Origin of the sequence: Pseudobutyrivibrio sp. (assembly GCF_015057185.1) — a bacterium.
Lineage (GTDB): Bacteria > Bacillota > Clostridia > Lachnospirales > Lachnospiraceae > Pseudobutyrivibrio.
On sequence record NZ_SVEV01000014.1, the window covers coordinates 1 to 55,989 of the forward strand.

Consider the following 55,989-nt stretch of genomic DNA (forward strand, 5'->3'; position numbering starts at 1 on the left):
TATCTTTTGATCAAATCCGCCCCATGGAAGGGGCGGAATTTGAGCTTACGCAATGAAGGCAAGCGGGCGAACGCCGAAGGCAGCCGAAGCACCGCTGTAGCGCGAGTTGCCGCTGCGGTCCACGTGGCACGCGGGAGCAGAGGACGCGACATTCTTGGTCCAAGTATGTCTAGCGTATTGAGTGTTAGCAATATCACCAAGGAAGTCCTGATAACTCATGCCCGCCTTAAAGATTGCAAGCTGTTCTTTTTGAACTCCTGCATCATAACCACTAGACTCAAATCCATCTCCTCCAGTAAGATTCTGAATAGAAGGGAGCGTGCATTTCTTTATTGCTGAATTATCGCTTGAATCATACCATGTCCAACTACTTGAAGCTCCTGCCCATGCGCTGTAGCCTTTGCATGAAGCGGATGTGTTAATTGCGTTTGTTTCCAAATTGTAGAAGCTCAATACCTTAATTCCATGATCTACGAAATCAGCCTTGAGCCAGTTAGTGTATACCTTAGGCAATACTGTGTTTCTGATGTAAGAGCTATGATAAGCTCCTGTAGTATCATTTGCACCTACACCCGTTCTGCTTCCTGATGTAGCTTGCCATGGTGCGCAGCCTTGTACTGTGTTAATAGTTGTGTCTCCGGTCCATAATTGGCCTGCCCACAGAAGTTCAGATACTCCTATTAACTGTTGTGGCATTATTGCTAAGTGATGTGTGCTTTCAGCGTAATCTGTTTGGCCAAACCCGCTAGTTCTATTGCCATACCAGTAATCCAAATCAACTATCCACCACTTAGTGCCTGTAGTCTTTCCAATAATATAGTTTCCAGGATTTACGTCTGAGAAATCACCTGCTGCGATTTTTGTTCTTAGTTCTGAGTCTGCTGCATAAATCTCGTCAGAGATATTTTTAATCACAATAAGTCCATTTTTTTCTGCTGCTGTCTTTCCTAAGATAGCTTTTTTGTACACCAATCTGAGGATTGCCTTAATTGTGCCATCCTCAATATCGCTAATATCTGTGTCTCCTAAATCAGTCTCTATGGTGTCAATTCTATCCAATACATCCTCGAACATCTCGATTGTTGGTGTTGCGGCTGGGTTTGTTGAAATGACTACAGAGCTTGAATTTGAAACCTTAACATCAAATGTGTAACTATAGCCCGTTGGTGTCTCGCCGCTAACATATGCTGGCATCCAGTCAGGATGTTCATCCGCAATACTTACAGCGTATAAAATTTGATTTCCATCTCCATCTTCAGCAATGAGGCCTATCGCATTGATATAATATGCCTCTTGTACACTTGTGTTATCCACTCTAGTAAACACCTTAACTGTTTTACTATCTGTGATGGATGTTCCAGACACTAAGGTTGTTTGTTCCACATCTTCCAATGATTCAAGCGTTGCCAAATCACCAATTGTATATGTGTGTGATGATGTCTGAAGGTTAGTGAAAGTAGCTGTCGTTTCATTAGCTATCAGTCTGGTCATCAAATCTTGACCAGCGTTTGTAATTACTAAGTCTTGCATTGTTATCCTCCTTAAGCTGTTGTTATTTGAATATGCTTGCTTCTTGTAACACCGCCTGCATATTTAATTTCTGCTTCTAATTCATAATTAGATGTATCAATAGTTCTTAAATGAATGTGTTTTCCTTTGACCATTCCAGCACCATACTTAACTTGGCCATCGAGGTTCCTTGCTACCTCTACCTCATCCATTACTGATCTTGCTGCTTTTACCTTCTTTATTACATTCGTAAATACGGTATTTGCATCTTCAGTTAGGACATCATAGATAATAGGTTTGAAGTGATATGGTTCTCCGCTGTATTCGTACCAAGGCTTAAACTCTGCCTTCGTAAATACGATATCAAGAAGCTGGCCAATTGCTTTTTGTGTGCCAGCATATCGTTGCATAGCCAATGATGTTTGCAATAATTTAAGCTTCATATCATCGTCGTATTCTGAGCGATAATATGGAGCTTTTATACATAGAGCTATGTAATCGTAATACTTAGGGTCTACATTTTCTAAATCTGACCAAACCGTAAGTTGATTGGCCAAAGCGTGAAACTTTTTCATCTGCTTATCCAACGCATACCCGAAACATTCAGATTCAATATCCTGAATATTAGGAGGTAATGATAAAAAAGTACTTCCTAAATCATCAAAGTTGTACATTCTATACCTCCTACTCTTTATCGTATCCGCCAAATGTCAGTGAGATATTTGAGCAGATAGCTACTTCATCCTCTTCTACTGCTATGTACTCTGGAGTTGTAATAACAATTCTCGAACCGCCCGCAGCGTTTACATAGGATCTCAAAATATCAGGATTAATTGCGCGGCCAATCTTACTCTTTGTGTACTCAGCAAATTCATCTGCTGAATCCTCGATGGCTTCTTTTATACCATCAGCTATTTCTTTCTTATCTTCTGGCAAATAGTATGTAGCCTCTATTTGGTAATCAACAGCTGTTGGGGCTTTCATTTCCACCTTGTCTGTATCAGGTGTCTTTTGTAGTTCCATAATGAAGTTATACACGTCTTCAAGATAAGCTGTTGTTGGTAGCGTTCCGTTCTGTAATAAGATATATATCTGAACTACAGCCTCATCGCTCGTGATTATCTTTGCGTCAACAATATTGCTGCTATACGCCTTTGCAAATTCCTCATATGCACCTATAGGTCCAGCTGATGAGTATATGTCTGAGAAATTGAATATCAACTCTCTAAGTTCTTGGTCGGTATATTCATCGTGGCCACCTGCGCTCTCAGTTGTATTTTCAACACTAGCAACTAAGTTTACTGGGTCAGTAATAATATTTAATTGACCTTCGATATATCCGTTGCCTTTGGTTCCCTCTTCGGTGCAGGTTGCGGCTGTATCTCCATACAGAGAGCCTGCTGGGATTACCAAATCTTCATCTGTTGCAAAATAAATATGGTCTCCACATGTTGCTCTTGTTCCTGCAGGTACTGTTATATCCACCTGCTGCACTGCTGCAAGAGTAAACCTAAGTGTTACAGTAGCAGCTTCTAGGCCACTTTCTGTGTATCCAAAATTAGCAGCCCAATTCTTAAGGAATGAACCATACATGTACTGAATAAAGTTCAGCTTATGTCGTTCATTCATTATGGCTGCTAATTGATATATCTTGCCCGCTGTTGTAGCAATCATTAACCTTCTTGAGTCGGCTGGATATAAGGTTAATTCCTCGCCCGTGAGTTCCTTATACCTTGCCTCGTAGTCGGCTATCATTTCATTTGTTATCGACTCTATTGTTATTCCCTCATCATCCAAAAGATTGATTTCAGGCAAATTATCTAGTGCACTAATATTAGACATTTCCAATCACCACCTTTGCGTTATTATCGTCTGTAAACTTAACCTCAGATACTTTCACTCTGTCTTCCCATATTCCACACTGGGTGATAACCTCGGTGGCGTATTGGTTCTTTGCTACGTCAGAATCCGTTTCCGGCGGATATTTTTTTATTCCCATAGACCTCATGTAAGGAGCTGTGCCGTAAGGGGTGCTCGCGATGGTACTGATGCTATTTTCTATAGCATCAATTTCTGTCTCTGTCATTGTTCTTTTTCTATCTTCTGAATACTCTAATGTCACTGGCTACCTCCTTACTTTGGTATTGTTAGTACTTGCCCAGGATATATGAGATTTGGATTCTTAATTATGCTTTTATTGGCGTTATATATCTTGGTGTACTGACTACCTTTTCCATAATACTTCTTTGCAATATTCCATAAGCAGTCGCCTTTAACAACGGTGTAAGTATCACTGGTTGTTGCCTTTGGAGTTTGCGTCTCTCCTATAGTGGTTGCTGGTGGTATTGTATCTATTGCTGCCACCTGATTAGCATACTCTTTTAGAGTTACCTGGAATCCAATTGCAATTGGTCTTCCATCGGTATGAAGAATCTTGTATGTCTCTGTTAAATTTGTTATCACAAACGGATTGTCACCTACTTGTTTGCCACCCAAAACAAAGTTCTCGGCTGTGCCTCCCGATTTCTGCTGATAGAGCTGGCCTTCTACCTCGAGTGGTTTAACTCCAAAGTTTGCATTTGCTTCTATGGACATGGTTAATTCATCTAATCCATCTGCATTAAATTCCAAATACGACTTCTCGCCGTTTCTCTCATGCTCTGCAAATGAAGCTGTAGAGCTCCTTGATAAATCATGGAATGAGAGTATCTGATTCCTATTTGAAACAGATTTACAATAAAAATTGATATCCCCTAAGCTTCCTACATTTGACATCTAATCACCCCTGCGTAAGTGTTTTATAAACAAGTTCATCCACAATCATCTTTTTGGCCGTAAATTCCATTTCTTTAGATGTTGGTGTGTACTTCATCATTGTTCCATCACTAAACTCTTTTACAAATATCTCTGGTCCCGTTTCTGAAGGTGCGTTCCCGTCCAAAAAGATTTTTCCAAGAATTACGCCTTTTCCTATTTGACCATTAATCTCTTCAAATAACGCTGCTACTGTATCACCAGCGCTTGGCATCTCGTAAAACATCGATAAAAATGGCACTGAATTAATCACCGCATTTTCCTTATCAGGCAATGTGACATTCGCTGTACCTGAGGCATAATTGATGGATGATATCTTTGCATAAAATAAAGTTGCCATGATACCTCCTAAAAATCTGTAACAGTAATATGAGCTGTAATTGAAACGGTATATTTGCCGCTTGATTTAGAATGCGTCACGGAATCTATGAAATACTTTCCATCAAGCTTTCCAAATCCTTTTAGATTAAAGCAATCCGCAGCCATATACTTAGCGCTTCCCATCATCTTCAAGGTGACGGTTTGACTGTTTCGAATATTCTCTCTAAGAGCTGCTTTTGCCTTCTTTTCAGCGTCACTGTACGACTCTGCTTTTGTGGTCAAAAACAGTTGTCGATTACCTTCTTTGCCAGGTATCGTATACTCATAGGTTAAGGTGTCTCCCTTTTTGCCATTGGTATATTGCACCTTTACGCTGTCATATACTGTTGTTATTTGCCTATTGATTTTGTATGAACCGCTTCCGCCAAATATTGAATGATCTATATCATATCTAGCTTCCTTTTGCTCATACACTGTCTGGTCATACACGACTATCTTTTGGTTATATAGCTTTATAGCTAGTCCATAGTCGCTGCAAAGTGAATATGCAAATGCTAAGTCTGTCTTTCCTGTCTGATTTACAGAATCAACACTTATATCCTCTGCATCAAAAACAAGCGATATCCCTGCGCTTGCAGCAATATCGCTCATGATAGTTTTAACTGTGGTTTTTTCCCAGCTCTTATTCTTTTGTTTAACGTTAAAATTGCAATCGGTTGGAGTGGATATACCTGATAGGGCCAGCTTTTCAGGAAAACCATCATAGCTTAATGAATCAACCATGAAGGTTCCACAAAACAGTTTTCCTGCCTTGTAATCAGCCGCCCATTCTGATAGTTGAATCCATGCTTTAAACACATCCTTATCCGATGGAAAATAACCATTCATCCACTTCTGACCTATATTGCTCAGATTAAGTGTTACAGTATCAGCTGAACCTGTGGCGTTATCTTTCCATGTGAAGGAATTGCAATCATCTGCGATAATATCTGTTGCTTCCACGCCGTTGTACTCAATTAGGAGTTTAGACTTCATTGTATCCATTATTCGCTATCCCTCCATGGAGCAATATCATCTGATGTAGACTCCTCTGAAACCTCTGGACACCACACTTTTGTACCTGCAGAAAAAATATAGATTGATAATAGTTCTCTATTCTCTTCTGCATTCAACAAAACCTCGACCTTAGTCTCATCTTTATATACAATCCATGCGATATAATCCCACATGTCGCCTTGTTTTGTCTCGTAATAATAGCCGCCCATATTGCCTCCTAGCCAAATGCTACTCTATTATCTTCTCGTTGAATTTCGGTAAGCATTTCTCTTAAATCTTCAAGTGTAAGAGATAAAGCAGATGATATATCCTCTCTAGATGCATTGCCCTGAACCGTAATAACTGGATTGAAAGATACGGTAAAATTGCTACCGCCCTGTCCCGAGCTGCCACCGCTTAATCTAGCAAGGCTGTCGGTTACTCTATTTGAATTAACACCTAATAGTTGGCCTGCCTGCTGCCATAAGCTATAAGCTCTGCTTGAACCATCAAGCGGAATAACAGCTTCTGGTCCCTCTTCCGCTAACCATGAAATTTGAGTATCATTTACAATTCCTCCATTTGCATGACCTGGAATACTAACTCCTGCATCTATCAACTGCTGCATCGCATCTAATTGAGATGAGCCTGAAGAATTATTATAATAATCCAATAAGTTTTGGCGTGTTTCATTAACATCGGCGACAAGTTGTGCATTAATTGAAATGGTTGCATCAATAGCACCATTTTCCAATCCTTCTTGTATTCTCTGCCTTACTAAACTTGTAGTTTCATCTAACAGCTCCATGTTTTCAGGGGTTGTCATAGCGTTAGTTATCTCTTCTGGAATATATGCGTAAGCTCCTTCAGCCGCTGCCATTAATTGAGCATATTCATCATTATCCTGCAAGCTCAATCCTAATAATGAATATATAGCAGTTTGGTCGCCTGCAGCTGCACCTATTGAGTATATACTTTCGATTGCATCTTGATATTCTTGTGGTACATCTACTCCTAGTTCTTCCAGCTTTTTCTCCGTCTCAAGCAGTTGTTCTAGTGTTGGCTGCAATCCCTCGTACAGCTCTTCTATATCATTTGTCTTACTACCTAAAACATCCTTCGCCGCATCTTCAGCGTACAGATAAGCATTATCCAATGCGCGTGTAAAATCGCTTGGATCAACATAGCTTTGTTCCGCTATAGACTCCATGCTGCTGCTCAAACTTGCATTGACAGCGTCTATCGCACTTTGAATATCATCATCCGCGTATGCGCTCATAATGCCTTGTATTTGGGCATTAGCTGCTTTCAACTCAGCCTCGCCTACATTTTGCCTGTAACCTTCTTTTAATGAATTAATGGCTTCCTCATAGCCTTCTGCCATTGTGCCATCATCATTTGTGTAAGCTGCTGTTATTGCTGCGTAATTATCTACATAATTTTGTTCTGCAGCCTCTTTGATTGATTCAAGGTTCTCGCCTAGTTCGTCTTGCATGGCTGCAAAACTTTCAGGCGTTAGATTGCTCCAATCATATTCAACGTCAAGTAGTGATACTTGAGCGTCAAATCTACCTTGAGCTATTCTTGCTTGAACCTCAGCAATCTTAGCTTGGAGTTCTGTTATATTATCAATTTCCGATGGATCTAATACACCGTCACTGAATGCCTCATTAACCGCTTCGGCCAACTGGGTTCCAAGGCTAGCCATCTCTTCTTGATTAAGTCTATAGAACTCATCAACCTTAGATATAATATCAGCAGAGTTTTCAGTGTCTGATAGTCCGGCACTTAGGCTTACTGTTACGGCATATCTTTCCTGCTCGATATAATCGTTTGCATTCTTGACATAATCATCAATTGTTGCTTGATAGTCTTCCTCGTCCTCTTCTGTGAGTTCGATTCCAACTTTAACCATCCAATTATATTTATCTATTTCAGCAAGGGCATCCGCCATATCTTCTGCGAAACTATCTGCATCAGCAAACTCTTCTAGTGCTGTTTTCATGCCCTGAATAGCTCCAGTATTTGTGATAGCTTCAGCTACTCTTTCAATTTCATCCATTGAAAGAGCTATATCACCGAAATGCTCCGCTAGACTTGCTTCTGTTGCTTCTCGTTCAGCGTCTTCGAGAGCTCCTACTATAGCTGTTAAGCTTACAAGAGCCAAACCTCCTGCTGCAACTGCTGCATTTAATGGATCAACTAAAAGCTTTGCTAGCTTAATGCCTGTTACAGCGCCTTTGATTAACAGTACTCCTGTTGCTACGCCTTTAAGGGCTCCTATTAATGCTCCTCTGTTTTTAATAATCCATGAGCCAGTTGCTACTCCATCTTCCCAAAGCTGTTCGATTCCATCTCCCATGTCTTCAAGAAGTTCAGCAAACTCTAATTCATGAGCCTCAGCAAATGCTACAATGGAGTCAGTCGCGTTTGGAAGTTCGTCTGATAACCAGAATAGTGTCTCTTTTGCGCTATCAGAGAAAACGTCTGTTACTCTGATTTGCATATCTTCTTTAGCTGAACGTAATCTAGCTTCTGCCATTTCAAGAGTGTCTGTAGCTATTCCATACATTCTCTCTAAAGCCCCAGAACTGTTTTCTACGTCAGCTTCTAATTCATCCCATGCAACGCTTGCTTTTCCAGCATCATCTATAGTTTCTTTGACAGAATCTAGTAAATATGAGAATTGTGAATACCTACGAGTACCCGCAATCTTTGCAAGGCTCTGAGCCTTTTCTTCATCAGTCATACCTTCCATGGCTTCATTGATATTAATCAATGTCTGCTCGAAGCCTACAAAAGCCCCCTGTGAATCCCAGAGACTTACGCCTATTCTGTCTAATTCGCCAATAGCAGTTGAGTTACCTGCTATTCGAACGAATATTGAATTTAAAGCTGTACCAGCCTCTTCGGCTTTCAAACCGTTGTTAGCCAGAATATCAAGTGATGTAATTGTATCGTCGAGTGATACACCTAATACTCTTGAAGCACCACCGGCCTTAACCAAGCCTTCCATTAACTGTTCAGCTGTTGTATTCGCATTATTATTTGTGGCGATTAACTTATCCAAATATGTATCTAGATCTGTTACCTCAAGACCTAATGCATTCATTGAATCTGTCACTAAATCGCTTGTTGTTTGTAATTCTTTTTGAGTTGCTGCCGCTAAGTGAAGAATAGGATTTAACGCCTGCAAAGACTCCTCTACTTCCCATCCTGCAAGTGACATATACTCAAATGCTGATGCTGATTCTTCTGCCGTATATACGGTAGCTCTTCCAGCATCTAGAGCAGCCTCTCTCATGTCCTCATACTGTCTTGCGTTTGCGCCTGAGATTGACTGGACTGTAGCCATTTCTTGCTCAAATCCTTTATAGGTTTCTGTAGCATCTGCAATGGCTCTTGCACTGGCATAGGCTGCCGTCGTTGCGCCAGCAGCCATGCCTAGCATTATTCTATTTGCTACTTTATTTAATCCCTCTAAATCTCTTTCAGCTTGACCTAGTTTGCTTTTCCAACTAGTCGAGGTAGTCGCCCCCAACTTCACCATTAACTCATATGTAGTTTTGTTGGCCATTGCTTACCTCCTCTAATCTTTTTGTCTCTCTTGGTCTACTTCACATATGCTCTCTGCTAGTTCTAAAAGAGAATCAATAGGCATTTTCATTAAATACTCGATTGAACTGTTTAATCTCATTGAGATTTTTATCGCAAGTTTTTTCATATCTTGGGCCAGATTGTCACTGGCTCCTAGAATAAAAAATGAACTGTGATTCTTGCCGTAATCGCGTACATATCTTTCCACTTCAAACCATTGAAAAATTCAATTGGAAGATTTGTGACTCTCATCGCGATATGCTTTGTATAAGTGATATCCTTATACTTGTTTGCTGGGTGATAGTTTAATTTATTCATCACCCTGTCGATGTACTCAGCATCTAGAGTAGTTAAATCCTCTAGTCCGCTTAGGTCTACTTCCTTGATTTTCTTTCCGTCTAAATCGTATTCCTTTGATAGCTCTACGATATATGGAAGCTTGCTGTTGAGACTTGTTGACTCGCTTTCTAAAACTTCCTTAGACGCCTCTGTAGCTGTTGCATCAGCTGCCGCCTCAACACCTGCTACCTCTTCAATTTCTGTATTATTCATTACCTCTTTACTCATGTGTTTTTCCTCCTTAAGAAAAAGAGCACTGAGGATTAACCCCAGTGCTCAATGATTTTAGATGTAATCTAAAATATCCTTTGTCATGTCCTCGCCGCCGATAATAGCTTTACCATTGAACTTGTCAATTTCTGTAACCACTTCACCGTCGATTTCCTCTTTGTAGTATGTGACTTCTTTAGTGATGCTAGGCTTGCCGTAGCCAGCCTTTTTCATTACACCAAAGTCAATACTCTTTGTCATTCCTCGAACTGTTACAGTTCTATTCTTGAATGACTTTGTGTTGTCCTCTGGATTAATAAACTCCTGAGCACTTCTGAAAATCAAAGGTGTGTTGTCCTTAGCTGCTATATCAAGCGAGCTCTTTGCAATATTAGAGAATGTGATAGTGATATCCATACTCTGATACTGGCCAACCGCCGGTGAATCAACCTCACCAGCCATACCAGCAAGGTTGATTGTCTCTGACATGCTATTGAGCTTAACAAGCGTTGTCTCATCAGTAACACCAATAAGCTTGTTAGCTGCTGAAGCTGTGCCAGTATAGACGTTGTAATTATTAACTTTATCAGGAATTAAGTTCATCTATTATTCACCTCCCTCAAATGCTTCCTCAAGGATTTTTGAATCCCATGTGAAGTCATTTTCAATGTACTCCATAGGAGTCCAGTCTGCATATCTTGTATGGAACTTATAATGTCCCTCAAGGATCTCAGACAATGGATTCTCACTCTTATCGAATACAACACTAGCACCTGCTAAGTAATCAGGCACTAAAGCGTTAAGGTCTGCATTGTAATTGCTTACAATTGAATCGATAAGCTTTGTGCTTCCATCTTCTCCAACCTCTGACAGATACTCTGTCTTGAAGCGGTTTTCAAGATAATTTGACATCATAACGCTCTTAATGAAGCGGTTATTTGGCTCAGTCTTATCTGGATAAGCTGCTGTGTTATTGCCCCAGCACTTCCAACCACCTAAGTAAGCGAATGATAATACACCAAACGCATTAAGGTAATTGTTAACCTGCTTCTTTGTGAGATGAAGTTCTGTTCCTCCATCAAGAACTACTCCGTCAATAGGAACTTTCTTGTTGTCTGGAGAAGTTGGAACATCATTGTTGTTTGCTACTGTATACTGAAGCATTGCTGCTACAGCTGCTGACGCGTAAATCTCATAGCCAGCCATTAAAACCTTTGGCCAGCATAGAACTACCCAGCGTGAGAAGCATCCTAGTGTGTTCTTTGCTGTTTCTACAGCCTGCACGGTTCTTGTAGTTGTAGATTCAATATCTACTACAGCAACTGCATGTGTGAGATCACCTACAAGTTCTGCCTTAGCTTCAAGTGCTGCTGCAACCGATGGTAATCTTGAATACTTAGGAGCTAAGATAATGTCAGGAATAACCTCAAAGCGGCTATACACCTCATCTACAAGCTCAATACCTGTTCTAACGCCAGCGGCAGAAATGCCACCGATAATATCATCCGCTGTTACGCCTGCTGGGTTGAGCTTGCTATATGCAATAGTAAGAGCTGTCGCAGAAGCAAACTTTCCATCTGTAGTAATCGCGATAACTGGGTGTCCGTCAGAATCAAATGCTGCTACATAATCAGTATCAGCAACGCCTGTCTCCTCATTTACTGATACGACAAGTGTATCAAGTAATACACCCTCAGCATTAATGGTTGTTGAACCATTTGTGAGAGGGTAAGAAGTACCCGCTACAGCTGTTTTATGCGCTGCCTTTGAAGGATCAAGTACGTTAATAACTACCATTGGTGCTACGCCAATCTTCTCAAACGATGCAAGCACTGCTTGATTGATTGTGTAGTTCTCGTAGTCTGTATTGTAACCTACTGCCTCTTTTACCTCGCTCTTGTTGCTTACAAGAAAAGGTACATTAACCGCACTACTTGGATCATCTACAAGGTTGATTGGAGCTGTACCAATTACAACCTGTACTCTTGCAGCTTCTAGAGCCTCGATAGAAATATCGGAATCCCTAGTAGTGTCAATTCCATGTTTATAATCTGCCATGGTCTACCTCCTGTTTTAATATTTTTCTAAAGGTTAAATTTAATAAGGAGCCTTCTGTATGAAGTTCCTTTTTCTTTGCTACAATATCTTCCATATCTACGAATAGATGCTTTGCCAAGGGGTTTCGTTGACAAGCTTTCTCTATTACGTCTTCAGGATTATATGAAAAAATTTGGTTGTGCCTTACGACACCTTTTAATTCTGGACCTAAATACATGATTCTCATACTAATTGGTCAATCCCTTCTTGATGTGCTGCCGGAATCTTCCAGCGTGTTATGTAGTCACATTCATAATAGTTTGGATAACATTCTTGATTAAAACGTTTATGGCGTTGTTTTTGCATTTCATATCTATTATCAAGTATCCTTAAACTCCAAAAATGGAGGTCTAATTGATTCATTAAGTTGGCCAATATAAGGTTCCCTTGATGTTGTTCCTCGTAGAGCTTTATACTTAATAGAATATGAACATTGACTATCCAATTTCCGTCTTCGTCTGTATCCTCATCATCAAGCATGACTATTACATAATCTTCTTGGTCATCATCAGCAAAATCATCCTTGTAAGGTTTTTCCTGAGTGTATATGTTATAGTCCTTCCAAACTTCATCATTTAATTTTTTCAGACTTTGGTCTTGGGTTAATTTCTCAATTTCCTTGACAATAGCCTTCTGTAAATCTAGATCTGTCATGTGGTGATTCCTTTCAAAACGTTATCTATTTCGTGAACTAGACGCTTTGAGAACATGCTGTAAGCATCACGATTAAACCTTGCTAATACCTCTTCGTTTTTAATGACCTGCGGTAAAGAAGGAGCTGCTACACCTCGTATAGGTGCCTTAGAATCGTTTGTTTCTCGTTGGAACAATGCAATAACTTTTGATTTAACTGCCTTTTGAACAAATGGTCTAGGCCTTCCATCAAGTGGTGTTGGCCTATGCTTATTCATTACCTTTGCTTTTACAAACTCAGGGTCTGGATTAGCAGGGTCTGTTGATTGCACTATATAGCGCGGTGACATCGTATTTGATTTTCCAAAGTGATAAAGATTTTGGTGTGTATCCTTATAGGTCAATGTAAACGCAGGGTTGCTTGCTGATGCTTTTGTATCCTTAAGAATCTTAGAAACATCTTTTGCTCGTACGTTATAAATCTTAGCTGTTTCTTGCTTAATAGCCTTCTTACCAGTGTTCATAGAACGATTAGCAGCTCTGGCAATAACAGCACCTGACCTATTTGAAAGTGCGCCTAATCTCTTTTTTACTTCCTCTTCATTCACGTATATAGTTACGTTTATCACTTCAAATCACCTCTATACTGCGTGGATTTCAAGCACCAACCTACATACTCCCTGTGTTGTCGTAACCTGCTGAACGAAATACTTAACACCGTCCAATGTAATCATTGAGTTAGGTGTAACCTTTGCTCTCAAATCACTTTTTCTAACAAATAGCAGGGGTTGTACTTTATTAATTGCTGTCTCTTTAGGATTTAATGTAGCTTTCATCAATCCGTAGGACATCTTTCCATTTACGATCTCAGTAGTTGTAAATACAGCTACGCACTTTTTACCGTCAATGGTGTGCTCGTCTGCAAAATCATCTAAATCGAAGAATGCATTATCTAGGTCATCTTCAAAACATTCCCTAAAATTATTCATCTGATTTTTCCTCTTTTTTTGAAGCCTTGCTTGACTTCTCTGTCTTTGCTGGAACCTCAGAAATTAATCCTGCGTTCTTCATCCACTCCTCATCAATAGAGGACAGGCCGCTTACGACCTGTCCTTCTGTGTAAGTAGTGTTGCCAGCAATAATAATAGTGTTGGCTTTAAACATTTATTTTTACCTCCATTAATCCTCATAAGTATCATTCTGATACTGGATTACAGCTTCCTGGAGCTCTACAAGCTTAAGCTCTGTTGTAAGGCCACTTAAGCCGATTGACTCAGCATAAGCAATTACAGCTGCCTTAGTTGTCATTGCTTTAATTTCAGCCTCTGTCTTTAATGTTACACCGTCAGTTGGTCCTTCGTCAGTGTCTACGCTGTTATCAGCGATATCCTGAGAAGCTGCTGGTGTATCAAGGATATTAGCAACAAGCCATCCATCGATATCGATTGGATAAGGTACAGGACGCGAGAACATCTGAACTTCGATAATGTTCTCCTTCTCATCAGATACGATTCTTGGAACAATCTTTTCTGCGTAAGAGGCAAAGCTACCACCCTTGATAAATGTTACCTGTGAATACACTGTTGTACCCATGCCAGGATGTAAGAGTGCAATAGTGCCCTTTGGTAAGAATGGTGCTGTTGTACCATCTAAATCCTCAAACTCCTCATCATATGTGAACATAGTGAAGAGTACACCATTAACATTGAGTGTGCCATTACATGCAACACCATCTGGGAGTTCCTTCTGATCAATTACGCCAGTGTTAACACTGAGCTTATTGTAGTAGTTCAAGAAATCCTGATCTGTCATAAGGTCCATTGATACATCGCCTGTCATAACGATATCTGTTGCGCGGATGCCTCTCTTCTTGAGAATAGTTGACATCTTGTAGATTTCCTGAAGCTTTTCAGCTGCTGTCATTGAAGACCAAGCCTTAGTGAACTGATACTTATTCTTGAACTCATTCTCATAGAATCTAAGCACCTTCATCTGATACTTGAGACCGTTTGCAGCATCCTCAGCAGTTGCAAAGTGCTTCATTTCAATCTGACCTGTTGTGATGACATCGGCACACATAAGCTCATGTCTGCGTAAAATAGCTTTACGCATTTCATCCATATGCTCAGCTTCAATCTCATTTTCGCGGTCAGCAGGTGTTCTCTCTGAATCAGGCTTCTCTCCAAAAGCCTTCTGCTCTAGCTCTGCTGCAGTAATAGGCATCTTTGGAGCAATAAAAGGTGCCTTGATTCTCTCAGCACGATAGCCCTCGCTTTCCATCACAATACCACCAGCCATTGGAATAACAAATGGTGCAATCTTCTTGTTTCCCTTCTTTGTTTCAATAAGGGCTTCCTCTGAATAGAAAACCTTTCCATCAGGAAAATAGCGATCCTTAAAGAACTGCGAAACAGGGTACATTTTCTTGACTGCACTGATCAATACTCTTGTCTCGTTTACCATCTTTGATATCCTCCTACTTTAAATAGATTCCCTTGCAACGCAATACATCGATATGCGCTGTAGTAATTTTAGGTGAAGCAATTACCTCACTCTGTCTGAACGAACCGCTTGTATACACAGTAGCGACAATGCTTGTGTCGTCCTCTGCATAACTTGTAGGCTCTGCTACAATTGCGCTTGGTTCTCCATTTTTATCATGAATTGTGTAAACACCGTCTGCAGCATCGAGCAACTGGCCTCTTTCAATATCTCCAGCTGTTGTACCTGGAAGAGTAACCTCTACATTAGCTACATCGACAGGGTGCTTTGAATCATAGATAAGTCTGTCTTTCTTGATTTCATACGCCGTCTTATTAAGCTCTGTCATCTTAGTTTTCTCCTTTCAAACTATTTACATGTCCTGCGAGTTCATCTGACTCGTCAGTCTGCTGCTCGCCAACGTATGGCTCGCCCATTCCAACTTCGTCAACTCCTGACTCCTTAGAATCCTCTCTTGCTGCTGCCATATATGCAGTAGCTAACTTTTCACCCTCTACCATTGCCTGATATGCAAGCGTAGGGCCATCAAGTGGATTCTCACCGTACTTGGCATCATTGAGTGCTTCTGCAGTAACTGTAGCCGCAATCTTGTCAAGTGACTGAATACGGTCTCTTTCTGCTTTAGCTCCTTCTGCTTTAGCCTCTGCTTTCATAGCATCAACTTCTGCTAATGCTTCTGGATTCTCTGCCAAAAATTCCTGTAGTGTCATTTGTACTTTTCCTCCTTCTATAGATTTATCAGAATCGGCCACTACGCCGTTTTTCTGCTCTCCAATTTGCACCGGTGCAATTTCCATATTTTCAACCGGCTTGTCAAGCTGCGAAAGCATCTGTCTTAATGCTATCGCTTTATCCTCAGGGATAATTTGAACATCCGCAGCAACAATCTTTGTTGCTAATGCTTCTGGCTCAACCTTTTGATTTGGATCTCCGAAGATATACCCATCGACAAATCCATTTTCAATTGCTGTCTGTGGGCTCATGTAACTATCTTTGTCCATAAGAGCTTGTATCTCTTCTCTACTCTTACCAGTCTTTCTAACGTAAGCATTAATAATACCTGCGTTAAACTCTTTAAGAGCGTCAGCTTCCATCTCCATGTCTCTGTAGTCACCTGAAGCTTGAGACTGAGCATTATGAATCATAAAGATTCCTGTATCAGAAATAAGCGCCTCGTCTGATGCACATACGAGCAATGTTGCTGCCGACATAGCGCTAATTACATGGGCTGTAACCCTGCCCTCGTATTCTTTAATTGCTGTGTACATTTCATAGCCGTATACGCACACACCACCAGGTGAATTAATTTCAATGACTACATCATCGCCTGCTGCATCTGCTAAGCCCTCTTTAATCAAGTTTGGATAAGCTGCATCCATACCAAAATAGTTGTATATCCAACCGACATCATTTGATACGATTGGGCCTTTAATCTCAATTTTCTTCATCTGTAACCTCCTCCATAAGTGGTCTATTAGCCTGCGCTAATTTTTCGTTTTCTATCTCAAGAGTTCTTACATTATCTTCATAATCAGAACCATTCATTGCAGCGCATTCATCTTCATGTGTGGATAGGCCATGGGCTATACGTTTAATTGCAGCCTCAGCTTCTTGAGATGGATTTAATACACCTTGTGCCGGACCAGTCCAAGTCGCATTGGTGTACGCCTTTTTGATTAATGGGTCTGTGAAAAATCCTGGGGCTTTTATGCGCCCAAGGCTTACGGCTTCCGCAAACCATATTTCATACACTTGTTGACAAAAATCATCAACAAACCACTTACGGCGCATTGAAAAAGCTTTCCATGTCTCGTTTAATGCACCTTTTGAAGCACTAAAGTTATTACTGAACTTTTTCATCAATACTTCTGGTGATATCTCAAGAGCTGCACCTATCATCATCGCAAAAGCTGATACAAAAGAATCATAGTTCTGTGATGGGTGTTTAGACTCTACCGCCTCAACTTTTTCCCCTGACTTTAGGAAATTGATTGTTCCTGAACCTAATCTAATCTCATCTTCCTTATCAGGTGCCATTGTGAGAAAATCGTCGTCATCATCCACACCGCCGAAGCCATCAATATCATTGCCTGTTTCCGTGCTGACAAATAAGGCAAACATTGAATTAATGACTGCAGCCATTATCTCTGCTTCTGTGTAACGTGTCAGCTGCTTGATTGATTGAATGACAGGTGCTAAAAATGGTACTCCTCTGTATTGTTCTGCTATTTCTGCATTGAACACATGAAGAATGTTAGGGTTGCCTGTTTTCTTTCCTCTTTTTTCAATTCGTTTCCACTTTGGAGATTTCCTCGAAAATTCTCCAGGAAACTCTGAGCAGATGTGATAAGCAACTACTTTTCCATTCTTATCGATTTCAACACCATTCATAATGGTATTGCCATTCTTTTCAATCTTGTCGAACCCATCATATTCACCTGTATTATTACCAGGTGTTGAGATTCTATCGGCCGATACTAACCTAAGTCTCAATGAATAAGGCATGTAGGTTGTAGCTTCTCCATATTGGATTAGAGCAAACTCTTCACCGTTTTTTAGCCAATCGCTAAATGCTATTTGCTGTAAAGCATAAAAATTATTAAGATCGCATACGTCGCATAGAGTAGATGCTGCCCATACTGCAAACTCTTTCTTGATTTGCGACTGTAACTTAGTAGCATCTTCTCTAGACATGCCTAAAAATTCATAATCAATCTTTGGTTTAGGTTTTAAACCCATACCGATAACATTGGTCCTAGTTGAATTAATAGCTGCTGTAGCTATCGGAGCATTCATTGCTAGGTCTCTTGTTCTTTCCCTTAATAATTTCCTATTCTCTTCAATATCACTCTTTGGAGATAAACTCTCTGAGTGATACTGTTCAGCCCATGTAGCTCCTCTTGATGCGCCACCATGGCTATATCCTGAATTTACAAATCGCTCAACTGCGTCTCTTTGAGCATTTAACATCGCGGTATTAGCTCTAGTCTTAGCTAATTGGTTTTCAGCTTTTGCAAGCTCAAGACTTTTCTTTGTGTTCCTGAGCTGGAACATATCCGATAAATAACCCATGTTTCCTCCTTTAGAGTGGAACTGCTCTGGCGACTCTTCTCTTGGATGTACCACGAGTCTCATAAGCGTCTATTGCCTGCTCATACTCATGAATTTCCTCAGTGATTTCACTAAGGCTCGCACGATTCATTTGGGTTGCGCCAATCGTATAAGATTGACCACCTACTAGAATCTTATGTCTAGCCTTTTTCAAATCTTCTAGTGTAGCTACTGCATCATCATATTGAGTTTTATTTCTAATGATTACTGCCATTTTTACCTCTCAATTCCTTCAATCGACCTTCTAACAGTTCTCTGTCGCTTACTCTTTTTCATGTAATTGACACCAGCTCTTATCTTAGATTCGAGCTTATCCCATTCAGGTCTCAAGATTTCTACAACTGCATAGTTATAATTAAATAAATCAAGCGGCTCGTTTCGTGCGCCGCTCTTCTTTACCCATACCTTTTTAATCATTCCGTTGACCTTTTTGTTTATCTGATGCTCACATGTTAGGCCTTTGAAGTATTCTGAATCATACCCTCTGCCTTCTCCTACTGGAAAATGACAATATCCAGGGCCCGTTTCTTCCAGCGATAGTCTGTTCATAATATCTTCTTTGCCGGAATCGACACCGATAATATGAATTAAGGTTCTATCAACGACTACTTTCTTTCCGCCTCGTTCTTCTGTGATATCAACTACGGTCTTTTTGTATATCAAAGGTATATCAGGCTTGCCTGCATAGCCCTTAATTCCATAGCATTTTTTGCCTTTAGATTTCATGTGTTTAATCCACTTGTAGGTTTTATTCGTAAAGTGGCCACCTGTATCTATTGCGATTCCTGCTACGTTTAACTCTGTGCCATCCTCGAAATGAAGTGGCTGTGCTAAATAGGCTTCGAGCTGATTCCATGGTTCGTCAGTAATTAATTCTCCGTAGATTTCAGTTTTGTAGATTCCCCATGACTCGTAATTACGAGTCCAGCCTCTTATTTCTACTTCAAATCGATTATCTTGAACATCCACTGCCGCTGTAAGAAGTAGTACTCCTTCTGGTATTTCTGCTTCGTAGACTTCAGCTCTACTCTCTAATGAGTCTTCATCAACAGAATCCTCAACATATGCTGTTTCCTCCCACACTTCTCCGAGCACGGTGTTAATAAATACTTTCATATCCTCAGGATCATGGAAGCGTTTTAACTTATCATCAGCATCTTTGAAGTTTTCTATAATCTCTTTCCAGTCAACAAATGGACTAGCAAGCTCGTTGAGCCTAAATGATCTGGCTCTCTTTCTCTCTGGGTGTTTAGCAATCCATTTATGATTACTATCTTTCCACTGTCGCTCCGTAGATATGCATCCGCACTCACGACATACCATTGAGACCGTGTCAAACTTTATCCTTTTGAAGTCATATGGTTGAAATGCTCCACACTCAGGGCATTGGGTGCACCATTCTTCCATGCTGCCTTTGTTATATGCATCCTCAATCTTGCTTCGTCCCGCTATTGTAGGTGTAGAAGTCTTTATATGTTTTTTATTCCAATAGGATGTTGCTCTTTTTTCAGCAAGCTTTATTGGATTACCTTCTGAGCCTGCTGACTCAGGAAAGCGGTCTGTTTCATCCATCCATATTATTCTTCTAGGATCAGAAGCAAGTGAACTTGGTGAATTGGCTCCACCAATTGCTATACTTCCACCAGGGTAGCTTTTAAGTAAAATTGTATTGTTTGAATTTTTGGCCTTTGGGTCTGCAACCTTGCAAGCCAGCGATGGGATATCTGCTATCATCTGAGATAGTCTTGTCTTTGAAAACTTCTCAGCAATTTGGATAGTAGGCATTACCAACATCTGTGTAGCTGGCTCGTAATCAATAAAGTATCCTATACCACACATAATGATTGTTGTCTTACCAACCTGCGCCGAGCTCATTACACTTACATCAACAACCTCAGGGTCTGTAATTGCGTCCATGATTTCTTTCTGATACGGAATCGTATCAGTTGAATAACGTCCAGCCTCATTGGAGCCTTCAGGAAGAACCATGTAATTATCAGCCCATTGGCTTAATGTCATGCTATCTTTAGGTTTTAACGTGTTGGCCAATTTGCTCATTAACTGGAGTGTATGCCAACTTACTTCTTTATTCGCCACTATCATCAACTCCTAACGAACTAAGAGCCTCATTGGATATCTCAATGTGTTCGTCAGAATAGAAATCCGCTGGATTGTAACTAGCAAGTTCAACTAGGGCATTATCTATCTCCAGCTTCAAAATCTTTTGTATTTCTGTCCTACTTTTCCCTTCTAGCTTTTTTGCCAACTTGGAAGGGAGGGCGGTCATCTTTGATTTAAACTTTTCAAACATGTCCGTCATTACCGCTTCGACATCCTCGGCTTTATGTACTTGTCCTTTGATTAATTGTAATTTGATTTCTGTTATCTGCCTCTTGAGGTGTTCGTGCATAGCCTTTTCCTCGTCAAGGTCTAGTGATTCTCCGTCGTCATCGGTTTTCTGAGTACTCTTTCCAGCGTTTGCTAATTTGAGAGCTGTGATATACCCCTTTGCCGATTCCCAGAACAAATATCTGCCCTTCGAATCACGTTTTATGATGCCCTTTTCGGCAAGGTCTCGAATAGTCCTATCTTTCACTCCTAGCAAGGCTTCGAGCGTTTTTGAACTAACTATAATTTCCTCTAAATTTTGGGTCTCTTTTTTCATGTCGTCCACCCTGATAATCGGCAATGCCCTAAAAAATTGATTATTATCTAGACAATTATTGGGCTCGCCGACCCGCAAAGCCTTTTGTCGGGCCCGAAAGAACCTACTTTCGGCACCTTTGAGGCTTGCGTTCCTTCTATTTAATGCAAAATAAATCTTCTAGGCTGATGAGCTGCTCAAAAAGCAGTTAATAAAGCCCACAAAAAAGAGTGCTCAAGCCTCTTGATCCTGAAGCTTGAGCACTCTTTTATTTCTTACTATTCAATTGCTATACTGAACCAGCTTATTAATCACTAGAAAGTATTTTTACTCTATTAATTATCCCTGGACCATACATCCAGGACATCCGCCCATGATGCCTGGATATATGCCCGCAACATTATTGTAAAGGGAGTAAGAAATGCGCAAACAGCAAAATAAAAGCGGCGGAACTTTCCGCCGTTATCGTTTTGTCTTTATTGCTTAATATCATTATAGCACCGTTCAAGCGAACAAAACGAACACTTTTAATATATACATTTCTTTTTCTATGGCTTTGTGAATTGCTTTTGATTATCTTCTCACTTTTTATTATTCATTCTCTTTTTTGGGATTGCTTGCAAACTTTTTTCAAAAAATTTTTCAACTAATTTTTCTTAGTATTTACAAGGCTTTGGGGCGCTTCCCAAAAATCTTTCTAAAACTTTTTTGAAATTTTTGCTTGACATTGCAGACCAGTGGGCTGTATTATTGAGTCACAGCAAGGCAATCAAGCCAAGCTGATTCAAATAGAAAGCAGGTGATAGCAATTAATAAGGAACTAGAAAAGAGGGTAAAGCTTATGACAAAAGCCAACTTGGAATTTACCGAAAGAGTTTTAAAACTCATTGAAGAGTGGGAACGTGACGGACTCCCACAAGAGCAGATAATCAAATACTTAAACATCTTAGAAGGACAAAAAGAAAAGCCAACCACTAAGGGCTGACTCTTCACTACAATCTTATAGGTTCGGGGCGGCTACCTGCTCCGCCTCGAATCTAAATTCATTATAGCAGGGGATAGCGAATAATTCAATTAGTAGGAGGTATTTATTATGAGTAAATTTTTTAAGAATATCCAGAGCTTAGAGCAGTTAAAGAACAACTATAGAGATTTATTAAAGGCTAATCATCCAGACAACGGCGGAGACCTTGAAACAATGCAAGATATTAATTGTGAGTACGACGCACTTTTTACTATCTGGAAAAACAAAGAAGCTTCTACACTTACAGAGGAGCAGAAAAAGGAAACTGCAGCATCTTCAAGAAAGCATTTCTATACACAGTTTGGTTGGGCTGGTAGCCGTTACGATGGAAACCTTACACTTAAAGAAATTGCTAAGATAGTTAGAAACTATGTAAAAGAGCAGTATCCAACATGTAAATTTTCTGTAAGAACCAAATACGCTTCAATGTGTCAGGAGCTTATAGTTGATTTAAAAGAGTTTCCTTCTCAGATGTTCAAGACTGGCGAAGATCTCAAAAATGAAGGCATAGATTACAATTGTGATTCTGTTCGTCAATGTATGCGCCGCATGGAAGCCAACGACCTTTGGTCTTTAACTTGCTGGGATGATGATGATTTTGTAAAGGCATATGATAAAGCCCTCGAAGTTAATGCTGAATTCTACGGAATCATGACAGATTATTTTAAGAGCGTTGTTGATGATGTTAACACATTTGTAAACTCTTACAACTACGACGATAGCGACAGTATGACAGACTACTTTGATGTTAATTTCTACTTCTTTGGATGTGGTGTCAATGGTTGTAAATATGTACCAAAGACTGCAAGGATCAAGAACCATGAAAATAATGTGACACCTTCAGAGCCTTCCGAAAATGTTGAAGATGTAAACTATACAATCGAAAAATCAGAGCACACAAAGACAGGCGAAACAATTTACTTAGTAAAACCAGTTGAACGCATGGATCATGATACATTCAACAGCGAGCGACAGCGAATGAAGGAGAACGGAGGATATTACAGCAAGTTTACACATAGCTTCGTATTCAAAGAATATCCTAGCTTTTTAGATGCTGAGCCTGAGCAGATTGAATCCGTTGAGCCTGAAACATGTGAAGCAGCTGAAAGCACCGCCGAAGGTGCCCAGGATGAAACAGAAGTTTTAGAAATATCTGAGCCAGTGGCAGAGCCTGAGAAAGAGACGGCAGAGCATACCGCAGAGCCTGAACAGGGGCAGCAGGAAAATGTTTTAGATAGCTTTTTCAGAAGATACGGCAGCCCTTCAGAATTTGCAGAGCACACTTTGCATCTATACGCACACAGGGCCAGCGGCCTACATACTGAGGCGGACATATTACGAGAAATAAAGCGAGCTGATGACTTTATGAAAGATTTGCAGCACTACATGGAATGCCTTAAAGCGCATCAGGCGGAACTTGTAAAGCAATACAACTTTATAGCTACCAGCCCAACAAAAAACAAAATCAGGCTTGAGCGCAAGAAAAACAGCTGGACCAACAAAGTAATGTATAGCATCATTTACTTTACTGTTAACTTGAATGATTTTTCAGAGACCGAGAGCGGCCGCGAATCATTCGAGGGCAAGGAACGCAAGAAGGCGCTGGATCGCTTTGCGGAGCTTGAAGCCTCTCACCCTGATTATATCTTGGAAAAGGATATAGAAAAAGCGCGCTGGGAGCGTTGAGGATATGTTATTATTTAACTATCCTGCTGCAATTGCTCAGCTTCAAAAAATGTTTTTAGATGCTGCTGCAATTGCCAGCCTTTAAAAATGTTTTAGATACTGCTGCAATGTTTTTGCACCGGTGCAATTTTATGTTTTGCTGTCCTACCGGCTACACGGGGAGAAATGAGGAAATTATGACCATTAAAGAAATGCGCCAGCTCTTAGGACTAAGCCAGGTTAAGTTTGGCCAAAAGTATAATATCCCTGTTCGCACTGTTCAGCACTGGGAAGATGGCGACAGAAAATGTCCAGATTATGTTTTATTGCTTCTTGAAAGATGTGTTTTAGAGGATGCCGAAAATGAGCGAACAGAGAGCCGTTAATGCTCTCTGTTTTTTATGTCCTCTCAGCCCTGATGTTTATTAAATGCGAGCTTGCTTTAATTGACAATGCTTTTATTTATGTCTTTTAAAAGTATGTCACATTTAATATTTATGCAGGCTGCGCTTTACTTTTTTCCACCATCTAATTAAGTTTTCTATCGCTTTTAGTATTGGCTCAATGATTTTATCTACCAGCTCGTGCATATATTGTTTAGCTAGATATGACTCAAATCCGACTGAGTCCCTATAGTATATGTACTCCAGTGGGTCAATACTTTCCATGCGTAACTCTTCTCTAATATACTTTTCGAAGTACTCTTCTTCACTCATCTTTCACCCTCTCTAGAAACCTTGTTATCTCCATGCGCACAGCGTCAGCTGTGTTACCTGGTCCTAAGCTCTTGGCCACCTCTGACCATTCTTTATTGTCCACGTAACGAAGTCTCATGATTAGGCGCTTTCTGCTGTCCTCGATAGTGTCAATGTATACCTCTACTTCATCCAATGCTATGTCTAGCTTTTGTTTTAGATTCTCAAGTCTGAACTGTCTTTTTAAAAGCAATGTCTTTTTTTCTTGGTATTCCGGATAAGGGAAGCCCTCGATTTTAAAATGTTGTGTTCCACCCATTCCGCCGTTAACACTATCTTGCACTAGATACTTGTTGTCAAACTTCTCTAGCTCTTTTAGATTATGCTGTATACGTCTTTCGGTATCCTCATATTCTCTTTTGATGTCGTCGTATTGTTCTAGTATGCTCTTTCTCATCATTCCCCCTATCCTGCTGCAGCGCGCAGCAAAACTATTGGTTTATATGTTTTTTCAAGTCCTCTAATATTTCTTTGTAGGCTTCCACCTTTCCGTTAGCTACGCCGTTAAAGAATCCCGTCTCTCTGCCTGTTACCTCCTTCTGGGCTTCTTCTAGCTTCTTTGAATACTTCTCATACAAATCTTTCATAACTGCCCTCCTTTCTGCGGAGGCGCTAACCTCCGCGTACTTGTGGTATAAATGGTATAAAAACATGAACACTTTGTTATTGTCGCCCCACACGGGGGGCGGAATTACTGCTAACGCATTAAGAGGCAAGCCGGGCGAACGCCGAAGGCATGCGAAGCAGCGCTGGAGTGCGAGTGGCCGTAGGAGTCCAGGCGGCACGCGTAAGCAGAGGACGCGACATCAGCAAGCCACCACCAATCACTATATTTTCCGTTGTAACCTTCTTGAGCTATGCGCTTGTGATGGTTCTTGAACATGTCTAGCATGTTTTCACCATCGAATACCTCTGCCTTTGTTAAAAGTCTCAGGTAATCTCCGTTTGAATCTTGTTTGATTGTTTCCTTGAACCAATCTGGAAGAGTCTTGTAAACCACCTCATTTAGATACTGTCTGATGTCACTGTTCAAGTAGCCTCCTGCTGTAGTTCCATCCTCATTCCAGGCAATGTCTTCGCCTAGCGTATGAGTCCACACAACTAGGATGCAATCATCTTCTACGGTTGCCACTTCTACCTCGTGAGTGTTTCCATCAATATCCTGAAATGCGAATCTATCACCCTGCTGCAATTCGCTCATGTTATTAACTGACTGTTCTATAGTTCTTGTAATCTTTAATGCTTCCATATTCCCTCCTATATGTTCTTAATCTGACTTGCTATTATGTTAGCGGTCTGTGTGTACAATACGTTTGGATACTGCTGCACCGCCCGCGTAACAAATGGCCATTCCTTTTGGTCTGTATACGCTCCCATGTGGTAACGAATGCACATCATTTCCTCTTTTGTTAACCATTCTATTAGGTCAAGGGCTATGATGAGTGATAGGCTGCCGTGACCATCTAATAGTCTTTCACCAATATATTCGATCTCGTAACCTGTTTCCTTAGGCTTTATTTTGTAGCTTTGAGTCTTGCACAAATCATGTAATAGGCCGACGACCAATGGAGAATCTTCTTTTTGCCATCTAAGGCCTAACTTATTTGTGAAATTAACAAGCTGCTCTGTGACTTCTTTGGAATGTTTATAAAGTCCTCCGGGGATGTTACCATGATGTGATTTTGCTGCCGGTGCTGTGAAATAATCACAATCAACTAATAGCTCAATCATGTTCTTGAGTCGTTCTGATTTATCGCTGTAGCATTCTATGAAATCATCTATGTTTCTTTGTTCTACCTCTTCCATGAGAGTTTCAAATGTTTTAGGCGGCCTAAGATTTTCAGCGTACTTATTAAACATTTCTAATGTTTCTTCTGTTGTCACAGAACTCACCCCTTTCGAACATCTGACCTTTACGTGCTACTGCTGCTACCTGGATACTTTCAATCGCAAGCTTTAATGCTTTTTGTTTGATGAAATGGAACTGGTCTGCAACGTTACTCTCTACTGCATTACTCTTTGTGTTTGCCCAAATGCTTTCAAGCATCTCCTCGATGTTTTCGAGTTCTTCTTTGGCCTCCTCTATTTCCTCTTTAAGGACTGCGTAGCTTTCATGTCTTGAGTGGTTGTTGCCAAAGCGTTTAACAGCCTGCTCATATTCCTTATCTATCAATGCTTCTATCTCAATATCTTTAATTGCGCTTGCCATTTCTTTTCCCCCTTACCTTGTCTTTTCCATGTAGTTCTCTATTTCTTCTGCAAGGTCCTTCTGTCCTGCTGCATCAAGCTCGCATTTTGCTCTATCTAGGAGCTCTCTTTGACGCTTATGTGATACATATGCCTTATATCTTGCGGCTCGCTTTTTATTTACAAAGAATATTGCTCTCTCGCTGCCTACAACCTCCCCGTACCTCATAGATACCTTTCTGACCTGCAATTCGGGGATACCTAACTTTCTAAGCATCTGAGCAAGGTTATCAGCTGTTAACATTCTGCACATGTTATCCACAATCTCTTCATCACCGATGTAATTCGATAATTTTTCATGTACGCCATCTATTACGACTTCTAGCTGCTCGGAATCGAACAAGTCTATTAGGTACATCTTTAAGATGTCCTCTAGCTGCTCTTTTCTTTGCTCAATTGTGTATCTGATGTCTGTTAACAAGAACTCGGTCATTACTGTTGGGAATGTTTCCTTTGGATTGCTTGCGTAGTACATCACAGACTCTCTATCAGCTGATCTATCTTTAAATGCTGGGTATACCATGCCGATTGAAGGTTTAGCCATTACCCAATCGCGCTCTCTTAGACCAATTAGATTATCTTTGCACTCTATACCTGGCTCAGAGAGTTTTACAGGACATACTGCGCATACGATGTAGTGATAGGTTTCTTCTGATTCATCAATGGCCTCCCCTGCCGCATTTACCTTTACTACGTCGTAATTATCTTCTACTAGGATGATTAGGTATCTTCCTAGTGTGTCATAATGTGGGATAAGCCCTTCATAGAAGCTTTTAACTGACATATCATCTTCTAGACCTGCATTCCAAAGATTGTAGATTGATGTACCCTCATAGGTGTCTTCTAAGTCAAGCATCTTCTCTTCAGGCTTTCCCGAAAATATCTGTTTAACTACTGCTGCATACTTGAACTGTTCTTCCTCTGGCATTGCCAGAAATGACTTGTTAAACTCCGTCAATATCTCGCCCTCACTCACGTATGCTGCTCGGATACGTGAAAAAGAAACAATATTATCCTTTACATTAGCTTTTAACTCGTTTAGACATTTTGCACTTAACATAACCTCTCTCCTTTACCATTTTGAATAAACTAAATCCTCTTCGTTCCAGTTCCTGTAATTACTCCTTAGGTAATCAGCAAATATCTTTAGCATTTCCTCTCGATTACCCTTATTTCCGTTATCGAGCATCATGTGATGCCATTTGCAGCCTATGGCACCGTTTTTAGCGATGCCTAGGCCACCTTTTGACCTTGGAATGTAGTGCATTGTCTCAAAGATGCTTAAATCTAGTGGCAGTGCACCCTCCATCATGTAGTTTTGCTTACAAAAGATGCATCCTGAGTCTCTTGAATATATTTCCTCTCTTTCCTTTTGTGAAAACTCGCAAGCTCTTGTGCGTTTGCTGGCCATGACAAGTACCTCCCTCAAATGTTAGTGATATTCCGTTTTCTACTGCGTACTTGAGCACTAGCTTGCAGCCTTTTGACTTTTCCCAGCCTCTTGTCATGTATACAGCGTCGCAGGTATCCATGAGGGCGTATGAGACATGCATATATTGCTCATGTGTTGTTGTATCTGGCATCTTGCCATTAATCTTTGCTGGGTTTACAGGTTCATAGCCTGCTAATTTCAACATCTTTTCTGCTAGATTAAAACGTCTGTTATAATCCGTGGTTCCTGTGATAGGACCACTAATATAAATTCTCCCTTTGCTCATAGCCCCTCCTAATTTGTTTTTGTTATCCAAATGAGAACCAGTAAACCTATCACTATCCATCCCTGCAGCTCTGTCATTACTCATCCTCCTCTTTATCCGGTAAGGTTAGCTCATAGTCATATAGTGCTCTTGCTAAATTCTGTAGATACTGGCCAACCAAATAGCCCGAATTGCTCTGCAGCTCCCTAATCTTTGTACTTGTAATATCAGGCTTGCATACCTCGTTTCTAATACCATCAATAAGGCTTAATACATCTTCTCTAGCCCTCTCTACTTCATCAGGGAATTCATCCTGCTGCACTGCGTCGCTTTCTTGGTTAGTGTTATCAAGATCATCGTCTTTGTTATCAACTTCTTGGATTTTGTTCTCAAATTCTTGTGATTCGTTTTCATTTTCTTGGATTTCGTTCGCAACTCCTTCTGCTTCATAATCCTCTGGCAATATTTCAGGGCAACTCTCTGCAAAATCCATTTGACCTGGTACCTGTGGCTCAGGTTCTTCCTCTGGTTCTGCTTTAACTACCCTCGTTTCCTTCTTAGGCTTCGATTCTTGCACCGGCGCAACTGGATACTTTTTCTCGTAACGCTTTTCCCATTTTTCTTCAGGAGTTTTGTCAAATGGTAGTTCCGAAGCTACACCTGCATATGTCCATGCTGCTGCAACATCGTTCCAATCATAGGTTTCTTTTTCTCCTGTTCGAGAATTAATAATAGATACCTTTTCTTCCGAACAAGCAAGCATCATTCGACCTTTTCCTGTTACTCTGACTGAATATATTCTGGTGTCAGAAGGGACCATAATAATTGGCAGCTGCCTTACGAGTTCTTCTACCTTATCCACCCACGCTATAGCTGCTATCTTGATGTACAGCTCTGGGGAAGTCTCTCCCAATGCTAAGATGGTCTCATATAAGAGCTTTGAGCGTTCATCCACGTCCTCCAGGTTGTAAGCCAATGGATTTGCGCCCTCGCAGAGTCTTTCGATATCAGAAGTCTCTTTTTCGGCGTCAAATTCATTCTTTAACTCTGTGATTTCTGCTTTAGTCATCTCAGGAGTCAATTCTTCATTCATTGATTCAGGGAGCTGTAACATAACAGTTAGCTTTGCGTATCCGTATCCCTGATATTTACTATCTAGCTTGTCGCTATAACCGCCCTCTGCAAATTTATCGTTGATTGCGATAAATCTGCTGACATAAGTTGAATTTAGGCTATATTCTGCTTCTGCAAATTCTGCAACTGTTTTATAGCCGCTCTCTTCGAGTACATTTGTGTCCCTGGCCACCTTTAACAGGTATCCAAGCCTTACAAAACTTTCTGCTGTCTCCTTAACTACTCTGTCGCACTCCTGCTTAAATTCTTGGTACGTTTTTTGGTAAATAATTTCTTCCATACTCCCTCCTACATTGCTTTCATAAAGTCTGCTTCTAATACATCAGCTAAGAGCTGACCGGCTAGTGCTCCATGCCATACTTTCTTTTGGTCTTTTCTAAGCTGTTTATAGTTCTCTACTCTTAAGTGATCTGCTACGACTCCCAACTCTTTTTCTTCAGGAGTTAGCTTCTTTAAGAAATACTTTTGCCATTTTTTGAGGAACGGTATAGCCTTTTTGAAATCCTCATTTTGCTTGTCTCCTGTTGTTCTCTTTTGTCTGATGTTTCCACCTGGCTCAACCTCAAGTGTGTACCATGGGATATCAGGACATTTGCTGTGCCTCAAGAAAAATAAATAGCTTTCGTCTCTTTCGATTCTGTCGTAGTAATAATCTGAGGTATGAACACAGTGGCTAAGTACTATTCCCTCTGTCACAATATCCTTGATGCTTTCAGGGACTGTTATTACATAGTCGCCTGCTGCAAACTCGAACTTTTTAAGCTTTGGTAATTGCTTATCTACCTTTGGCCACTTTTTCTCTAAGTCTTTGACCATTTTATCTATGCCCTGCTGAGACCTATAAACTACTAACTTATCGTGGGCTAGCTTCAAATCCTTTGGCTTATATATTTGCTCCAAATCAATGTTCATCTTCATTTTTTCAGCCATATTCAAATAATCAGCCCAGGTTCTTATGGTGTCTTCCATGCTGCTACATGAAAGATTGCACTGTTTGATTAAATAATTAGCTGTTTTGATAAAAGTCATTTGACTAGGAACAAAATTCAATTGTGATGGCTCGATTTCCTCTGCATCTAATCGCTGTATAAGCTCATCTGGCCAAATAGTGTTTTCCTGCTTCTCTCTTTGCAGCCATTCAAGAGCTGACCAGCCGCCTTGCATATTTTTAAGGCGATGTAGTCTTGATTTATCAATCCTTAGATTTTTGCTTAACTCTGAGGCTTCAAAATCGATAACAGTGTCCTCTGCCTTTAGCCTTGTGTATCGATAATGTTCCAGAATATCTTTGTCTAATTTAAACATTCCGACTTTGGCCAATCTTTCAATTATTGGATATTGCCTTTCAATGTTTAAGTACTTAGCCAAATCACAAGGCAACTCTTTCCATAGAGGAAATGCGCTTTGCTTAAGCCAGCTCTTTTTCAAGAGACTTTTTATATTTGATGGGTAGAGCCTGGTTGCACTGTAGTAGGCATAATCAAAATAGTTATACTTCTGCTTTACCCATCGCATATATTTGTTTTTGTATGAATCCCAGTTGTAGACTCTAATAGTTTCGTCTTCAAACATTAGTATTCGTTGCCATTCGTAGAGGTGTGTTCTAGGATTCATATAGTCACAATAATTTATGCTGTATGAATATTTACGTACGACTATTCCATCCTCTACAGGCTGTGCCAGCTGAGCATTTCCGCTTGTTGTAAGTGTTCTTATTTTTCCTAACGATTTGAAAGTTCCTTTCGTTTTACATCTAGGACATTTACAAGGCTTTCCGTGTTTTGGATTCACAATTGGAACCATCTTTTCGCACCTTGTGCAATAACCTTCTTTCTGACCATTCTTTGAGTACTCATAGATTATGAAATAGTTATTGAGGCAGTTCTTTTTGAGCCATTTTTCAAAATTCTTTGGTGTCTCAGGAATTAGGCTCATATCTTCATCCCAAGGTGTTGTCTCTCGTCGTTCCCTTGCCTCTATATCAGCTTCCCTAATCTTGTTTTGCCAATTCATAAGGCAATCAATTGGCTTTTTAGGTTGTGTATACCAATCAGTAAGCCCTTTGAGTGTCTTAGTGGCATCGGCATTGATAAAAACTTTATAGGTGTGGTTATAACAGCCATCTCTTTCGAATCCTTCGTAGTAACCTCTGTTTTCGTTTACTAGATTCCTAAAAAAGCTATTTGACCATCTTAGTTCCTTGTAGTTTTCATCAAGGATTCTATTGATCCATTCATCACCGTCTGGATTTAGGAATATTTCAAACTTTGGTGTGGTGATTCCTTTTCTGAGCCAACTATTTAAGAAAACGGCTATCTTGATATATGGTCCTAAGCACTGGACGCGCAAGAATATTGAATACACAGGCAGCATCTTTGTGTTTGGTTTTGATTTGCCGTACCAATAACGCTGTGGCTTTTCTACTTCCAAATAGGCTTTCTGTACCATCTCTTTTGTGGCTTCAAGCCTTCGGAGAGCTCTAAGAATATCTTTTTTCATCCTAGGCCTCCTTTCCGAGTACGTTGTAAAAGGTATCTGGCTGGATATCTTTTCCATCTACTAAAAAGATGCCTATATCTGTTACATAACCAGCTCTGTCTTCTTGGACCAGACAGATAATACTGCCTGCTGCACCGCTCGCCTTTGGGTGCCTTCCACGTGCTATTACATATCCATCCCTTGCTATTCCTTTATCCTTCTTTATTCGCTGGTTATACTCGCGCTTAGGGTGGTCTTGCATCCATTTACATTCGAGTGCCACTAGCTGCTGCAAACTGATTTCTTTTAGGATTGTGATATCTGTACAAGCCAATCGTCCGGTACCGTCCTCGTGTACATCTCCCTTTATGTCCACGACACAATAACGTGCAGTATTTCCGCTATACCAGTCCAGTACCTCTATTGGCTCTTCTACTACATGAAATCCTGCTGCAACGCACTGAGCTTTATCCTCTGTATATCGCTTTCCGACCTCATACTGAAATGTTCCAGTTCCCATGGTGCAAGCGAGGTCTTTGTTGAAACCTTTATAGCAAATCATGGTGGCCCTCCTATCCTAGATAGTACTGCTCCATGAGTTTGTATCTTGTGGCTTTGCTTGGAACTCCAATAGAAAACTCATGACCGTGCAGCATCTTCTCAATCTCTGGGACTTTCTTTACAATCTCCTTTGCAACAACGGCTCTGTTCTTATAGCCATCGTCTGCAAGAGCTGCAATATAACCAGCAACATCTTTCTTCATTACTGCCGCACAATAATCTCTATTGATTGTGCATTCAGCTTTGATTTCATCTACCCAGTCAATAAGGACTCCACCTAGATTTAGATAGTTTGATTCAACATCAAGCCTTCCAACTGCTGCACTAATTGGTGTTGCTAACTCATCAACATAATCATCTGCATAGTCTTGTGCGTCTTCTGGATCAATTCCGTTTTCCTTTGCGAGCTCTTTAAGAGCCTTAATATCCGTCTTAAGCTCTGCAGCTTTCTTATTAAGCTCCTCAACGCTCCTAAAATCTCCATACTTGTTGTTTAATTTCATTTCTTACCTCCTGTTTGTTAACCTTTATTTATTAGTGTCTCAAGATACTTCGTAGCCTTTTGATAGCAAATTATTTCATCATCCTCTTCGATGACATATGGGCGTGGGCTATCGTCTGTATGAAGTAATATTTTGCAATCGTTCATTGTCTTCTTGCAGTGATGCAATAAATCGGGCTTTACTTTCTTAGCTTTCCTAAGCACTCTAAAGTACTCATTGATTACCTCTTCTCTCTCCATCTGAATCTCCTTGCACCGGTGCAATTTTGCCTTTTTCTCTGATAGCTCTTTTTAGTCTTTCTTTGCCTTTGTAAGACTCATTTAGTTTGACCATCATCTTTCGACCTTTTAGAATTTCAGCTACCTGTTTCCAGTCATCAGCATATTGAACAGGCTCACCGTTTGACTTTCTCCACGAGTTGCTCTCCCATTTAATAAAATTCGTGGAAATCAGATTAAAATACATATAATCGCTTGATGTGTGTATTAAAATAGCGTCGCATTTAATATTTATGCGGGTTAGCGCGCTCTTCAAACACAGAATCTGAGAATGCTTATCAGTGACCTGCTTCACACTTCCTAAAATAGTCTTCTCAAAATTGCCTGAGCGGATAATATAGCCTACATATCCATCTTTTGGCTTTGCTACAGAAGTGATTCCCGACTCAATACATATCTCTACCATCATGGAAGCTCACCTCCGTCCGCTCGTATCTCGATGTATTTGCAATAACTTAGGCCAGTGAAAGGATTTTCACCAAATACCAATGAGTTTTTATCAATCACAAACCCTTTATGCGGTGTTGGTCCATTCTCTATGATTCTTCTCACTGTTCTTCGGGCGTATTTCTTTCTAACTGGAACAGGTCTCACTAGGTTCTTACTTGTGGATATGCTTGTCATTTCCTTCAATGGCAAGCCCTGTTCTTCAGCTTTCTTCTTTTGGCCATCTGTCAATTGCTTCGTGACATAATCAGCTATCTTATGAGCATCCTCAGAAGCTCCGTTGAATATTTCAAAGTGGGCGCGTCCAACCTTCCAATATCCTGATATGATTTCTTCTGTAGACGGATCACCTCGTAGTCTATTGATAAGCATGTGAACATGTACTCCACCATTTCTGCCTATCTCTATTCGTTTTATCCACTTAAAATCTGTGTCACGCTTCTTATAGTGCTTTCTGACATTGTCAGTTAAATTCTTTATATCCTTCTTTACCTGACTCATTGTTAGTCTTGTTCCTCCTGGGTATGTGAATGTCACCCACAGGTCTCCTTTTTTAAAGTTGGCTTTGATTGTTCGCCTATATTTAATCTCCCTATTCCGCTGGTTCTGTTTTTGGATTACCTCAGGGGTTACATTCTTCCTTTTGTTTCTTGTCTCTCCCTTTGCTCCATATCTGCCAGCGAATTTAATATCAACTTCAATCGAGTCAGTAAAGGTGTATGTGTCTTTTATATATGCCATGGTTAACCTCTAACTTTAATATTCTTATCGAGCTTTCAAAGCCCGTCTCAGGGCTTGATTTTGCTTGCTTTCTGAGGCATTTCATGGTATACTTTTCTTAGTTAAAAGAGTTTTGTGTATGCCACAAAATACCTTGACCAGTAACCCAATTACTGGTCTTTCTTTTTGCTATTTCTTACGACTGAAATTGTTGCCGAACTGGCAAATGATACTTCTCCCAATTTCATTGTTCATTCTCCCTATTTATAAAATGTTGTGTCTTTGTATTCGAACAGAAATGTTAGATTGGCTGAGTGCCAGGTTTGTTCTTCTGATGTGACCTCGAAGAATAGAGCTCCGTTCGAACCGTCCCAGTAGTTAAGGACCATTTCTAATGCTTGAAGGCATTCTTCATCAGGTACCGCCGAGTCATAATGACCATCCTGAATCGGGGTGAATTGACCTTCCTCAAAAATGACCTCTTCAATTGTGTTTGGAAAATCTTCTGATAGGACTCTGTTGTGAACTACATTCATCACAAGAGCTTTCCCTACTACTCCTTGATTTCCCGCTTCGGCTTGCGCCAATTTCATCAACATTATTGATTCTTCATCGGTGTAGTCTAACCTTGCTGCATCCTCTATCTCCTCCGCTGTTACTGGAATAGAGGTATTTGCTTCTGTATAGGTCAGCCCCCCCGATTGCATTTTGCTTACTGCTTCTACAACACCCGCCGTGCTGCTGCAGTTCTTTGCAGCTCTCATCTCTGCTAACTGTCTATCTAACCGCCGATTAGTCAGTTCACTGAGTGGCCACCCTACAAGTAACCCTGCTGCAACTGCCATCACTGACAGCCTCAATATTCTTTTTTTCATCGTCCTTCCCCTTTTTCGTTATTTTTAACGTGTCAATCTGCACGTTGTTTTGATGAGCCCATAGTCTTATTAGGCTCTCTAGCATCTTTGCGCCTTTATCCTCCATGGGCGTCTCCTTTCTGCTATACTCTCCTTATCAGATGTTGCAGATCTGAAATAAAATAAGGAGGAATAGGTTATGCGAAACAAAATAATTGTCAATGCTTTTTCTGTGGCTAGGTTGGCCAGCGAAATGGCTAAATCTGGTCACAGATATGTGCAGGTATCTATTTTTGATTCTGAAAACGATAACCCTGCATTGTTGGCTATGGTTCCTTTTACCCCTGGTGATGATGGTGTCGTTTTGAACTATGAGCCAATTGAAGCAGTTCCTAATGAAGCTAAAATCATTGAATCTGATATTTGGGCTTTGCACATCGATGAGGAACTACTTTAAGTTGAAACTTTCAAAAAAATGAAGATGTGGCTTGTTGTCATGTCTTCTTTTTTTGTTTATTTTTCCTATTGCCTTAGTGATTTCATTTCTAAGCTCATATTGTTCTTTTTCATCTAGACCTGTAGAGCTAACTTGAATAACCACATATCCTTTTTGTTGTTCTTCGTTGAATGATGTTACGATGTAGTCCATGCTTTCCTCCCTTCTCCAGTGTTTAATTAGATACTGTCAAGTATCTAATTCTTAGTGATAACCGTAGGGTATCACTAAGTAATCTAATTGATTACCCTTGGGTAAAAAATAAAGAACCTACGGTAACTCCAAAGAAATTGGCTATTGCAACCTTCATCTTATCGTTAGGCATTCTTATGCCAGTCTCATACTGAGATATAGCCATCTTGGTGCAGCCTAATGCTGCTGCAATCTCTTCTTGTGAGCGATTTCCGCGTAATTCTTTGATTGACTTTCCGACCTCATCAGTCGAGCGTAATGTTGCTTGCATCATTTTTCTCCTTCTTATTATTTTAAGTCTCATGTAATCTAACTGATTACTTGTTTATAGTAATCGACTAGATTATAATTGTCAATAGCAAAATAATCTTTTTGTTTACTTTTTTATCGGAGGAAATCAACGATGGCTGAATTTAAAGAGCGCATCAAGGATTTGCGCTTGAAAAAAGGTTTTTCACAACAACGGCTTGCTGACTTACTCGAAGTGAATAAACAAACAATTTCTCAATATGAAAGGGGGGTGAGGTTCCCAACTAAAGAAAATTTAGAAGCTCTTTGCGATGCTTTTAATGTAACATCTGATTATCTGATTGGAAGAGAGGACGTTTCACCCGTGCTTCTTACGGGTGACGAGCTAGCTCTCATTGACATGATACGCAATACGGACTCGGCTATTTCCGTTCCGCTTGCTCGAAAGATTAGCTTACTTAACGAGGCTCAGCTCGAACAGTTAAGCGCAATGATTGATGTTATGTTTCAATCCAAATAAATTAAATATATTTTCCTTGGGGCATCTCTTCTAGCTCTTAGCAAGGATTTTGCCCTTTTATTTTTGTCATATTCTGTATGACATAATATAGTGGAATTTTTGCCACTGCAAATTGAATAAGTTTTACTACATGGGCATCGCAATATTATATGTGCCCTTTAATTTTTGCACCGGTGCAATTAGGGCAAACAAAAAAGCACCCCGCAGGGTGCTAAATTGTTCAACGGTAGTCGGCCGTTATATTTTAGAAGGAAATGTTTCCTCTAACTTTAATCTGATTAAATTATACAGCAATCTTTTGTTTTGTCAACAAATAGCGCAGCAACCACTAGCTCCTTAGCGCCTCAGCTATCAGTTGCATGAGATTTGATTAATGCAGTTGACTAGGCTGCTTCATAGCTTCTACTATCTCTGTTAGCAGCTGCTGCACTTCTAAAGCCGATTAAAGATTAATCTTCTTTCTTGCTGTCTCGCCAAACATCATATGCAAGTCTCATTACTGAGGCTGTTGTATTGATGACCTGGCAGATTAAAGTTAGCATCCTAAACATTTTTCTTCCCTTCTAAACTCACGCAACCAGGCAATGCCTATTATATAGATTCGTACAATGCTATACAAGGAGATTTTATGAAACGCGCTGCATTATATTTACGAGTTTCAACACAGGAACAAAAACAAAATGGTCTATCTGTTGATAGTCAATTATACGCTCTCAGGGAATATTGCAAGGAGCACAAGCTGCTAGAAGCAGGTGTGTATTCTGATGCTGGTATCTCTGGACATATTACTTATAAAAAACGTCCTGCTCTGCTGCAACTAATTCAAGACTGTCAGGATGGACTTATTGATATTATCATATTTACTAAGCTCGATAGATGGTTTAGATCAGTTAAAGATTACTATGCTGTTATGGAACAAATTGGTGATATACCTTGGAGAGCCATCTGGGAGGACTACACAACTGAGGATTCAGCTGGTGTATTCAAGGTTAACATTATGCTCGCTATTGCCGAAGCAGAAGCCTCTCGAACCTCAGAGAGAATAAAAGCCGTTAATCAATATCGAAGGGAGCAGGGCTTCTATGTTGGTACAGCTCCTACAGGGTATAAGTTAGATAAAGGTCGACTTATTATTGATGAAGAACAACGACTTCCTGTGAAGACATTTTTTGAGACATATCTCTCAACTTTTGATATAAAAACTGCTTGTCAAGCTATGTGGAATGTAGGCGGTAATATAGCAAGGGATACAGCTAAACAAATGCTCCGGAATCCTGCTTATTGTGGGGATGCTTTCGGTGGTTACAAATGCGAGCCTTATATAACCAGGGAACAGTTTGAATTGCTTGAGTCAAAGATTAGGGTTGCCGGCAAGGCTCCAAAAAGACAGCGTCACACATACTACTTCACTCAAGGCATTTTTAAATGTGCTTGTTGTGGCTGCAATATGATTGGTTCAACAAGAAACCTTCCTGTCAAGGATGGCAAAAAGGCTTATAAGTGGTACCGTTGTGTGAGTGCTAGAGATTGGAAGTGCGAAAACACTAAGTCGATTTCCGAGTTACGTGTAGAACAATTTCTTCTCTACAACATTGAGTCTCAAATTAAGGATTACAATCATCAGATGTCTTCTAGAGCTAAAGCCATTAAAGATGTAGACAAGCAAAGAGCTAGACTTAACATGAAATTACACCGTCTTGGTGAACGCTATGAAGATGGTGATTACACCAGGGAAGAATATGTTAAAAAAAGAGATGCTATTAAAGATGAGCTATTAAAGCTCGGCTATGACAGACCAATAGAAAAAAAGGCTCTTCCGAATAACTGGCAAGAAATATATGAATCTCTCGATGCAGCTCATCGTAGAGCCTTCTGGTATCAAAACATTTCTGAAATTACATGGGATGGCCAAAACCTTGATTTTAGGTTTTAGCCGTTACATGTGTCTAAACCGAGTATAGCATTTGCAATATCATGGCGCATATATTTATTCTCAAAGCTAATCCACTCTGTAGCCTCATAAGCTTTTGCTCTAGCCTCAACTAAATCTTTGCCAAGAGCAGTTATTCCAAGGACACGTCCGCCGTTTGTCACAATCTCACCCTTGTCATTTTTAGCTGTTCCTGCATGGAAGCAATAGTAATCCTTATTATTAAACTTCTCGAAGCCTGTAATAGGAAATCCTTTTTGATATGATACTGGATATCCATCAGATGCAAGCACAACGCACACGCAAGCCTCATCTGAGAATTTCAAATCAATCTGGTCCAATGTACCATCGATACATGCATTGAATACGTCGATAATATCATTCTCTAATCTTGGCAATACTACCTGTGCCTCTGGATCACCAAATCTGGCATTGTACTCAAGTACCTTAGGACCATCCTCTGTAAGCATAAGGCCGAAGAATATAACACCCTTGAAGTCTCTGCCTTCTGCCTTCATTGCATCAACAGTAGCCTGGAAGATATTCTTCTGGCAATACTCTTCGATTTCCTTTGTAAAGAATGGAGAAGGTGAGAAATTTCCCATACCACCTGTGTTAAGACCTGTATCTCCATCGCCGGCACGCTTGTGATCCTGAGCTGATGACATAATCTTTACAGTGTTGCCGTCAACAAATGAAAGAACAGAAACCTCACGACCTGTCATGAACTCTTCTATAACCATAGTATTTCCAGCATCACCGAACTTCTTGTCCTGCATGATTTCTGCCACACCTGCAACAGCCTGCTCATGATTCTCACAAATGAGAACGCCCTTTCCAAGGGCAAGTCCATCAGCCTTTAATACGATTGGATACTTTGCTGTCTCAAGATACTTAAGAGCAGCCTCAGGGTCAGTAAAGTTCTCATATCCTGCTGTTGGAATATTATACTTTTTCATCAAATCCTTTGAAAATGCCTTTGAGCCCTCGATAATAGCAGCATTTTTTCTAGGACCGAAGCAGCGAAGTCCTGCCTCTTCAAATTTATCCACTACGCCGCCTACAAGTGGATCATCCATACCGATTACAGTAAGGTCAATTTCCTTTTCCTTTGCAAAAGCAACAAGCTTATCAAACTCCATAGCCTTGATATCTACGCACTCTGCAAGCTCCGCAATACCTGCATTTCCTGGTGCGCAGTAAATCTTATCAACCTGTGGGCTTCTAGACACCGCCAAGGCAATTGCATGCTCACGGCCACCACTACCTACAATTAAAACCTTCATAAACTATATCCTCCTCTAGTCCGCCTACCTTTCATAGATTATATGTATTACCATTCGCCACGCTTTCGCTCTTATTCGCTCATTACCCTACATAAGATGCTGCTAACGCACCATCTAAGTAGGGATGGCTCATCAAGGGCTCATCGATAAAACATATAATCTATTCAGTTAGGCTCACTTAATAATTTAGTTGTCTGAAATACTCACTTTACCATCCACTACACTAACTCGTCCCTGTGCTATTAAGTCGATTGCCTGCGGCATGATAATCCACTCAGCCTGCTCCATGACACGACGCTGAAGCACTTCCGGTGTATCACCTTCTAGTACCTCAACCGCTTTTTGGAGAATGATTGGGCCTGTATCAGTGCCTTCATCCACAAAGTGGCATGTTGCTCCAGTAACTTTTACACCACGAGCAAGAACTCCCTCATGAACCTTAAGTCCATAGTATCCAGTACCGCAAAAACTTGGAATCAATGATGGATGAATATTAATAATCTTATATTCGTATTTACGAATCATCTCTGGTGGAATAACTACTAGAAATCCCGCAAGCACTACAAGATCTACATTATATGAATCTAGTTTCTCCAAAAATGCCTTGTTGAATTCTTCCCTAGAGGCAAAATCCTTAGGGCTCACGCAAACGCCCTCAATCCCTGCCTTGGCAGCACGCTCTAAAGCATATGCATTTTTATTATTAGAAATTACAACTGCAATCTCAGTATTATGAATTGTCCCATTATCAATGGCATCTATTATTGCCTGGAGATTTGTACCACCGCCAGACACACAAACTGCAATTCTCATTTATTCTCCTAGTTTACAAGTAGCTTCTTACACTCACAATCCCTAAGTTTGCTTTCTTCGACTAACATGTCTCATCCAGCAAACCCGGAGATTGTTAGCTAGAAGCTACATTTATACTATTAAATATTAAAGTCACCTATTTTAACAGACTAAATTAAATCCACGCCCTTGTCGCCATCGATGATTTTACCTACTACGTATGGTGTGTCACCGGCTGAGCGCATAGCCTCCATTGTCTTGTCCACGTCTGCTGGATCTACAGCAACAATCATACCAAGTCCCATGTTATATGTGTTATACATCATCTGCTCAGAAACATTGCCCTTTTTAGCCATAAGCTTAAAAATTGCAGGAACCTCATAAGAATCCTTTTCAACTACAGCACGCTTACCCTCTGGAAGCATACGTGGGATATTCTCGTAGAAACCGCCACCTGTAATATGTGAGCAAGCCTTTACGCGAACACCTGCATCCTTTACAGCCTTTAAAGCCTTAACGTAAATACGTGTTGGAGCGATAAGTGCCTCGCCAAGAGTGCAGCCCAACTCATCATAGTATGTATCAAGACTTTCCTTTGTCATTTCAAAAATCTTACGAACAAGAGAGAAACCATTTGAATGAACACCAGTTGAAGCCATACCAATAAGAACGTCTCCGTCCTTTAGGTTCTCACCAGTGATAATATCCTTTTTATCAACAATACCTACAGCAAAACCAGCCAAGTCATACTCTTCCTCTGGCATAAGTCCTGGATGCTCTGCTGTCTCACCGCCTACAAGGGCACAACCTGACTGCTTACAGCCCTCTGCAACACCGCTAACGATTGTTGCAATCTTCTCTGGGATATTTTTACCGCAAGCGATATAGTCTAAGAAAAATAGTGGCTCTCCACCAGCGCAGGCAACGTCATTTACACACATAGCAACTGCATCGATACCGATTGTGTCATGCTTGTCCATAAGGAATGCAAGCTTAACCTTTGTACCGCATCCATCTGTTCCAGACAAAAGTACTGGCTCATCCATATTCTTGATAGCACTCAAATCGAATGCTCCTGAAAATCCGCCAAGGCCACCAAGCACCTCTGGTCTCATAGTGCCCTTCACAAACTTCTTCATGAGCTCCACTGACTCATATCCTGCCTCAATATCCACTCCTGAACTCTTGTAATCCATGTTTCTCTCCTTTTTCTTACAATTATAGTCCGCTAACACATCCTAGTTTATCATGCTCCCGCAAGGCATCCCTCACACTCGTGCAAGGGAACCTTCCCGCCCGGTGTAGGCCCCTCCCTTGCACGGCGTGATACTTCCTTGCTCGCGCTTACCAAGTTAATATTGTGTTAGCTCATTTATTATTAAAATAAAAGGAAACCCTTGATTTCCAAGAGTTTCCTTGACTATCTACGATAAGAAGGCACGATAGCCTTCGTTTTGTAATTTAGAATCCTTAGACTCCACCTGTTCCTTCTGTTCCACGATAAAATCATGGAGAGCGCCTGCTAATTCAGAATCTGTCATAGCAAGCATTTTAACAGCGAGAATACCAGCGTTAGCGCCACCATTGATGGCAACGGTAGCTACAGGCACTCCTGTTGGCATCTGTACAATTGAATAAAGGGAATCAACACCACCAAGGTCGCTAGTTTTCATAGGGATACCAATAACTGGGCCCTCAAAAACAGCCGCACACATTCCTGGTAAATGTGCTGCCTTGCCTGCGCCTGCGATAATACACTTTACGCCGCGATCTTTTGCTGTCTTAGCGTACTCTACAAAAATATCTGGCTCTCTATGGGCTGAAATAATACGAACCTCATAGTCGATTCCAAATTGCTCTAAAACCTCAATAGCCTTGGCCATTACAGGCATATCACTATCGCTTCCCATTACTACACTTACAGTTGCCATTTCATTATCCTCCATTACTCAAATACTTTATTTAATTCCTCCGTACCTGGCACTACAAAGCGTCCCTGCACGATAATTGGCAATTCTCGTCCATCCGCTGTGTGGACTATGATGTCACCAAGTTCATAATAAGGAATTGTTATATCGGTGTGGCAATTAAAATATGCCTTTGAAATATCTGTCTTACGAAGGAGTGAGCATGAGTTATCACGAGCAATGCACTCCTTTCCATCAGGATTGTACATTGGTACATCCTCTGAATGAGAATAGCATGTATCACCTACTGCAAAGTGTGGTCCAGTCTTTTCTGCAATGAGAATTGGAAGCTTATCAGCAATTCCAAATTTCTGGCCCATAACAAATGCTCTTGTGTTTGTTCCAATAGCAAACTCTCCAATAGGAAGTGTCTCATGCTTGAAGAGAACATTGTCAAAAATATATTTCTTGTTTTCTTCTTCTGTATCAAAATTGCTACAGCTATAAGATGTGATTTTGCCATCCTCGAACTTCATCTCAAGGTTCTTATAGCAAAGCTCATTCAAGTAAACCTGTGTAACGTGAAGCACACCATTTGTGCCCTCAAGCTCAGGAGATGTAAATACCTCTCCAACAGGAATGTTTACATCAGCAACGCAGTTCTCAAAATTAGTCTGATTGCTAGGGTCATCTAAGTGATGAAGCTTTACTGTAATGTCAGTGTGATTATCGCCACGACCTGTTACGTGAACTGTCTCACCCTGATCAAGCACATCAATAATGTGCTGCTGAATATTTTTGTAAAGCTCATAATCCATTGTATTAACAGCAACAGTCTCATTGAAAATCTCATTGAACTGGTCGCCAATTTCAGGAATAGGATAAGAAATAATAGTAAAGCTACGCTCCTCACCCTTAATGTACTGATTTGTAATCTGTCCATTCTGGCTCATAAAATATACATTGAGCTCATTTTGCTTGTCAGTGTACTGAGCATTTGCAGGATAATTCACTGGTGCAAATGGCACCTCACCAAATGTCTCAATTACAGCTGGTCCTCCGTATACAGCAGCAAGTTCCTTGTGCTTTTCAAATGTGTTCTTAACCACTTCAAGCATTCTATCAGCAAGGCCTTTGTCCCATACATAAGCTCTGTCATCCTTGTGGTCATACTCGCACTGCTTGTTAGGTACGGTAGAGAAAAGGTTGCGTCCCTCTTTACCACCAAAACGAACTGTTGCAGCAAGTCCAGCCTGGTTGAACATTTTGATAGCTTCACGAGTCATAAGCTCGAAGCCGGCAGGAGCATTAACCCCAACAGTCTCCTTGATTGAAATATCCTTACCGCAAACCTCAAAGCCCTTGATGTAGCCTTCTACATAAGTGCGAGCCATAGCAGCCACCTCTTCTGCAGGCATGCTACGAAGATGTGCAGCCATTTTTAGCTCATTATCACTAATATACATACCATATCTATAGAGGTATCTATCATCTGATAAATCAGCATTCATAATGATATCTGTGTAGAAATCATATTCTGGATCAACCATGGAAATAAGGGATTCTCCTAAGAAAATCTGACAATAATCATGGCGGAATGAGCTAAGTGAAGATTGGATGTCTTCCCTACGGAATTTGTCCTCTGACTCCATCTGGCATACACCATAGATTTCCATGAATAACTCACAATAAATAGTGAAAATATCAAGACGGCCAGCAAAAGCTGCACGGACCATATCTGTTAATTTGTAAAATACAGCAGAAAGAATTCCGCCGATTTCCTGTCCTAAATGCTCTACTGCAAATGTAGGGCAAAGGAAGCTATTCTCATAAGTATCCTTGCTATAAATAGAAAAAATTCTATCATGATCAGCCTTGCATTCCTCCAGAGAACGATTGCTAATTTCTCCTGAGATTACCTTTTCAAGTACAGGCTGTACAGCCATGATAAAATCAGCCACCTGATTGAAATAAGCCTGTAAGCTTTCTGGTAACTCTTTATCATCTTTGATTGTTGCAATGCGCTCTGTGACAAGCTCAAAGCGCTCTATTATGTCATCAGTTTCCTGATAAAAGTTCTTGCTCATAATATCTCCTAATTAACCATTCCTAAAACAATTGTAGCTGTCCAAATAATCATTGCAAAGGTGCTGATTCCTAGACAGATTAATCTATATTTAATTTCTGTTTTTGTCTTCATTTGACGAATATTGAATATAAAGGCTCCTAAAGCAATGCAAAAGCCCAATGTACCTGTACCACCCAGCCACTTTGGTGTCTCGCCAGCAAGATATATAGAGCCTGCAATAAGACCGCCATATAACAATAATGAAAAAATAGACACTCCAGCAGCATACATAGCTTCGATTGGTAAAGCCTTTAGCTGATTGCCGTTGGAATTACGTCTATGCTTGTATATCCTAGCCATTATCTCACTCCATATTCCTGATAATAAGCATCAATTTTCGACTTCATTTCGTCATCTATTACAACTCTGCCCTGGCACTCTCTGTTGTAAAGATGCTCTACAACCTCATCCATTGAAACAATGGCACCAGTTTTGAAACCGTATGTTTCAGCGACTTCATCAAGAGCTGTTTTTGATTTATCACCAGAAAGTCCAACCTCCTGACGATTGAGGGAAACCATAAGACCTACGATAGTAACATCTCCCTGTGCTCTAACGATTGGCACTGTCTCTTCCATACTCTTGCCAGATGTAGTAACATCCTCAATCATAACCACACGGTCACCGTCCTGAATCTTGTATCCAAGAAGTGAGCCCATGTCAGCGCCATGATCCTTTGCTTCTTTACGATTGCTACAGTATTTAATTTCTTTGCCATAAAGCTTGTAAAATGCCTCAGCAGTAATAACCGCAAGAGGAATTCCCTTATATGCTGGTCCAAAAAGAACATCAAAGTCCTCCCCGTAAGCATCGTGAATTGCCTTTGCATAATACTCGCCAAGTCTCATTAACTGACTACCAGTAACGTAAGCTCCTGCATTCATAAAAAAAGGAGACTTCCGTCCACTCTTCAATGTAAAATCACCGAATTTGAGGACATCAGACTCCACCATAAACTCTATAAATTCTGACTTGTATCTTTCCATAAATTGTTTCTCCTAATTGTACAACCAGATTAATTCCCAAAACCTCTCCGATTGTACCATAGAAATAAAAGCTTTTCAATCCAAAAGAATACTTCTAATTCGTGAAATGGAATGTTATTATCTTAGCATGAGAAAAAAAGAATTGGCATTAATTGTCATAGATAGGTTAAAAAAAGAATATCCCCTTAGTGATTGCACTTTGGATTATGATGACGCATGGAAGCTGCTTATTTCTGTGCGCCTTGCCGCTCAATGCACTGATGAGCGAGTAAATCAAATTGTACCATCATTATATGAAAAATATCCTACCATCAGCTCTATCGCAGATGCAGATGTTGCAGATATTGAGGCCATAGTGCGCCCTTGTGGTTTGGGCAAATCAAAGGCTAGGGATATTGTTGCATGCATGAAAATGCTCAGGGATGTATTTGACAATAAGGTTCCAGATACAATGGAAGAACTTCTTTCTCTCCCTGGTGTTGGCCGAAAATCAGCCAACCTCATACTTGGTGACGTCTATGGCAAGCCTGCTATAGTCACAGATACACATGCTATCCGACTTTCAAATCGTATTGGTCTTGTTGACAATATAAAAGAGCCAACCAAAGTGGAAATGGCTCTTAGAAAAATAATTCCCCCAGAGGAGGGCAATGAACTATGCCATCGTCTAGTGGATCATGGCCGCGCTGTATGCACCGCAAGAACCACACCTCATTGCGAGATATGCTGTCTTGCTGATATATGCAAAAAGAATTATTGATATTAATTAAATTTAGGAGACATTATGATAAAAACAATTATTTTCGATATCGGTGGTGTTCTTATCGGATACAACTGGAAAGAATATCTAATGAATGAATTTGACAATAATGAGGCCCTGGTAGACAAACTCAGAGCCAATATTTTCGGAGAACACTGGATTGAAGTGGACAGAGGTGTTTGGACAGAGGAACAGCTTCTTGCAGACTTTACTAAAAATATTCCTGAGTTAAAAAATGAAGTATTAGAATTTTGGAACCAAATAGGAAATGCCCTATGGCAATTTGATTTTACAAAGGATTGGATAAAAGAGCTCAAATCTAGAGGCTACCAAGTCCTCTTCCTTTCAAACTGGTCATATCATCTCAAGGAGCAGGCTGCTAAACAGCTAGACTTCCTACCACTTATGGACGGTGGAATTTTCTCCTGTGATGTGAAATTGGTTAAACCAGACCATGCTATCTATGAAGAGATAATCAAAAAGTATAACCTTACTCCTAGCGAATGTGTATTCCTTGATGACAAAGAGGCTAATGTAGTAGCTGCTAGAGAGTGCGGACTCAACGCAGTTCAGGTCATAAATCACGAAATAGCTGTAGAAGGTTTAGAAAAGCTACTTGCACAATAGCAAGTAGCTTTTCATTTTCTACGGATTTCGGTTCTCTTAACTAATTTTTTCTTAATGACTTATATGTCAACTCAAGCATTCCTATATTTAATAGAGCAAATATAAGCAAATATGCTGGCATGATTCCAATGCCTATTTGCTGCTGAATTATTCCAAATACTGTAGGCATAAATGTGCTGCCAACATATGCAGAGGCCATTTGAAGACCAATTGCCGCCGCACTATATCTCTTACCGAAATTTTCTGGAGCCATATGCTGGATTGAAGGATAAACAGGACCCATTCCTGTTCCTATTATTACAAACCCAACAGCTGCAACTATATATCCAGCACTTGGAATAGCCACAAGCAATATTCCAAATAACTCTACTATTATTCCAATTCTTATTAACAATCTGTCGCCAAGCTTATTTGAAATCAAACCAGATATAAATCTTCCTAGCATCAATCCTCCAAAGATTAATGAACCAAAGGACGCTATAAGCTGATCACTTAATCCTGCTCTTGTACCAGCAAAATAACTTGGTGTCCAAAGGAAGCAAGTACATTCTCCAGAGCAATAAGCAAAGAAAGCGATTAATGTAAGAATTACACCTGGTTGCTTTATAGTCTCACGAATCCCAGCGCTATCTGCAATTTCTTCATCCTGTTCTTCCTTGCCAATCTTCCAAAGAGGTAAAGAAAGAATGCAAACTAATAAGATTCCAATTTGAAGATATGCTGTCCAACGATATCCCTCGTTCCATCTAGCATACTTGAGAGCTAGCGCCATAATTGATGGGCTAATCACAGCTCCCACACCATAAAAGCAATGCAAGAAGCTCATAACCGAACCCGAATAATTATTAGCAACATAATGGTTTACTGAAGCATCTATTGCTCCTGCTCCAAGTCCATATGGTATCGCAAATACGAACAATAATGCATAATTCCACGAAAACGAAAATCCCAGTAATCCAAATACAGTAAGTAAAATAGATACTATTACAATCCATTTTGTATGAAACCTCTTAATAAATCTAGGACTAAGTAACGCCGAAATAATTGTCATAAAAGAAATTGTCATAGAAACGTAGCCTGCATATGAGGATGGCACATCAAATACCATCTGCATCTTTGGCCAGCCTGAGCCTAGCAATGAATCAGGCAATCCCAAACTAATAAAAATCAAATAAATTACCGCCAAAAGCAATGAACCCATCTAGTAATAATCCTCCAATTTTAATTAATTAATCTATACTACCTCGCCAATATATCAATAATTAATGTTGGCTGCAATAGGTTAAGAGCCAAGTTGTATATCATCGTTTATATGTATCTACCAAGCTATTAATCAGTATCTCTTCCTTGATAGTATAATCACTTTTTGCCCAGTAAACGCAGCTATTAAACAGAGCTCCAGAGAATGCAATTAACTTATACTCATCCTCATTTGCCAACCATTTCTTCTTAACATAATCCGTAATCATTTCTAAGAAAGTCAGACCATAGCCACACTTAATTATCCCGTCTAGTAATTCTCTATGCTCATATACATAATCAAAAAAATGCCCTAAATATTCCTTATCAAAGAATTCTCCATCAGGACTACTTATACCAATCGTTATGAGAAAGGTTGGCCTATGCAGCATCCTAATCTGTTTGTTTTGTGTCGGTAAACATATCATTTTTTGTCATAGAAGAATCCACGTATTTATCCCATTTATATTATTCAACAGTTACTACTTTTGCCAAGTTTCTTGGCTTATCAACATCTAAACCTTTATCTGCAGATACAAAATATGAATAAATCTGCAAAGCTACAATCTCTGGAAATGCCATGTATACATCTTCCAAATCAGGCAAGCCTATTACATGATACTCATCTGAAAAATCCTCTTTAAGCTCATTCTTTGCAAGTAGTACCACATTTGCCCCTCTAGCCTTGATTTCTTTTACATTTGATATTGCTTTAGAAATCAAATTAGTCTGAGTCACAGCAGCAATAACTGGTGTTCCCTCAGATATCAATGCAATTGGGCCATGCTTTAATTCGCCTGCTGCATATGCTTCTGAATGAATATATGAGATTTCTTTGAGCTTTAAAGCACCTTCCATTAACACCAAATAATCCAATCCACGACCTACCATAAATAAGTCAGGGCAAGTGATTACTTCTTTTGACAATCTATGAATATCATCCTTTTTCTCAATAACTTTTGCCATGGCATTTGGAATTTGCTTTAAGTTCTTGATGGCAGACTCTAAATAATCCTCTGAGATTTTTCCTTTCAGGAAACCAGCTTTAAGAGCAATCATATAGAACATCAAAAGCTGTGTAGTATATGCCTTTGTACTTGCAACTGCAATCTCTGGGCCTGCATCTGTATAAAGACTCATATCCGCAACTCTAGACATAGATGAACCACGCACATTTAAAATAGCAAGACATAATGCCCCTGCTTCTTTTGCTCTGTTCAATGCTTCTAATGTATCAATAGTCTCACCAGACTGGGATACGGCTATAAATAAAGTATTCTCATCCAAAACAGTATCAGAATAAATAAACTCTGATGCCATTTCTACCTCAGCTGTAATACCGCACCATTTCTTGAAGAGTTGAGCTCCTACCATTCCTGCATGAAGCGCTGTTCCACAAGCTACAATGCAAATTCGATTGTATTTTTTTAGTGCTTTATCTAGCTCTCCATTAAAGCCAAAATCAATATCGTTGTTTATAAGGTAATTGCTGAGAATTCTTCGAATGCAAGAAGGCTGTTCATCTATTTCTTTAGCCATGTAGAAAGGATATCCCTGTTTACCAGTTGAAGTTACATCCCAATCAACCTTTGTGAATTCCACTGGGACCTGATTTCCATCAAAATCTTCTACTGTGTAAGCAGATGGTTCTAATGTCAAAATAACATTCTCATCTAAAACAAAATACTCTTTTGAATACTCATAAATAGCTGCTGGATCAGAAGCCAAAATAGCATGACCTTCACCGTGAGCAACAACGATTGGGTTTACATTTCTTACTGCAAAAATGGTATTTGGAATATCATCAAACATAATTACAAGCGCAAATGTACCCTGGAGTTTTTTAACAGTTCTCTTGATAGCTTCCTTTGGATTTCCATCGTAAAACTTATTTAAAAGGGCAGCCACCACTTCTGTATCTGTCTCAGAAACAAGCTTGTCAGAAAGCTCATATTCCTCCTTCAAAAGGGCATAGTTTTCAATGATGCCATTATGAACTATTGTAACCTTTCCAGATTTATGAGGATGAGCGTTAACATCACTTACACCACCGTGAGTTGCCCATCTGGTATGACCAATACCGCAGCTAAAACTAGCGTCTGAGTTTGGAATAATCTTTCTCAAATCACTAACTCTGCCCTGGCATTTATAAATCTGAGTGTCAGTCTCGTCCTCTTTTCGCACAGCGAGCCCTGCACTATCATATCCTCTGTACTCTAGAAGCTCCAAACCATCTAGAATCTTTGCTAAAGCATCATTTCCAATAAAACCTATAATTCCACACATATTTAATTCCTCATTCTTTCTATTATTCACGACCTAAGTCGATAAAACTCTAAAATCACCTATCGCATTACCTCTGTTTTGCAGTTACCTGCATATTTAATAATGCGTTCGCACTAGGCTGTACGGGAGGGCACCCGCCGAATTTTCGATAATCCCTCCTCCTCGTTAACCAGTATCAAACTGGTGCATGGCGCTAAAACGAGGAATAAATACGTGGATTTCTTTCCTATTCAATTTTCAATCTACGACGATGTGTATTCTAACGCACATGCTAACTTATGTCAAACAAAATCCCCCTCATACTGCATCAACAATATAAGGGGAATATAGCCTTTCTATGTGTATTTTTTATTAAAATTTTCCTACTTCGTTCCCATGAGAATTGCAGATCCAGAAAGCCCCATCCACTTTGATTCCCATTTACTCATAAACATGCCGTTTGTAGTATCCACAAGCTTAACATCTTCGTAGCCCATGTCCTTTAATTTTTTTACAAAGCTTTCCATATCACCATATTTCCCCTTAGACATAATATCGTGGATAGCAAATGTGCCACCTTTTTTTAACTTATTTAGAGTCTCAAGAAGAATCGCCTGTCTATCCTTGCTTGGAATATTGTGATAAACGTAATTGCTGGTTACTGCATCAAAAGTCTCATCTTCGAAATCCAACTTACATGCATCACCCTTGCGGAAAGATGTATTAGCAACGCCCTCAACAATTGAATTGTTTTCACATAGTTGCTTACTAAACGAAGCATATTCCTTTCCCCATCGATCAACACCAATCATTTTTGCCTTCGGATTTTTCTTTGCACAGGCAATTGTAAGAGCCGCACTTCCGCAGCCTACATCTAGCCCAATTCCGCCATCAGGAATTTTCACATATGATGAAACTCCCTCAATAATCTGTTTTGACATCTGTCTTTTGCCATTATATGAGAATGCTCTATACATTAAAAACATCCATATAGCAGCGACTGCACTAAGGGCGGTTAACACCAATAAAATAATTCCAAATACTGATGAAATTCCAACTGCTGCTGTTATCACCCCTAGTACAACTGCTGTCAAAAATGCACTTAATACCATGCCCTTAGGCATCCAATTTTTGTAATCTACTTTCATAGCAATCTCCATTTTTCAATAATTATTTTTTATCAACAAAAACAATCCAGTTAATCATAGTATCAAGAATAAATTTGTAAGTTCCTCGCTCAAACATCTTCTAGTCTCCCTTTTTAATAATTAAGCCATCTTCCAAGTATCAGATTCCATCTGCATATTTACCATGTGAGAATAGATTCCTTTAACTCCGTGAAGTTCAGCTGGTGCTCCTTGCTCTGCCACCACACCATCTTTAAGTACTACAATCTTGTGGGCACCATCAACGGTACGCATTCTATGTGCGATAACGAGAACTGTTTTATCCTTAATCAAATCTGAAATTGCTTCTTGAATCAGTGATTCATTATCAACATCAAGAGATGCTGTAGCCTCATCCATAAGAATAATAGGGGCATCCTTAAGGAATGCTCTGGCAATGGAAATACGCTGACGTTCACCACCTGAAAGCTCAGAGCCATTTTCACCAATCATTGTGTTATAACCATCTGGAAGCTTCGAAACAAATTCATCGCATCTAGCAAGCTTTGCTGCTGCAATTACTTCTTCGTCTGTAGCATCCTTTTTACCAATTCTAATATTCTCCATTACGGTGTTATTGAACAACGTAACATCCTGGAAAACAATTGAATACATAGATAGCAAAGTTTCAGGGTCTATCTTGCTAATATCCATTCCACCAACTGTAACTTTTCCAGCATCAATATCCCAGAATCTGGCAGCTAGTCGTGTTACTGTTGTTTTTCCACCACCTGAAGGGCCAATAAGTGCTGTAACCTCACCCTGCTTTGCCACAAAACTTACTCCATTTAAAACCGCCTCGCCATCTTCGTAGGAGAATTTAACATCCTTAAATTCAATGTCATATCCATTATTTGTAAGACGCTCCTGGCCTGTCTGTTCTGGATGAGAAAGAATTTCATCCATTCTCTCGCACTGAGTATCTGTAGCAATAAGGGCTGCAAAATTCTGTAATGAAATCTGAAGCGGCTCGTACATTCTCGAAACTACAAGTAAATACATGAAAAACGTAATTACGTTAATCTCGCCTGCCACTAAAAGAGAAGAACCAACAACTGCCACTGTTCCGATACCAAGCTTTAAAATCATCTGAGCGCTTCCAACAAATGCTGCATTGGAAAACTCAGTTGCTATTGTATGATTTTCAACTGCTTTTATCTTTTTTGTTAGACCTACCATATATTCTTCCTGCGCATTATAGGCCTTTAAATCTCTAACTGTTTCTAGGGCTTCTTGAATTCCATCAAGACAGGCCACCTTGTATTTGCTTCCTTTTCGATTCATCTTGTGCATAAAAGGCTTAGAGCAAAATACAATGACAAAGGAAACAGGCAGTACCCACATGGCAGCAATCGCCATTCTCCAATCAAAGAAGAATAAAGAAATTACTACAATTGTTGTGGATATCATAGCTCCTACAAGTTCTGGAAGCCAATGAGAAGATGCAGTCTCAATCATTGCACAATCAGCCATAATTGTGTTGGTTAAGTCTGCAAGGTCCTTTTTCCCAAAGAAGGAAAGCGGTATCTTTCTCAGCTTCTCAGCGAGAGAGCGTCGTCTAACACCACTCTCAACATATGTTGAATAAAATGTTGCACTGTATTGGATATATTGAGTCAATGCAATTAATGCCAAGCAGATAAGTGACCCAACAATATAAAAGGTCATATTCTCTCTTAGGTCTTTCCCATCCAACAGCTCTGATGAAAATGTAAATAATACTCCAACTGGGAACATCATTGAAATATTTGAAATTGTACAAGCCCCGAAGGCTTTAATCATATCCTTAGCGCCTTTTTCAGAAAGGGCGTATTTGTGTTGTAATTTTTCTACTAAACTCATGCTCCCTTACCTACCTTCCAATTAACCGATTTGTTATACTCAGACCACATATGGTTATAGACACCATTTGCTTTAATAAGCTCTTCATGTTTTCCTGACTCTATGATTTTTCCACCAGAGAGCACACAAATCCTGTCTGCATCCACAACTGTTGACAGTCTATGAGCAATCATAATTACGGTCTTGTCCTTTGAAAGATTTGCAAATGCTTGCTGCACCTTTGCTTCATTATCAGGATCTGCAAATGCTGTAGCCTCATCCAAAATAAGAATAGGCGCATTCTTTAGAAATGCTCTGGCAATAGAAATACGCTGTGCTTCACCGCCAGAAACATATACACCTTCAGTTCCAATAACTGTGTTTATTCCATTAGGGAATTTTTCGATAATATCCATGCACTGGGCATCCTTGAGAGCTTGTAGCACTTGCTCTTCTGTAGCATTTGGATTTCCAAGTCTAACATTGTCTAATATTGACATTTTTAAAAGCTTGCTATCTTGGAATACATAGGAAACATTTCTCATAAGCTCAGCGCTGGCAATATCTTTTACATCGACCCCACCGATTTTAATACTGCCAGATTTAACATCCCAAAATCTTGCTACTAGAGAAGCAAGAGTAGTCTTTCCTCCGCCTGAAGGCCCAACAAGAGCTACATGTTCTCCAGGATTAATGCTTAGACTAATTGAATCAACAGCATTTCCTTTAGAATCATCATAAGCAAAATCAACATTCTCAATAACAACGCCTGCATCAACTGGCTTTTTAGGATTCGCTGCCTCCTTAAGTGGCTCGACACCAAGAATTTCATCCATGCGATAAAGAGCATCCATAACAATCATTTGACTTTCCCCGGCGTATGCCACTTTCATCAGGGTTATAGTGAGAATTGGTGTGATAATTATGTAAAACAAAATATTAAATAAAAATTCATTTTCAACACCAGACTTCGTAAATACGAAGCCACATACTACCAAGGCTGCAAATATGGCATTGCAAAGAGTTACGAATCCCACCATAGGAAACTGCATGTTGATTGTATAGTTAATAACCCATTTCTCGTATCTATCAATTGCTTCTTTAAATCTTTTAAATGAAAAAACTGACTGTCCAAAGGTTTTAACAACAGGAACACCTCGTACATATTCAACCGCTTCTGAGCTCATGTCCGCCAATGCATTCTGATACTCTGTCATGGCAGTTTGCATCTCTTTACCCATCATTTTTCCCATACAAAGAAATGCAAAAAACGCAGGTACCATACTGATTAGTCCTATTCTCCAATCGAAATACAAAAGAAGTCCTATGATTCCAAGTGGCGTTACATAGCTTACTGCCTTGTCAGGTAAGCTGTGGGCAATAAATGTTTCTGTAGCTGCCGTAGAATCCGCAACCACTTTACGAATCTTTCCACTTCCCTCAGACTCGATATATCCCATAGGAAGCTTCATAATGTGCTCCATCATATGAATTCGCATATTGACCTGAACTCTAAATGCGGCCAAATGAGAACACATAAGAGCAGCTAGGTAGATAAACATTGCAAGCAACGCCATAGCTACTGCATGCCATCCATATGAAGTAATATTTACTGCCTCTTCATAATTAGGTCTCACTTCAATAATTTCTTTAATGATGCACCAAATATAATAAAATGGTGCAAGCGCAAGTAGCGCACTAATTCCAGCAAGTATCCATGATGCAACCATGAGATACTTGTGCTTCCCAGCGTAATTAAAAAGCTGAGGTATGACACTTTTCTTTTTTTCCATGGTATATTTCCCTCCTATCCACTTGCAGTTACATAATACTACTTAGTATTAGTTATGTCTAACTCATTTTCAAAAAAAGTGTCAAGCGTAGCGCCTGACTCTAGGAATACTAATTTGCAAGCTGCCCATAAATCGAGCATGTATTTATTCTCATCATCTGGATTAAACGTAGATGGACGTAATAAGTTGTCTTTTTTTTCTTTTCCAAATGCAGAAATAAACTCATCTGCAACATCCACACTAACTTCATAGCAGTCCTTACAAATGCTTGGCGCTATACAGCACAAAACATTTTCATCAGAATCTCCACGATTAAACCCTAAATTCATGGGTTCATATACACCCGTGCTAACACCACCAAGCCTTGTAGAAAATCCATGTTTAACATTCGCTTCTTTCAGTAAATCAAATGTCAAATATGTTACACCATTTTTTCTTCTTTGTCTTTTTCTTCTGCTAAAACAATTTTTCTGACATTCATTAATTCAAGTCCTCTTTTTCTACTAGCTAATCTATTTATTCGTAAACCTCAGGACATTCATACAGAACTTCTGGTGCGATATCCAAACAATCATCCTCACCTGCCTCACCAATATCCCAGGCTAAGGTGTCGTTCATAATTTTACATTTATGCATAAATACAGATATGTCATTTAG

General features: G+C 40.0%; 66 protein-coding genes (1 of these 66 only partly in view). 8 read left to right on the forward strand and 58 right to left on the reverse strand.

Features of this window, described 5'->3' with window-relative positions:
* Window positions 1-45 precede the first annotated feature (45 nt).
* The 24 genes from E7276_RS06925 to E7276_RS07040 all read right to left on the reverse strand — a co-directional run bounded on the left by E7276_RS06925 (window position 46) and on the right by E7276_RS07040 (window position 20,833).
* Window positions 46-1,530: a hypothetical protein gene (locus E7276_RS06925; RefSeq protein ID WP_294215519.1), complete on the reverse strand. Its 1,485-nt coding sequence runs from the start codon at window positions 1,528-1,530 to the stop codon at window positions 46-48.
* Between the two features lie 11 nt (window positions 1,531-1,541).
* Entirely contained in the window at window positions 1,542-2,183 is a 642-nt protein-coding gene (locus tag E7276_RS06930; protein WP_294215521.1) for a phage tail protein, read from the reverse strand.
* A 10-nt stretch (window positions 2,184-2,193) separates the two neighbouring features.
* Complete coding sequence (locus E7276_RS06935) at window positions 2,194-3,351, reverse strand: baseplate J/gp47 family protein (RefSeq protein WP_294215523.1); 1,158 nt, start codon at window positions 3,349-3,351, stop codon at window positions 2,194-2,196.
* Entirely contained in the window at window positions 3,344-3,631 is a 288-nt protein-coding gene (locus E7276_RS06940) for a hypothetical protein (RefSeq protein ID WP_294215525.1), read from the reverse strand. Before E7276_RS06940 ends, E7276_RS06935 begins: the two co-directional genes overlap by 8 nt.
* A gap of 11 nt (window positions 3,632-3,642) precedes the next feature.
* Window positions 3,643-4,284, reverse strand: a complete 642-nt coding sequence (locus E7276_RS06945; protein ID WP_294215528.1) for a phage tail protein — start codon at window positions 4,282-4,284, stop codon at window positions 3,643-3,645.
* A 4-nt stretch (window positions 4,285-4,288) separates the two neighbouring features.
* Window positions 4,289-4,663: a hypothetical protein gene (locus E7276_RS06950; RefSeq protein WP_294215530.1), complete on the reverse strand. Its 375-nt coding sequence runs from the start codon at window positions 4,661-4,663 to the stop codon at window positions 4,289-4,291.
* Window positions 4,664-4,671: 8 nt separating this feature from the next.
* Window positions 4,672-5,688, reverse strand: a complete 1,017-nt coding sequence (locus E7276_RS06955) for a phage late control D family protein (protein WP_294215533.1) — start codon at window positions 5,686-5,688, stop codon at window positions 4,672-4,674.
* Window positions 5,688-5,909 carry a tail protein X gene (locus tag E7276_RS06960; RefSeq protein WP_294215535.1) on the reverse strand — a complete coding sequence of 74 codons (222 nt, stop codon included), beginning with the start codon at window positions 5,907-5,909 and terminating at the stop codon, window positions 5,688-5,690. The genes E7276_RS06955 and E7276_RS06960 overlap by 1 nt, the downstream gene beginning before the upstream one ends.
* Window positions 5,910-5,917: 8 nt before the next feature.
* The gene (locus tag E7276_RS06965) at window positions 5,918-9,256 is read right to left on the reverse strand and encodes a phage tail tape measure protein (RefSeq protein WP_294215538.1); all 3,339 of its coding nucleotides are present in this window, start codon (window positions 9,254-9,256) and stop codon (window positions 5,918-5,920) included.
* 173 nt (window positions 9,257-9,429) lie between these two features.
* Window positions 9,430-9,843, reverse strand: a complete 414-nt coding sequence (locus E7276_RS06970; RefSeq protein ID WP_294215541.1) for a hypothetical protein — start codon at window positions 9,841-9,843, stop codon at window positions 9,430-9,432.
* Window positions 9,844-9,900: 57 nt separating this feature from the next.
* Window positions 9,901-10,428 (reverse strand): phage major tail tube protein, encoded by a 528-nt coding sequence (locus E7276_RS06975; protein ID WP_294215543.1) that lies wholly within the window; start codon window positions 10,426-10,428, stop codon window positions 9,901-9,903.
* Window positions 10,429-10,431: 3 nt separating this feature from the next.
* Window positions 10,432-11,883 carry a hypothetical protein gene (locus tag E7276_RS06980; RefSeq protein WP_294215545.1) on the reverse strand — a complete coding sequence of 484 codons (1,452 nt, stop codon included), beginning with the start codon at window positions 11,881-11,883 and terminating at the stop codon, window positions 10,432-10,434.
* Window positions 11,870-12,100, reverse strand: coding sequence for a hypothetical protein (locus E7276_RS06985; protein WP_294215547.1), 231 nt, complete (start codon window positions 12,098-12,100; stop codon window positions 11,870-11,872). The genes E7276_RS06980 and E7276_RS06985 overlap by 14 nt, the downstream gene beginning before the upstream one ends.
* Window positions 12,101-12,105: 5 nt before the next feature.
* The gene (locus E7276_RS06990; protein ID WP_294215549.1) at window positions 12,106-12,576 is read right to left on the reverse strand and encodes a hypothetical protein; all 471 of its coding nucleotides are present in this window, start codon (window positions 12,574-12,576) and stop codon (window positions 12,106-12,108) included.
* A complete protein-coding gene (locus tag E7276_RS06995) occupies window positions 12,573-13,184 on the reverse strand; it encodes a hypothetical protein (RefSeq protein ID WP_294215552.1) in 612 nt (203 codons plus the stop codon). The genes E7276_RS06990 and E7276_RS06995 overlap by 4 nt, the downstream gene beginning before the upstream one ends.
* 12 nt (window positions 13,185-13,196) lie before the next feature.
* Entirely contained in the window at window positions 13,197-13,544 is a 348-nt protein-coding gene (locus E7276_RS07000) for a hypothetical protein (protein WP_294215554.1), read from the reverse strand.
* Window positions 13,537-13,719, reverse strand: coding sequence for a hypothetical protein (locus tag E7276_RS07005; RefSeq protein WP_294215559.1), 183 nt, complete (start codon window positions 13,717-13,719; stop codon window positions 13,537-13,539). Before E7276_RS07005 ends, E7276_RS07000 begins: the two co-directional genes overlap by 8 nt.
* Window positions 13,720-13,734: 15 nt before the next feature.
* The gene (locus tag E7276_RS07010) at window positions 13,735-15,018 is read right to left on the reverse strand and encodes a major capsid protein (protein ID WP_294215566.1); all 1,284 of its coding nucleotides are present in this window, start codon (window positions 15,016-15,018) and stop codon (window positions 13,735-13,737) included.
* A gap of 13 nt (window positions 15,019-15,031) precedes the next feature.
* On the reverse strand, window positions 15,032-15,385 hold the full coding sequence (locus E7276_RS07015) for a hypothetical protein (RefSeq protein ID WP_294215569.1): 354 nt from the start codon (window positions 15,383-15,385) through the stop codon (window positions 15,032-15,034).
* Between the two features lies 1 nt (window position 15,386).
* Complete coding sequence (locus E7276_RS07020; protein WP_294215572.1) at window positions 15,387-16,505, reverse strand: head maturation protease, ClpP-related; 1,119 nt, start codon at window positions 16,503-16,505, stop codon at window positions 15,387-15,389.
* Window positions 16,492-18,129 (reverse strand): phage portal protein, encoded by a 1,638-nt coding sequence (locus E7276_RS07025; RefSeq protein ID WP_294215574.1) that lies wholly within the window; start codon window positions 18,127-18,129, stop codon window positions 16,492-16,494. The genes E7276_RS07020 and E7276_RS07025 overlap by 14 nt, the downstream gene beginning before the upstream one ends.
* A gap of 10 nt (window positions 18,130-18,139) precedes the next feature.
* Entirely contained in the window at window positions 18,140-18,382 is a 243-nt protein-coding gene (locus tag E7276_RS07030) for a hypothetical protein (protein ID WP_294215577.1), read from the reverse strand.
* A 2-nt stretch (window positions 18,383-18,384) separates the two neighbouring features.
* Complete coding sequence (locus E7276_RS07035; RefSeq protein ID WP_294215579.1) at window positions 18,385-20,265, reverse strand: phage terminase large subunit family protein; 1,881 nt, start codon at window positions 20,263-20,265, stop codon at window positions 18,385-18,387.
* The gene (locus E7276_RS07040) at window positions 20,255-20,833 is read right to left on the reverse strand and encodes a hypothetical protein (RefSeq protein ID WP_294215581.1); all 579 of its coding nucleotides are present in this window, start codon (window positions 20,831-20,833) and stop codon (window positions 20,255-20,257) included. The genes E7276_RS07035 and E7276_RS07040 overlap by 11 nt, the downstream gene beginning before the upstream one ends.
* Window positions 20,834-21,653: 820 nt before the next feature.
* Here E7276_RS07040 and E7276_RS07045 point away from each other — a divergent pair.
* The 3 genes from E7276_RS07045 to E7276_RS07055 all read left to right on the forward strand — a co-directional run bounded on the left by E7276_RS07045 (window position 21,654) and on the right by E7276_RS07055 (window position 23,887).
* Window positions 21,654-21,797, forward strand: a complete 144-nt coding sequence (locus E7276_RS07045; RefSeq protein ID WP_294215583.1) for a hypothetical protein — start codon at window positions 21,654-21,656, stop codon at window positions 21,795-21,797.
* A gap of 108 nt (window positions 21,798-21,905) precedes the next feature.
* Entirely contained in the window at window positions 21,906-23,522 is a 1,617-nt protein-coding gene (locus E7276_RS07050; protein ID WP_294215585.1) for an LPD29 domain-containing protein, read from the forward strand.
* 176 nt (window positions 23,523-23,698) lie between these two features.
* Complete coding sequence (locus E7276_RS07055) at window positions 23,699-23,887, forward strand: helix-turn-helix domain-containing protein (RefSeq protein WP_294215587.1); 189 nt, start codon at window positions 23,699-23,701, stop codon at window positions 23,885-23,887.
* 102 nt (window positions 23,888-23,989) lie between these two features.
* Here the strand turns inward: E7276_RS07055 and E7276_RS07060 are convergent, their stop codons facing one another.
* The 17 genes from E7276_RS07060 to E7276_RS07140 form a co-directional block, all read right to left on the reverse strand.
* A complete protein-coding gene (locus E7276_RS07060) occupies window positions 23,990-24,217 on the reverse strand; it encodes a hypothetical protein (protein ID WP_294215588.1) in 228 nt (75 codons plus the stop codon).
* Window positions 24,210-24,656, reverse strand: coding sequence for a hypothetical protein (locus tag E7276_RS07065; protein WP_294215591.1), 447 nt, complete (start codon window positions 24,654-24,656; stop codon window positions 24,210-24,212). Before E7276_RS07065 ends, E7276_RS07060 begins: the two co-directional genes overlap by 8 nt.
* Before the next feature lie 31 nt (window positions 24,657-24,687).
* Entirely contained in the window at window positions 24,688-24,843 is a 156-nt protein-coding gene (locus E7276_RS07070) for a hypothetical protein (RefSeq protein ID WP_294215593.1), read from the reverse strand.
* A gap of 110 nt (window positions 24,844-24,953) precedes the next feature.
* On the reverse strand, window positions 24,954-25,505 hold the full coding sequence (locus E7276_RS07075; RefSeq protein WP_294215594.1) for a DUF6273 domain-containing protein: 552 nt from the start codon (window positions 25,503-25,505) through the stop codon (window positions 24,954-24,956).
* A gap of 8 nt (window positions 25,506-25,513) precedes the next feature.
* On the reverse strand, window positions 25,514-26,140 hold the full coding sequence (locus E7276_RS07080; protein WP_294215595.1) for a hypothetical protein: 627 nt from the start codon (window positions 26,138-26,140) through the stop codon (window positions 25,514-25,516).
* Window positions 26,109-26,465, reverse strand: coding sequence for a hypothetical protein (locus tag E7276_RS07085; RefSeq protein ID WP_294215596.1), 357 nt, complete (start codon window positions 26,463-26,465; stop codon window positions 26,109-26,111). The genes E7276_RS07080 and E7276_RS07085 overlap by 32 nt, the downstream gene beginning before the upstream one ends.
* A gap of 12 nt (window positions 26,466-26,477) precedes the next feature.
* Window positions 26,478-27,563 carry a DUF4317 family protein gene (locus tag E7276_RS07090; RefSeq protein ID WP_294215597.1) on the reverse strand — a complete coding sequence of 362 codons (1,086 nt, stop codon included), beginning with the start codon at window positions 27,561-27,563 and terminating at the stop codon, window positions 26,478-26,480.
* A 12-nt stretch (window positions 27,564-27,575) separates the two neighbouring features.
* Window positions 27,576-27,914, reverse strand: a complete 339-nt coding sequence (locus E7276_RS07095) for a hypothetical protein (RefSeq protein WP_294215731.1) — start codon at window positions 27,912-27,914, stop codon at window positions 27,576-27,578.
* Window positions 27,826-28,221 (reverse strand): DUF4406 domain-containing protein, encoded by a 396-nt coding sequence (locus E7276_RS07100; protein WP_294215600.1) that lies wholly within the window; start codon window positions 28,219-28,221, stop codon window positions 27,826-27,828. Before E7276_RS07100 ends, E7276_RS07095 begins: the two co-directional genes overlap by 89 nt.
* Window positions 28,222-28,297: 76 nt before the next feature.
* On the reverse strand, window positions 28,298-29,614 hold the full coding sequence (locus tag E7276_RS07105) for a hypothetical protein (protein ID WP_294215601.1): 1,317 nt from the start codon (window positions 29,612-29,614) through the stop codon (window positions 28,298-28,300).
* Between the two features lie 8 nt (window positions 29,615-29,622).
* The gene (locus E7276_RS07110) at window positions 29,623-31,833 is read right to left on the reverse strand and encodes a PcfJ domain-containing protein (protein ID WP_294215603.1); all 2,211 of its coding nucleotides are present in this window, start codon (window positions 31,831-31,833) and stop codon (window positions 29,623-29,625) included.
* Between the two features lies 1 nt (window position 31,834).
* Window positions 31,835-32,374: a DUF7666 domain-containing protein gene (locus E7276_RS07115; protein WP_294215606.1), complete on the reverse strand. Its 540-nt coding sequence runs from the start codon at window positions 32,372-32,374 to the stop codon at window positions 31,835-31,837.
* A gap of 10 nt (window positions 32,375-32,384) precedes the next feature.
* The gene (locus E7276_RS07120; RefSeq protein WP_294215608.1) at window positions 32,385-32,876 is read right to left on the reverse strand and encodes a hypothetical protein; all 492 of its coding nucleotides are present in this window, start codon (window positions 32,874-32,876) and stop codon (window positions 32,385-32,387) included.
* A 17-nt stretch (window positions 32,877-32,893) separates the two neighbouring features.
* Window positions 32,894-33,115, reverse strand: coding sequence for a hypothetical protein (locus E7276_RS07125; RefSeq protein ID WP_294215610.1), 222 nt, complete (start codon window positions 33,113-33,115; stop codon window positions 32,894-32,896).
* Complete coding sequence (locus tag E7276_RS07130) at window positions 33,090-33,563, reverse strand: RNase H family protein (RefSeq protein ID WP_294215612.1); 474 nt, start codon at window positions 33,561-33,563, stop codon at window positions 33,090-33,092. Before E7276_RS07130 ends, E7276_RS07125 begins: the two co-directional genes overlap by 26 nt.
* Complete coding sequence (locus tag E7276_RS07135; RefSeq protein WP_294215614.1) at window positions 33,560-34,342, reverse strand: rolling circle replication-associated protein; 783 nt, start codon at window positions 34,340-34,342, stop codon at window positions 33,560-33,562. Before E7276_RS07135 ends, E7276_RS07130 begins: the two co-directional genes overlap by 4 nt.
* Window positions 34,343-34,581: 239 nt before the next feature.
* Window positions 34,582-35,196, reverse strand: coding sequence for a cell wall hydrolase (locus E7276_RS07140; protein WP_294215617.1), 615 nt, complete (start codon window positions 35,194-35,196; stop codon window positions 34,582-34,584).
* 178 nt (window positions 35,197-35,374) lie between these two features.
* Between E7276_RS07140 and E7276_RS07145 the strand changes: the two genes are divergently transcribed.
* On the forward strand, window positions 35,375-35,632 hold the full coding sequence (locus E7276_RS07145) for a hypothetical protein (protein ID WP_294215619.1): 258 nt from the start codon (window positions 35,375-35,377) through the stop codon (window positions 35,630-35,632).
* On the opposite strand, the gene E7276_RS07150 is transcribed toward E7276_RS07145, so the two are convergent.
* Together E7276_RS07150 and E7276_RS07155 are read right to left on the reverse strand one after the other, a co-directional pair.
* Window positions 35,624-35,824, reverse strand: coding sequence for a hypothetical protein (locus tag E7276_RS07150; RefSeq protein WP_294215621.1), 201 nt, complete (start codon window positions 35,822-35,824; stop codon window positions 35,624-35,626). The genes E7276_RS07145 and E7276_RS07150 overlap by 9 nt on opposite strands.
* A gap of 91 nt (window positions 35,825-35,915) precedes the next feature.
* Entirely contained in the window at window positions 35,916-36,137 is a 222-nt protein-coding gene (locus E7276_RS07155) for a helix-turn-helix domain-containing protein (RefSeq protein ID WP_330598948.1), read from the reverse strand.
* Window positions 36,138-36,266: 129 nt separating this feature from the next.
* Here E7276_RS07155 and E7276_RS07160 point away from each other — a divergent pair, with 129 nt between their 5' ends.
* Window positions 36,267-36,632: a helix-turn-helix domain-containing protein gene (locus E7276_RS07160; protein WP_294215626.1), complete on the forward strand. Its 366-nt coding sequence runs from the start codon at window positions 36,267-36,269 to the stop codon at window positions 36,630-36,632.
* A gap of 628 nt (window positions 36,633-37,260) precedes the next feature.
* A complete protein-coding gene (locus tag E7276_RS07165) occupies window positions 37,261-38,565 on the forward strand; it encodes a recombinase family protein (RefSeq protein WP_294215628.1) in 1,305 nt (434 codons plus the stop codon).
* Here E7276_RS07165 and purD read toward each other — a convergent pair.
* From purD to pyrE, 7 genes are all read right to left on the reverse strand, one after another.
* Window positions 38,562-39,848: a phosphoribosylamine--glycine ligase gene (gene purD, locus E7276_RS07170; protein WP_294215630.1), complete on the reverse strand. Its 1,287-nt coding sequence runs from the start codon at window positions 39,846-39,848 to the stop codon at window positions 38,562-38,564. The genes E7276_RS07165 and purD overlap by 4 nt on opposite strands.
* Before the next feature lie 186 nt (window positions 39,849-40,034).
* Window positions 40,035-40,661 (reverse strand): phosphoribosylglycinamide formyltransferase, encoded by a 627-nt coding sequence (gene purN / locus E7276_RS07175; protein ID WP_294215632.1) that lies wholly within the window; start codon window positions 40,659-40,661, stop codon window positions 40,035-40,037.
* Between the two features lie 149 nt (window positions 40,662-40,810).
* Window positions 40,811-41,836, reverse strand: a complete 1,026-nt coding sequence (purM, locus tag E7276_RS07180; RefSeq protein WP_294215634.1) for a phosphoribosylformylglycinamidine cyclo-ligase — start codon at window positions 41,834-41,836, stop codon at window positions 40,811-40,813.
* 228 nt (window positions 41,837-42,064) lie between these two features.
* Window positions 42,065-42,571: a 5-(carboxyamino)imidazole ribonucleotide mutase gene (gene purE / locus E7276_RS07185; protein ID WP_294215637.1), complete on the reverse strand. Its 507-nt coding sequence runs from the start codon at window positions 42,569-42,571 to the stop codon at window positions 42,065-42,067.
* 14 nt (window positions 42,572-42,585) lie between these two features.
* A complete protein-coding gene (locus E7276_RS07190) occupies window positions 42,586-44,634 on the reverse strand; it encodes an aminopeptidase (protein ID WP_294215638.1) in 2,049 nt (682 codons plus the stop codon).
* An 8-nt stretch (window positions 44,635-44,642) separates the two neighbouring features.
* The gene (locus tag E7276_RS07195) at window positions 44,643-44,975 is read right to left on the reverse strand and encodes a hypothetical protein (protein ID WP_294215639.1); all 333 of its coding nucleotides are present in this window, start codon (window positions 44,973-44,975) and stop codon (window positions 44,643-44,645) included.
* Window positions 44,975-45,661: an orotate phosphoribosyltransferase gene (gene pyrE, locus E7276_RS07200; RefSeq protein ID WP_294215640.1), complete on the reverse strand. Its 687-nt coding sequence runs from the start codon at window positions 45,659-45,661 to the stop codon at window positions 44,975-44,977. The genes E7276_RS07195 and pyrE overlap by 1 nt, the downstream gene beginning before the upstream one ends.
* A gap of 127 nt (window positions 45,662-45,788) precedes the next feature.
* On the opposite strand from pyrE, the gene E7276_RS07205 reads away from it, so the two are divergent.
* Together E7276_RS07205 and E7276_RS07210 are read left to right on the forward strand one after the other, a co-directional pair.
* Window positions 45,789-46,421 (forward strand): endonuclease III domain-containing protein, encoded by a 633-nt coding sequence (locus E7276_RS07205; protein WP_294215643.1) that lies wholly within the window; start codon window positions 45,789-45,791, stop codon window positions 46,419-46,421.
* Between the two features lie 24 nt (window positions 46,422-46,445).
* Window positions 46,446-47,048, forward strand: a complete 603-nt coding sequence (locus E7276_RS07210; RefSeq protein ID WP_294215645.1) for an HAD family hydrolase — start codon at window positions 46,446-46,448, stop codon at window positions 47,046-47,048.
* Window positions 47,049-47,088: 40 nt separating this feature from the next.
* Here the strand turns inward: E7276_RS07210 and E7276_RS07215 are convergent, their stop codons facing one another.
* The 8 genes from E7276_RS07215 to E7276_RS07250 form a co-directional block, all read right to left on the reverse strand.
* Window positions 47,089-48,249 (reverse strand): MFS transporter, encoded by a 1,161-nt coding sequence (locus E7276_RS07215; protein ID WP_294215648.1) that lies wholly within the window; start codon window positions 48,247-48,249, stop codon window positions 47,089-47,091.
* A 100-nt stretch (window positions 48,250-48,349) separates the two neighbouring features.
* Window positions 48,350-48,679, reverse strand: a complete 330-nt coding sequence (locus E7276_RS07220) for a hypothetical protein (protein ID WP_294215649.1) — start codon at window positions 48,677-48,679, stop codon at window positions 48,350-48,352.
* 76 nt (window positions 48,680-48,755) lie between these two features.
* Complete coding sequence (gene glmS / locus E7276_RS07225) at window positions 48,756-50,573, reverse strand: glutamine--fructose-6-phosphate transaminase (isomerizing) (protein WP_294215653.1); 1,818 nt, start codon at window positions 50,571-50,573, stop codon at window positions 48,756-48,758.
* A gap of 362 nt (window positions 50,574-50,935) precedes the next feature.
* Complete coding sequence (locus tag E7276_RS07230; RefSeq protein ID WP_294215656.1) at window positions 50,936-51,700, reverse strand: class I SAM-dependent methyltransferase; 765 nt, start codon at window positions 51,698-51,700, stop codon at window positions 50,936-50,938.
* Between the two features lie 120 nt (window positions 51,701-51,820).
* On the reverse strand, window positions 51,821-53,560 hold the full coding sequence (locus tag E7276_RS07235) for an ABC transporter ATP-binding protein (protein ID WP_294215658.1): 1,740 nt from the start codon (window positions 53,558-53,560) through the stop codon (window positions 51,821-51,823).
* The gene (locus E7276_RS07240; protein WP_294215659.1) at window positions 53,557-55,332 is read right to left on the reverse strand and encodes an ABC transporter ATP-binding protein; all 1,776 of its coding nucleotides are present in this window, start codon (window positions 55,330-55,332) and stop codon (window positions 53,557-53,559) included. Before E7276_RS07240 ends, E7276_RS07235 begins: the two co-directional genes overlap by 4 nt.
* A gap of 38 nt (window positions 55,333-55,370) precedes the next feature.
* Window positions 55,371-55,661: a laccase domain-containing protein gene (locus E7276_RS07245; RefSeq protein WP_294215664.1), complete on the reverse strand. Its 291-nt coding sequence runs from the start codon at window positions 55,659-55,661 to the stop codon at window positions 55,371-55,373.
* A 187-nt stretch (window positions 55,662-55,848) separates the two neighbouring features.
* On the reverse strand, window positions 55,849-55,989 hold the 3' portion of the coding sequence (locus tag E7276_RS07250; protein WP_294215667.1) for a DUF2442 domain-containing protein. Its footprint extends 123 nt past the window's final position; 141 of the gene's 264 nt are visible here — the last part of the coding sequence; its start codon lies off the right edge, out of view — the gene reads right to left on this strand; its stop codon occupies window positions 55,849-55,851.

Coding starts and splice junctions, on each gene's coding strand:
- E7276_RS06930 (WP_294215521.1), bottom strand. CDS start 2,183: ATGTACAACTTTGATGATTTAGGAAGTACTTTTTTATCATTACCTCCT.
- E7276_RS07095 (WP_294215731.1), bottom strand. CDS start 27,914: ATGGCCAGCAAACGCACAAGAGCTTGCGAGTTTTCACAAAAGGAAAGA.
- E7276_RS06925 (WP_294215519.1), bottom strand. CDS start 1,530: ATGCAAGACTTAGTAATTACAAACGCTGGTCAAGATTTGATGACCAGA.
- E7276_RS06950 (WP_294215530.1), bottom strand. CDS start 4,663: ATGGCAACTTTATTTTATGCAAAGATATCATCCATCAATTATGCCTCA.
- E7276_RS07060 (WP_294215588.1), bottom strand. CDS start 24,217: ATGAGTGAAGAAGAGTACTTCGAAAAGTATATTAGAGAAGAGTTACGC.
- E7276_RS07245 (WP_294215664.1), bottom strand. CDS start 55,661: ATGAATTTAGGGTTTAATCGTGGAGATTCTGATGAAAATGTTTTGTGC.
- E7276_RS07085 (WP_294215596.1), bottom strand. CDS start 26,465: ATGGCAAGCGCAATTAAAGATATTGAGATAGAAGCATTGATAGATAAG.
- E7276_RS07115 (WP_294215606.1), bottom strand. CDS start 32,374: ATGATTTGCTATAAAGGTTTCAACAAAGACCTCGCTTGCACCATGGGA.
- glmS (WP_294215653.1), bottom strand. CDS start 50,573: ATGTGTGGAATTATAGGTTTTATTGGAAATGATGCTTTAGCAAAGATT.
- E7276_RS07205 (WP_294215643.1), top strand. CDS start 45,789: ATGAGAAAAAAAGAATTGGCATTAATTGTCATAGATAGGTTAAAAAAA.
- E7276_RS07130 (WP_294215612.1), bottom strand. CDS start 33,563: ATGATGGTAGAGATATGTATTGAGTCGGGAATCACTTCTGTAGCAAAG.
- E7276_RS07070 (WP_294215593.1), bottom strand. CDS start 24,843: ATGAAAGATTTGTATGAGAAGTATTCAAAGAAGCTAGAAGAAGCCCAG.
- E7276_RS07025 (WP_294215574.1), bottom strand. CDS start 18,129: ATGGGTTATTTATCGGATATGTTCCAGCTCAGGAACACAAAGAAAAGT.
- E7276_RS07210 (WP_294215645.1), top strand. CDS start 46,446: ATGATAAAAACAATTATTTTCGATATCGGTGGTGTTCTTATCGGATAC.
- purE (WP_294215637.1), bottom strand. CDS start 42,571: ATGGCAACTGTAAGTGTAGTAATGGGAAGCGATAGTGATATGCCTGTA.
- purN (WP_294215632.1), bottom strand. CDS start 40,661: ATGAGAATTGCAGTTTGTGTGTCTGGCGGTGGTACAAATCTCCAGGCA.
- E7276_RS07195 (WP_294215639.1), bottom strand. CDS start 44,975: ATGGCTAGGATATACAAGCATAGACGTAATTCCAACGGCAATCAGCTA.
- E7276_RS06935 (WP_294215523.1), bottom strand. CDS start 3,351: ATGTCTAATATTAGTGCACTAGATAATTTGCCTGAAATCAATCTTTTG.
- E7276_RS07220 (WP_294215649.1), bottom strand. CDS start 48,679: ATGCTGCATAGGCCAACCTTTCTCATAACGATTGGTATAAGTAGTCCT.
- E7276_RS07005 (WP_294215559.1), bottom strand. CDS start 13,719: ATGTTTAAAGCCAACACTATTATTATTGCTGGCAACACTACTTACACA.
- E7276_RS06955 (WP_294215533.1), bottom strand. CDS start 5,688: ATGGATACAATGAAGTCTAAACTCCTAATTGAGTACAACGGCGTGGAA.
- E7276_RS07045 (WP_294215583.1), top strand. CDS start 21,654: ATGACAAAAGCCAACTTGGAATTTACCGAAAGAGTTTTAAAACTCATT.
- E7276_RS07150 (WP_294215621.1), bottom strand. CDS start 35,824: ATGGACTACATCGTAACATCATTCAACGAAGAACAACAAAAAGGATAT.
- E7276_RS07230 (WP_294215656.1), bottom strand. CDS start 51,700: ATGAAAGTAGATTACAAAAATTGGATGCCTAAGGGCATGGTATTAAGT.
- E7276_RS07125 (WP_294215610.1), bottom strand. CDS start 33,115: ATGGAGAGAGAAGAGGTAATCAATGAGTACTTTAGAGTGCTTAGGAAA.
- purD (WP_294215630.1), bottom strand. CDS start 39,848: ATGAAGGTTTTAATTGTAGGTAGTGGTGGCCGTGAGCATGCAATTGCC.
- E7276_RS07160 (WP_294215626.1), top strand. CDS start 36,267: ATGGCTGAATTTAAAGAGCGCATCAAGGATTTGCGCTTGAAAAAAGGT.
- E7276_RS07165 (WP_294215628.1), top strand. CDS start 37,261: ATGAAACGCGCTGCATTATATTTACGAGTTTCAACACAGGAACAAAAA.
- E7276_RS07090 (WP_294215597.1), bottom strand. CDS start 27,563: ATGTTAAGTGCAAAATGTCTAAACGAGTTAAAAGCTAATGTAAAGGAT.
- E7276_RS07050 (WP_294215585.1), top strand. CDS start 21,906: ATGAGTAAATTTTTTAAGAATATCCAGAGCTTAGAGCAGTTAAAGAAC.
- E7276_RS07100 (WP_294215600.1), bottom strand. CDS start 28,221: ATGAGCAAAGGGAGAATTTATATTAGTGGTCCTATCACAGGAACCACG.
- E7276_RS07190 (WP_294215638.1), bottom strand. CDS start 44,634: ATGAGCAAGAACTTTTATCAGGAAACTGATGACATAATAGAGCGCTTT.
- E7276_RS06975 (WP_294215543.1), bottom strand. CDS start 10,428: ATGAACTTAATTCCTGATAAAGTTAATAATTACAACGTCTATACTGGC.
- E7276_RS07235 (WP_294215658.1), bottom strand. CDS start 53,560: ATGAGTTTAGTAGAAAAATTACAACACAAATACGCCCTTTCTGAAAAA.
- E7276_RS07105 (WP_294215601.1), bottom strand. CDS start 29,614: ATGGAAGAAATTATTTACCAAAAAACGTACCAAGAATTTAAGCAGGAG.
- E7276_RS06960 (WP_294215535.1), bottom strand. CDS start 5,909: ATGGGCGGCTATTATTACGAGACAAAACAAGGCGACATGTGGGATTAT.
- E7276_RS07015 (WP_294215569.1), bottom strand. CDS start 15,385: ATGACAGAGCTTAATAAGACGGCGTATGAAATCAAGAAAGACAGACTT.
- E7276_RS07240 (WP_294215659.1), bottom strand. CDS start 55,332: ATGGAAAAAAAGAAAAGTGTCATACCTCAGCTTTTTAATTACGCTGGG.
- E7276_RS07000 (WP_294215554.1), bottom strand. CDS start 13,544: ATGAATAATTTTAGGGAATGTTTTGAAGATGACCTAGATAATGCATTC.
- E7276_RS06985 (WP_294215547.1), bottom strand. CDS start 12,100: ATGTATTTAGGTCCAGAATTAAAAGGTGTCGTAAGGCACAACCAAATT.
- E7276_RS07075 (WP_294215594.1), bottom strand. CDS start 25,505: ATGGAAGCATTAAAGATTACAAGAACTATAGAACAGTCAGTTAATAAC.
- E7276_RS06965 (WP_294215538.1), bottom strand. CDS start 9,256: ATGGCCAACAAAACTACATATGAGTTAATGGTGAAGTTGGGGGCGACT.
- E7276_RS07145 (WP_294215619.1), top strand. CDS start 35,375: ATGCGAAACAAAATAATTGTCAATGCTTTTTCTGTGGCTAGGTTGGCC.
- purM (WP_294215634.1), bottom strand. CDS start 41,836: ATGGATTACAAGAGTTCAGGAGTGGATATTGAGGCAGGATATGAGTCA.
- E7276_RS07155 (WP_330598948.1), bottom strand. CDS start 36,137: ATGATGCAAGCAACATTACGCTCGACTGATGAGGTCGGAAAGTCAATC.
- E7276_RS06980 (WP_294215545.1), bottom strand. CDS start 11,883: ATGGCAGATTATAAACATGGAATTGACACTACTAGGGATTCCGATATT.
- E7276_RS06945 (WP_294215528.1), bottom strand. CDS start 4,284: ATGTCAAATGTAGGAAGCTTAGGGGATATCAATTTTTATTGTAAATCT.
- E7276_RS07215 (WP_294215648.1), bottom strand. CDS start 48,249: ATGGGTTCATTGCTTTTGGCGGTAATTTATTTGATTTTTATTAGTTTG.
- E7276_RS07110 (WP_294215603.1), bottom strand. CDS start 31,833: ATGAAAAAAGATATTCTTAGAGCTCTCCGAAGGCTTGAAGCCACAAAA.
- pyrE (WP_294215640.1), bottom strand. CDS start 45,661: ATGGAAAGATACAAGTCAGAATTTATAGAGTTTATGGTGGAGTCTGAT.
- E7276_RS07140 (WP_294215617.1), bottom strand. CDS start 35,196: ATGAAAAAAAGAATATTGAGGCTGTCAGTGATGGCAGTTGCAGCAGGG.
- E7276_RS06970 (WP_294215541.1), bottom strand. CDS start 9,843: ATGAGTAAAGAGGTAATGAATAATACAGAAATTGAAGAGGTAGCAGGT.
- E7276_RS07010 (WP_294215566.1), bottom strand. CDS start 15,018: ATGGTAAACGAGACAAGAGTATTGATCAGTGCAGTCAAGAAAATGTAC.
- E7276_RS07040 (WP_294215581.1), bottom strand. CDS start 20,833: ATGAAAAAAGAGACCCAAAATTTAGAGGAAATTATAGTTAGTTCAAAA.
- E7276_RS07120 (WP_294215608.1), bottom strand. CDS start 32,876: ATGAAATTAAACAACAAGTATGGAGATTTTAGGAGCGTTGAGGAGCTT.
- E7276_RS06990 (WP_294215549.1), bottom strand. CDS start 12,576: ATGACAGATCTAGATTTACAGAAGGCTATTGTCAAGGAAATTGAGAAA.
- E7276_RS07065 (WP_294215591.1), bottom strand. CDS start 24,656: ATGATGAGAAAGAGCATACTAGAACAATACGACGACATCAAAAGAGAA.
- E7276_RS07020 (WP_294215572.1), bottom strand. CDS start 16,505: ATGAAGAAAATTGAGATTAAAGGCCCAATCGTATCAAATGATGTCGGT.
- E7276_RS07135 (WP_294215614.1), bottom strand. CDS start 34,342: ATGGCATATATAAAAGACACATACACCTTTACTGACTCGATTGAAGTT.
- E7276_RS07055 (WP_294215587.1), top strand. CDS start 23,699: ATGACCATTAAAGAAATGCGCCAGCTCTTAGGACTAAGCCAGGTTAAG.
- E7276_RS07030 (WP_294215577.1), bottom strand. CDS start 18,382: ATGGCAGTAATCATTAGAAATAAAACTCAATATGATGATGCAGTAGCT.